The sequence below is a fragment of the Verrucosispora sp. FIM060022 genome, assembly GCF_003977705.1.
Lineage (GTDB): Bacteria > Actinomycetota > Actinomycetes > Mycobacteriales > Micromonosporaceae > Micromonospora > Micromonospora gifhornensis.
On the sequence record NZ_RQIV01000014.1, the window covers coordinates 56,989 to 108,726 of the forward strand.

General features: G+C 71.4%; 33 protein-coding genes and 1 pseudogene. 23 read left to right on the plus strand and 11 right to left on the minus strand.

Annotated elements, in window-relative coordinates:
• Nucleotides 1-63: 63 nt before the first annotated feature.
• From EG812_RS26620 to EG812_RS26635, 4 genes are all read left to right on the plus strand, one after another.
• Nucleotides 64-864 carry an IS110 family transposase gene (locus tag EG812_RS26620; protein WP_126713191.1) on the plus strand — a complete coding sequence of 267 codons (801 nt, stop codon included), beginning with the start codon at nucleotides 64-66 and terminating at the stop codon, nucleotides 862-864.
• Between the two features lie 104 nt (nucleotides 865-968).
• On the plus strand, nucleotides 969-1,559 hold the full coding sequence (locus tag EG812_RS26625; protein ID WP_126713192.1) for a DinB family protein: 591 nt from the start codon (nucleotides 969-971) through the stop codon (nucleotides 1,557-1,559).
• 212 nt (nucleotides 1,560-1,771) lie between these two features.
• Complete coding sequence (locus tag EG812_RS26630; protein ID WP_126713193.1) at nucleotides 1,772-2,218, plus strand: PH domain-containing protein; 447 nt, start codon at nucleotides 1,772-1,774, stop codon at nucleotides 2,216-2,218.
• Between the two features lie 75 nt (nucleotides 2,219-2,293).
• Nucleotides 2,294-2,884 carry a hypothetical protein gene (locus EG812_RS26635; RefSeq protein ID WP_126713194.1) on the plus strand — a complete coding sequence of 197 codons (591 nt, stop codon included), beginning with the start codon at nucleotides 2,294-2,296 and terminating at the stop codon, nucleotides 2,882-2,884.
• A 124-nt stretch (nucleotides 2,885-3,008) separates the two neighbouring features.
• Here the strand turns inward: EG812_RS26635 and EG812_RS26640 are convergent, their stop codons facing one another.
• Nucleotides 3,009-4,061 (minus strand): aldo/keto reductase, encoded by a 1,053-nt coding sequence (locus EG812_RS26640; protein ID WP_126713195.1) that lies wholly within the window; start codon nucleotides 4,059-4,061, stop codon nucleotides 3,009-3,011.
• A 93-nt stretch (nucleotides 4,062-4,154) separates the two neighbouring features.
• Here EG812_RS26640 and EG812_RS26645 point away from each other — a divergent pair, with 93 nt between their 5' ends.
• Together EG812_RS26645 and EG812_RS26650 are read left to right on the plus strand one after the other, a co-directional pair.
• Nucleotides 4,155-4,760, plus strand: a complete 606-nt coding sequence (locus EG812_RS26645) for a TetR/AcrR family transcriptional regulator (RefSeq protein ID WP_233579656.1) — start codon at nucleotides 4,155-4,157, stop codon at nucleotides 4,758-4,760.
• Between the two features lie 206 nt (nucleotides 4,761-4,966).
• Entirely contained in the window at nucleotides 4,967-5,626 is a 660-nt protein-coding gene (locus EG812_RS26650; protein ID WP_126713212.1) for an acVLRF1 family peptidyl-tRNA hydrolase, read from the plus strand.
• Nucleotides 5,627-6,053: 427 nt separating this feature from the next.
• On the opposite strand, the gene EG812_RS26655 is transcribed toward EG812_RS26650, so the two are convergent.
• Entirely contained in the window at nucleotides 6,054-6,341 is a 288-nt protein-coding gene (locus tag EG812_RS26655) for a hypothetical protein (protein ID WP_232510787.1), read from the minus strand.
• A gap of 313 nt (nucleotides 6,342-6,654) precedes the next feature.
• Between EG812_RS26655 and EG812_RS26660 the strand changes: the two genes are divergently transcribed.
• Both EG812_RS26660 and EG812_RS30355 read left to right on the plus strand, forming a co-directional pair.
• Nucleotides 6,655-7,569 carry a zinc-binding dehydrogenase gene (locus tag EG812_RS26660; protein ID WP_502697216.1) on the plus strand — a complete coding sequence of 305 codons (915 nt, stop codon included), beginning with the start codon at nucleotides 6,655-6,657 and terminating at the stop codon, nucleotides 7,567-7,569.
• Between the two features lie 4 nt (nucleotides 7,570-7,573).
• Nucleotides 7,574-7,687, plus strand: a pseudogene (locus EG812_RS30355) (hypothetical protein); the annotation flags it as partial.
• 19 nt (nucleotides 7,688-7,706) lie between these two features.
• Here the strand turns inward: EG812_RS30355 and EG812_RS26665 are convergent.
• Together EG812_RS26665 and EG812_RS26670 are read right to left on the minus strand one after the other, a co-directional pair.
• Nucleotides 7,707-8,411, minus strand: a complete 705-nt coding sequence (locus tag EG812_RS26665) for a hypothetical protein (RefSeq protein WP_013733152.1) — start codon at nucleotides 8,409-8,411, stop codon at nucleotides 7,707-7,709.
• A 166-nt stretch (nucleotides 8,412-8,577) separates the two neighbouring features.
• On the minus strand, nucleotides 8,578-9,546 hold the full coding sequence (locus tag EG812_RS26670; RefSeq protein ID WP_043723957.1) for an NAD(P)-dependent alcohol dehydrogenase: 969 nt from the start codon (nucleotides 9,544-9,546) through the stop codon (nucleotides 8,578-8,580).
• Nucleotides 9,547-9,795: 249 nt separating this feature from the next.
• Between EG812_RS26670 and EG812_RS26675 the strand changes: the two genes are divergently transcribed.
• The 3 genes from EG812_RS26675 (at nucleotide 9,796) to EG812_RS26690 (ending at nucleotide 13,578) form a co-directional block, all read left to right on the plus strand.
• A complete protein-coding gene (locus tag EG812_RS26675) occupies nucleotides 9,796-10,410 on the plus strand; it encodes a TetR/AcrR family transcriptional regulator (RefSeq protein WP_233579657.1) in 615 nt (204 codons plus the stop codon).
• A 1,099-nt stretch (nucleotides 10,411-11,509) separates the two neighbouring features.
• Nucleotides 11,510-12,361: a glycosyltransferase family 2 protein gene (locus EG812_RS26685; RefSeq protein ID WP_126713197.1), complete on the plus strand. Its 852-nt coding sequence runs from the start codon at nucleotides 11,510-11,512 to the stop codon at nucleotides 12,359-12,361.
• Nucleotides 12,358-13,578, plus strand: a complete 1,221-nt coding sequence (locus tag EG812_RS26690; RefSeq protein WP_126713198.1) for a CorA family divalent cation transporter — start codon at nucleotides 12,358-12,360, stop codon at nucleotides 13,576-13,578. The genes EG812_RS26685 and EG812_RS26690 overlap by 4 nt, the downstream gene beginning before the upstream one ends.
• Before the next feature lie 291 nt (nucleotides 13,579-13,869).
• On the opposite strand, the gene EG812_RS26695 is transcribed toward EG812_RS26690, so the two are convergent.
• A complete protein-coding gene (locus tag EG812_RS26695; protein ID WP_233579658.1) occupies nucleotides 13,870-14,280 on the minus strand; it encodes a squamosa promoter-binding protein 15 in 411 nt (136 codons plus the stop codon).
• Between the two features lie 150 nt (nucleotides 14,281-14,430).
• Here EG812_RS26695 and EG812_RS26700 point away from each other — a divergent pair, with 150 nt between their 5' ends.
• Nucleotides 14,431-15,381, plus strand: a complete 951-nt coding sequence (locus tag EG812_RS26700; RefSeq protein ID WP_126713200.1) for a hypothetical protein — start codon at nucleotides 14,431-14,433, stop codon at nucleotides 15,379-15,381.
• Nucleotides 15,382-15,901: 520 nt separating this feature from the next.
• Complete coding sequence (gene gdhA, locus EG812_RS26705; protein WP_126713201.1) at nucleotides 15,902-17,245, plus strand: NADP-specific glutamate dehydrogenase; 1,344 nt, start codon at nucleotides 15,902-15,904, stop codon at nucleotides 17,243-17,245.
• Between the two features lie 212 nt (nucleotides 17,246-17,457).
• Here the strand turns inward: gdhA and EG812_RS26710 are convergent, their stop codons facing one another.
• From EG812_RS26710 to EG812_RS26725, 4 genes are all read right to left on the minus strand, one after another.
• Nucleotides 17,458-18,378 carry an aminoglycoside phosphotransferase family protein gene (locus EG812_RS26710; protein ID WP_126713202.1) on the minus strand — a complete coding sequence of 307 codons (921 nt, stop codon included), beginning with the start codon at nucleotides 18,376-18,378 and terminating at the stop codon, nucleotides 17,458-17,460.
• Nucleotides 18,379-18,588: 210 nt separating this feature from the next.
• Nucleotides 18,589-20,826 carry an ATP-binding protein gene (locus EG812_RS26715; RefSeq protein WP_158632552.1) on the minus strand — a complete coding sequence of 746 codons (2,238 nt, stop codon included), beginning with the start codon at nucleotides 20,824-20,826 and terminating at the stop codon, nucleotides 18,589-18,591.
• A 129-nt stretch (nucleotides 20,827-20,955) separates the two neighbouring features.
• Nucleotides 20,956-22,470: an MFS transporter gene (locus EG812_RS26720; protein WP_233579659.1), complete on the minus strand. Its 1,515-nt coding sequence runs from the start codon at nucleotides 22,468-22,470 to the stop codon at nucleotides 20,956-20,958.
• 67 nt (nucleotides 22,471-22,537) lie between these two features.
• A complete protein-coding gene (locus EG812_RS26725; RefSeq protein ID WP_013733165.1) occupies nucleotides 22,538-23,428 on the minus strand; it encodes an NAD(P)-dependent oxidoreductase in 891 nt (296 codons plus the stop codon).
• Nucleotides 23,429-23,613: 185 nt separating this feature from the next.
• Here EG812_RS26725 and EG812_RS26730 point away from each other — a divergent pair, with 185 nt between their 5' ends.
• The 8 genes from EG812_RS26730 to EG812_RS26765 all read left to right on the plus strand — a co-directional run bounded on the left by EG812_RS26730 (nucleotide 23,614) and on the right by EG812_RS26765 (nucleotide 35,165).
• The gene (locus EG812_RS26730; protein WP_013733166.1) at nucleotides 23,614-26,808 is read left to right on the plus strand and encodes an AfsR/SARP family transcriptional regulator; all 3,195 of its coding nucleotides are present in this window, start codon (nucleotides 23,614-23,616) and stop codon (nucleotides 26,806-26,808) included.
• A gap of 187 nt (nucleotides 26,809-26,995) precedes the next feature.
• A complete protein-coding gene (locus EG812_RS26735; protein ID WP_043720529.1) occupies nucleotides 26,996-28,552 on the plus strand; it encodes an aspartate aminotransferase family protein in 1,557 nt (518 codons plus the stop codon).
• Nucleotides 28,549-29,802, plus strand: coding sequence for a cytochrome P450 family protein (locus tag EG812_RS26740; protein ID WP_126713204.1), 1,254 nt, complete (start codon nucleotides 28,549-28,551; stop codon nucleotides 29,800-29,802). The genes EG812_RS26735 and EG812_RS26740 overlap by 4 nt, the downstream gene beginning before the upstream one ends.
• Complete coding sequence (locus EG812_RS26745; RefSeq protein WP_126713205.1) at nucleotides 29,799-30,953, plus strand: acyl-CoA dehydrogenase family protein; 1,155 nt, start codon at nucleotides 29,799-29,801, stop codon at nucleotides 30,951-30,953. The genes EG812_RS26740 and EG812_RS26745 overlap by 4 nt, the downstream gene beginning before the upstream one ends.
• Before the next feature lie 35 nt (nucleotides 30,954-30,988).
• Entirely contained in the window at nucleotides 30,989-32,398 is a 1,410-nt protein-coding gene (locus tag EG812_RS26750; protein WP_126713206.1) for a flavin monoamine oxidase family protein, read from the plus strand.
• A 50-nt stretch (nucleotides 32,399-32,448) separates the two neighbouring features.
• Complete coding sequence (locus EG812_RS26755) at nucleotides 32,449-34,020, plus strand: GMC family oxidoreductase (protein ID WP_126713207.1); 1,572 nt, start codon at nucleotides 32,449-32,451, stop codon at nucleotides 34,018-34,020.
• Nucleotides 34,021-34,129: 109 nt separating this feature from the next.
• Nucleotides 34,130-34,549, plus strand: a complete 420-nt coding sequence (locus tag EG812_RS26760; protein WP_013733172.1) for a YybH family protein — start codon at nucleotides 34,130-34,132, stop codon at nucleotides 34,547-34,549.
• Nucleotides 34,550-34,619: 70 nt separating this feature from the next.
• A complete protein-coding gene (locus tag EG812_RS26765; protein WP_013733173.1) occupies nucleotides 34,620-35,165 on the plus strand; it encodes a flavin reductase family protein in 546 nt (181 codons plus the stop codon).
• A gap of 338 nt (nucleotides 35,166-35,503) precedes the next feature.
• Here EG812_RS26765 and EG812_RS26770 read toward each other — a convergent pair whose 3' ends face one another.
• Both EG812_RS26770 and EG812_RS26775 read right to left on the minus strand, forming a co-directional pair.
• A complete protein-coding gene (locus tag EG812_RS26770) occupies nucleotides 35,504-37,063 on the minus strand; it encodes an aspartate aminotransferase family protein (RefSeq protein ID WP_126713208.1) in 1,560 nt (519 codons plus the stop codon).
• A gap of 10 nt (nucleotides 37,064-37,073) precedes the next feature.
• The gene (locus tag EG812_RS26775) at nucleotides 37,074-37,472 is read right to left on the minus strand and encodes a YybH family protein (protein WP_043720534.1); all 399 of its coding nucleotides are present in this window, start codon (nucleotides 37,470-37,472) and stop codon (nucleotides 37,074-37,076) included.
• A gap of 218 nt (nucleotides 37,473-37,690) precedes the next feature.
• On the opposite strand from EG812_RS26775, the gene EG812_RS26780 reads away from it, so the two are divergent.
• Together EG812_RS26780 and EG812_RS26785 are read left to right on the plus strand one after the other, a co-directional pair.
• Nucleotides 37,691-51,016, plus strand: a complete 13,326-nt coding sequence (locus EG812_RS26780; RefSeq protein ID WP_126713209.1) for a type I polyketide synthase — start codon at nucleotides 37,691-37,693, stop codon at nucleotides 51,014-51,016.
• A gap of 13 nt (nucleotides 51,017-51,029) precedes the next feature.
• The coding region (locus tag EG812_RS26785) for a beta-ketoacyl synthase N-terminal-like domain-containing protein (protein ID WP_199743963.1) at nucleotides 51,030-51,738 on the plus strand (709 nt) is incomplete at its 3' end.

Genomic DNA, 51,738 nt, shown 5'->3' on the forward strand with positions numbered 1-51,738 from the left:
ACCCAGGTGGATCGAGCATCGGAGGACACGTTGACTGTCACACCGAGTCGTGTGGTCATCGGGATGGACCCGCACAAGCGTTCGGCAACGATCGAGGTCATGGCTGGCGACGAGACCGTCGTCGGCGGCGGCCGGTTCGACACCGACCGCGACGGCTACACGGCGATGCGAAAGTACGCCGGTCAGTGGCCGCACCGGGTGTGGGCGATCGAGGGCTGTCAGGGCATCGGCCGGCACATCGCCAACCGGCTGCTGGCCGACGGCGAGCAGGTCGTCGACGTTCCACCGAAGCTGTCCGCCAGGGCGCGGGTGTTCGCCACCGGGCAGGGCCGCAAGACCGACGCCACCGACGGCCACTCCATCGCGCTGGTCGGCACCCGCATGACCGGACTACGCCCGGTGGTCAACGACGAGCAGCTTGCCTTGCTTCGGATCCTGGTCGACCGGCGCCGTTGCCTCGGTGTCGACCACACCCGGATGGTGTCCCAGCTGCACCAACTGCTGCTGGAGCTGATCCCGGGTGGGGCGAAGAAGAGTCTGTCCGCCGCCCAGGCCAAGACACTGCTGGCCACGGTCCGGCCCCGCGACGCGGTCGGCAAGGCCCGACGGCGGGTCGCCGCGGAGCTGATCGCCGACCTCGAACGGATCTACCGACGCTCCAAGGAAGCCGACAAGGAACTGAAGGAGCTGGTCGCTTCCACCGGCACCAGGTTGATGGACCTGCACGGCATCGGACCCTCCGGCGCCGCCCGGCTGCTGGTCGAGGTCGCCGGCATCACCCGGTTCCCCGACCGGGCTCACTTCGCCTCCTGGACCAGACCCGCCGAAACCCAGCATAGAACTCTCCTCTCGGCGGTGTCTTGACACAGAGGGGAGCCAGATGCGTACACCGGCCGGCCCAGTCAGGCGCTGATCTTGCAGGCAGCGCATGCAGAGATGGCTCGGGCGGATGAGGAAGACTGGCAGGCATGGCTGATCTGGGCGACCCGAAGGCTGCGCTGCACCACTACCTGCAGACGATGCGCGACAACCTGATCTGGAAGCTCGACGGGTTGAGCGAACGCGAGGCCAGGCTGCCCCGCACCGCGACCGGCAACAACCTGCTGGGAGTTCTCAAGCACTGCCTCCATGTCGAAGCCGGCTACTTCGGGCCTACCTTCGGGCGTGAGTTCCCGACGCCTGAGGAACTGGTTCCCATGCAGGTGTTCGAGGAGGACCCGCAGGCAGACTGGTACGCGCGGGAGGGCGAGACGAAGGATGGGCTGATCGACCTGTATCGCCGTGTCGGGGTGTTCGCGGATCAGACGATCGAACAGCTACCCCTTGACGCGCCGGGGCATGTGCCGTGGTGGCGCCCAGGCGAGAGGGACGTGACGCTGCACAGGATCATCATCCACGTGACCTGCGACCTTGCCCGTCACGCAGGTCACGCCGACATCATGCGCGAGCAGCACGACAGGGCGATCGGCTTGCGGCGGGAGAACGCCGGTGTTCCCCACGACTACGACTGGCCGGCGTACGTCACCAAGCTGACGAAGCTCGCTGACCGGTTCGGTTAGCCACCCGGTCCCGTCGATACAGGCAGACAGGGCAGTATCCGCTCATCGACACGATCGAGTGCCGACCTGATTTGTGGTGACAGCGCGTAGCGGGCGGTCGACGGCAGGCCCGTGCCTGCTGGTCTTGACCGCGGTTGGTGGCAACGGCTCGATGCCGCAGCAGGTCCGGGCTCGGCCGCTGATCGGGAGAGGCCGCCGTAGCATGTTCCGCCATGAGGCCGATCGTCATCAGGCCCCGCATCCAGATCCCGGTGCTGGTCGTGCTCTCTGCCGTGTGGGCCCTGTTGGGCGTCACCTACTTCACGTCGGGGGACGTGGTGGCCGAACGCGACTGGTTCGGCATCGTGCTGGGATCCCTGCTCCTCGTGAGCGGGATGGCGGGGGTGTGGCGCGCTCTGCGCCTCGGCGTGGTCGTTGACGCAGCAGGTGTCCGTGTCCGCAACTTCGCCAGCCGGGACCAGGTCATACCGTGGAACTCACTCCAGTCGATCGACTGCCTGCAGGTCGACGTACGGGCAGGCATACCGCTCTACGCTCCTGTCCTGCATTTTCACAGCGACGTCGACGCCGTGCCGCTGCCTACGCTCGGCTCGTACTCACGGCACGCCGTGGAGCGCACAGTCGACGAGCTGCGAAGCCTCGCAAACGGCACGGGGTAATCCTGATCGGGTTGCCAGGCGGGCGCCCGAACAGCGGATGAGTCCGATGCCCGGGCGCCGTGCGCTGGACTGCGCGTGCTGAACCGGATGGTCCAGGCGCCGTGGCAGCGGCATGATCGGGTGGTGGTTGAGGCAGCCGGGGCTCGATGGTTCCCAGACGAGATCGGTCGCCACGAGGGGGAGATCGCCTTCCTGGAACAGCTTCGGCGAGAAGCATCCGGCTGGGACGTCGACGGGCTCTCGCCGGAGGACGACACCTCGTCGCAGGTGTGGCTGGCGCCGCTGTACGTCGACGTTGATGTTCCCGGGCTCACCATCCGGCGTCGCACCCTGCAGGTTGGTTACTGGACCAACGGGCCATTCGGACAGGCGCTCCACGGTGTGTGGGGCGACGACTACCTGCTGGACGACCACGACGGCAACGATCCCGAGAACCTGACCGTGGTCGGGGTGCGGGCCAGCCATGAGAACTACGCGCAGTGGGCCGCCGCCTGGCTGCTGCGTCAGCTGAAACGGCCTGTCGTACGGGAGGAATGGCTGACCGGGGATCGCGTGGCCGCCGCGACATGGCGGCTGGACGATACCGGCCGTGTCCTCGCCCGGCACGGCAACGGTTTCCGCCGCCTCATGCGCCGCCGCGCTGACCGTGTTGTCACGGTGAGGTGAGCCGCGTGATGCTCTGCCGGACCGGGACACCTGGGTTGCCGGGCACGCCGATCGCCGCTTCGGCGACGACGTCAGCCATGCTCACGCGAATCGCGGACGCCCTGCAGTACTTGTGGCGTGATGATCAGGCGGCGCCACGCGCGCTGACCGGCCGGCGGCGCAGGTTCGGGTTCAGCAGGGCCGGGGGCAGGTAGGCCTGGTCGAGCCGGGTGACATCGGTGCCGGGCGTGACGATCTCGTCGATCCGGTCGAGGATCTCGTCGGTGAGCGTGACGTCGACGCCCGCGAGGAGGTCGTCGAGGTGCTCCATCGTGCGCGGGCCCAGGATCGCGCTGGTCACGCCGGGGTGCGCGATGGCGAATGCCATGGCGAGGTGGGTCAACGGCATGCCTGCCTCGTCGGCGAGCGGGATGAGTTGTTCGACGACGTCGATCCGGCGCTCGTCGGTGAGGTGCGTGGAGAGGCGGGCACGACGCAGATCGTTCTGTTCGCCCCTGCGGACCCGACCGGTGAGCATTCCCTGCCCGAGCGGGCCCCACACCAGCGTGCCCATCCCGTAGCGCTGCGCCGCCGGCAACACCTCGCTCTCGATGCTGCGGTTGAGGATCGAGTACGGCGGCTGCTCGGTGTGGAAACGTTCCAGCCCGCGTCGCTCGGCGACCCACTGGGCCTCGATGATGTCGGAGGCGGGCATCGTGGATGACCCGATCGCCCGGACCTTGCCGCTGCGGATCAGGTCGGAGAGCGCGGAAAGCGTCTCCTCGATGTCGGTGTCGGGGTCCGGACGATGGATCTGGTAGAGGTCGATGTAGTCGGTCTGCAGGCGGCGCAGCGAGCCCTCGACCGCGTTCATGATCCAGCGGCGGGAGGCGCCTCGCTGGTTGGGGTCGGCGGCCGCGCCCGGCGTCCGGGGCAGCGCGTTCAGCCGGGGAAAGCCCACCTTGGTCGCGAGGATGACGCTGTCCCGGCGCCCCTTGAGGGCCCTGCCCACGATCTCCTCCGAGTCGCCGTAGGCATCGGCGGTGTCGACAACGTTGATCCCCGCGTCCAGCGCCTTGTGAATGACCTTGATCGAGTCGTCAGGGTCGGGGTTCCCGATCACCGTGGCGAACATCAGCGTGCCGAGCGCGTACGGGCTGACCTTCATGCCGGTCCGGCCCAGGGTGCGGTACAACATGAGCGTCTCCTTGCGGTATCGTGGCTATCCGGAAACCCTTTCCGGAAACAACTATACGGAAAAGCTTTCCGGATAAACAAGGGAGGCGCAGCGGTGTCCGACAACACAGCAGAATCAACTGCTCGCGAACGCGCTCCGCGCCGGATGCGCACCGACGCGCGCCGCAACGTCGAGTCCCTGCTCGAAGCAGCGAAGACAGTCTTCAGCACCGCCGGCGTCGACGCCCCCGCCAAAGAGATCACCGATCTGGCCGGCGTCGGCGTCGGCACGCTCTACCGGCACTTCCCGCAGCGCTCGGACCTGATCAAAGCCGTCATCGAGCGCGAGATCGACGCCTGCGCCGACGCGGCCCCGGCACTGGCCGCCGCGCACGAGCCGGGGGTCGCCCTCGCGAGGTGGCTCGACCGGTTCACCGCGTTCGTCGCCACCAAACGCGGATTCGCCGCAGCCCTGCACTCCGGTGATCCGGCGTTCGACGGCCTGCCCGGATATCTCATGCAGAAGCTGGGGCCGGCCCTCGAGTCCTTGCTCGACGCCGCGACAGCCAGCGGCGAGGTCCAGGCCCGGATCAGTGCCCAGGACCTGCTGTACGCCGTAGCGAAACTGTGTGCGCCCATGCCGAACGAGGAACCCGACTACGGTCGGCGCATGGTCGCGCTCCTCGTCGACGGACTACGGTCCGGCGAATCCCCACACTGACATCTTCACCTCGGTGGGCGACGCGTGCAGCGCCGAGCTAGACGCCGGCGTCTGCGAGACGGCACCCCACTGGCACCTCGTCCAACGGGCGTCGTGAACGCTCTGTCGGCTGGAACCGGGTATCAGCGGGGCGGTGGTCGATGGCGCGACCCGCTTCATGTGAGCATGGTGGGCGCAGGCCAGCCGTTGCGATAGGCGGTGTTCACGTGGTCAAGGCGCGACCCGCAGCGGGTGGCGGGCGGTGGGTGGAGATCTCACCGGAGCGCATTCGTGGTTGGCTCGACGGCTTTTACGGTCGCCACGACGGCGCCACCGAGCAGGGCCTGGTGCTGACTGGCGCGAGCAACGGTGACACCGCCACGCTGTATCCGCCGCCGGGGCTTGCCGACGTGAAGGATGTCGACACGCTGCTGGCCCGCATCATCAGACCACCCCGGATCGCCGTACTGCTGGCCCGTAAGGGCGCGGTTGCCGCCGGTGTCGTGGACGGTACGACCATCACCGTCTCCAAGGTCGAGCGCTTCTATGTGCAGGGTCGCACCGCGGCCGGCGGATCCTCGCAGCAGCGCTACGCGCGTCGCCGCGCCAACCAGGCCCAGGCCGCCACGTCGCGGGCTGCGGACATCGCCGCGCGAATCATGCTGCCTCATGTGCCCGGTGTTGTCGCCGACCCGCACGATGCCATCAGTGCCCTGGTCTGTGGCGGTGACCGGTTGATGATCGACGAGGTGCTGACGGACCGGCGTCTGGGGCCACTGGCACTGCTGCGTCATCCACACCTGCTCGAATCCGCCGAGCCCCGTCTGGCTGTCCTGGAGGATGCGGCGGTTGCGGCCAGACGGATCCGCATCCATTTGATGCCGTGACCACGATCAGGTCCAGCAGGGTGGCGACGACCCGGCCGGGATGAGGCGCGACGGCCCCACAGTGCCGGGACCTGCGCGCGATGTCCCCGTAACCCGCCCGCTTCGCCAGAAGCGCCCGTCTATGCCTGGTGGACCGTAACGACGTCCACTTCGTTGCCTTCCAGATCGATGAGGCTTCGACGAGGAGCGTTCTCGGTGGCGATCCATCCTCCAGCGGCTACAGCCCCGTCGATGCGGGCTTGGACCTGGTCGTCCGGACAAGAAGCACCACCGTCGCCGGTTGACACCGTGAAGCCCACCAGGCGCCCAGCTCAGCTTCGTGCCGGAACTCGAGCAGGAGCGCGGCGGTGGTGGCGGCCAGGACGGCCGCCACCACCGTACGGGTGATCGGCGGGCATGGGCGGTGGCCCCGTAGATCAGGTTCTGATCAGAAGGGGGGCGCGTCCTCGCCCATCAACGCCAGCACGACGCCGCCCTTCCCGCGCTTGAGGTTCTGGATCACGACCTTGCCGGTGCTGCCGTCGGGCAGCTCCAACGTAAAGGTCTTCCCGACCGCGTTCTTGGGGCCGTTGCCGGCGCTGTTGGCGGGTCGGAAGTCGCCTGCCCACGGCGGGGTCCCACCCTTGCGGGCGGGTTCGGCGAAGAGTGCGGCGGTGCCGGGGGTCCTGGTGCCGTCCGAGGAGACAAGCACTGAGGCGCTGCGATAGGTAGCCATTACGCCAAGGCTATCCCGGACTGCGTTCATTTCACGGCACCACAACGGAGTCGTGGCGCGCAACGGCCAGGGGGAGCGACCTTGATCTGCTCTCGCCCCTCGGGTTGACGGTGCGGTGGTCGCAGCCCGAGCTGGGGCCCGGTCGCCGCACCTGCAGCTTCGACGGGTGCACGGGCCGCCAGCTCGATTGACTTCAACAAAGCTTGAGGTTGCATGCTTTCGGCGTCCCGCTGTGGCGAACGATGGGAGCAGTTGTATGCGGGTGGTTCACGCGATGCGTTTCGGGGGTCCCGAGGTCCTGGTTCCGGGTGAGATGCCGGATCCGGTGGCCGGGCCGGGCCGGGTGGTGGTCGAGGTGGCGGTGGCGGGCATGACGTTCGTCGAGACGCAGATTCGGCGTGGCGCCGACAGGTGGCACGAACGGCCGCGGTTGCCGTATGTGCCGGGCGGTCTGGTGGCCGGGCTGGTGAGTGCGGTCGGGGCGCAGGTGGATCCGGCTTGGTTGGGGCGGCGTGTTGTCGCCAGTACGGGAGAAACCGGTGGGTTCGCCGAGCGGGCGGTGGCGATGGTCGGGGACCTTTTCCCGGTGCCGGACGGCCTGGGCCTGCCAGAGGCCACCGCCCTGTACAGCGACGGCAGCACAGCCCAGGGCCTGGCCGAACACGCCACACCGGGTCCCGGTGACTGGGTTCTGGTCGAGGCGGCGGCGGGTGGGGTGGGCAGCATGCTGGTGCAACTCGCCCGCGCTGCAGGCGCACAGGTCGTCGGAGCCGCTCGCGGATCGCGGAAACTCGATCTGGTCCGGGACCTTGGTGCCGATGCGGTGGTCGACTACTCCGAACCGGGCTGGACCACCCGGGTGCGTGAGGCGACCGGTGGCGCGGGACCGGATGTGGTGTTCGACGGTGTCGGCGGCGAGATCGGGCGGGCCGCGTTCGATGTGACGGCCCGCGGCGGCCGTTTCTCGGTGCACGGCGCCGCCAGTGGTGAGGTCACAGTCATCGACCCTGTGAAGGCACGCCACAAGGGCGTGACGGTGATCGGCATTGAACAGCTCTTTGGCTTCGTACCGCATCTGCGGCGATGGGCAGCGCGGATGATGTCGCAGGCGGCAGAGGGAGTCGTCCGGCCGATCATCGGGCAGACCTTTCCGTTGGAGCGTGCCGCTGAAGCACACGCCGCAGTCGAAAACCGCACCGCGGTGGGAAAGACCCTGCTGCTGATCTGAGACATTGCACCCGGGAGTCGCTGGCCCGGCCACCTCAACCGTTACTGAGAATCGGCCACTGTCCGCCACACAGCCAGGACTCGACCAGACGGCCCTCCACGGACTCATCGCCCGCGTGCGCGACCTCGGCGCCGCCCTCATCTCGGTCCCGACCGGACGAGACGCACGCCGGTCGCGAGCAGCCAGACGAGCCAGGCGGCGAACCCTAGGAGCCCAACGAAGATCAGCTCCGAGCCGTCGGCGATTGCGAGGCTGCCGAGCCCCGCGGCGAGCAGCAGGCTCCCGCCTACCAGGCCCAGCAGGCGCTGCCAAGGCGGAGTCAGCCCGCTCGCGTGCGCGGCGAGGGCCGCGCCGATGAAGGTGGTGCCGAGCGTCGGCAGCGCCAGCGCGAACGCCGCCGCGTGAACATGCCAGACGAGCTCGAACGCGGGTGTCGGCTCGGCGAGCCCGTCGGCGGAGAGCACGAGCCCGATCTGCAGGACGTTGACAAGCACGAAGATGGCCGACAGCGTCGCGCCGGCGGCCACGGCGAGGCGCGACCAGTCGGCGCCCGCTTCGCCTTGCCGCTGCACGAGGCCGTGCAGGCCCGTCACGAACACGAGCAGCAGCGGCAGGTTCAGGGCCACCTGACTGGACGCGATCGCGACCGGATCGCGGTTGGCTGCGTAGTAGGCCAGTACTTCCTCGATCGGAGCGCCGAAGGTCGGCGCGCCCGTTCCCGCCAGCACCGCGTTCTCTATTGCCACCGACACCGCGAACGCGATCGCCGCGGTGCCGACGAGGCGGCCTCGACCGAACCGGCTGCGGGCTGGCGTGGTGGCGGTGTTCTGCGGTGATCTCATCTTCTCCGCCCTTCGTTTCGGTCGGTTGGCGGGTTGTCGAGCAGGTTCGGGGTGTTCGTTCGGATGGTCGTCGGTTCTTCCTTCGACAGGAGCGGTCGGTGCGGGGGAGTGGCGGCAGGTTTGGGCGTGCATACGCACGGGTGGGGTCGTTCTTGTCGCCCGGTTGTCAGATGGTGACGACGACCTTCCCTCGGGTGTGGCCGGCCCCGACGTAGCGGAGGGCGTCGGCTGCTTCGTCGAGGGGGTAGGTGCGGTCGATGACCGGCGTGACCTGCCCGGTCGCGAGCAGGTCGGCCAGGGTGAGCAGGTCCTGGCGCTTCTCGACCGACACGAGGGGCTTCAGCCGCTGACGGGTGAACCCGGACAGCACGCGCGCTTTGACGATCCGACCGAGGGGGCCGAGCCAGCGACCGCCGCGTCCGCTGATGGGGATGAGGGTGCCGGTGGGCGTCAGCGCTCGGCGGACAGCCGCCAAGGGCTGGGTTGCCACGTTGTCGAGGATGATGTCGTAGCGCTTCTCGGTGCGGGTGAAGTCGGTCGTCGTGTAGTCAACGACGTGGTCGGCGCCGAGCGACCGGACCAGATCGAGGTTGGGGGTGCTGCACACACCCGTCACCTCGGCACCGAACGCCTTGGCGATCTGTACGGCGAAGGAGCCCACGCCGCCCGACGCGCCCGTGACCAGCACCGTCTGGCCCGGTTGAACGTTCGCGATGTCGCGCAATGCCTGCAACGCCGTCATGGCCGAGGTGGGGACCGCTGCCGCGTCCACGATCGACAGGTTGGCGGGCACGGACACGAGGTTGTCCGCCGGGACGCGGGCGTACTCCGCGAGTGTTCCGGCGGTGCTCCAGCCGAACACCTCGTCGCCGGGGCGCAGAGCGGTGACATCCTTCCCGACCGCTGCCACCACGCCGGCGAGGTCCCTGCCAGGGATGCCGTGGCGCGGCCGGCGGAGCCCGAACGCCAGGCGCAGCACGTACGGCTCACCGGTCATGACGAAGTAGTCGCCGGGATGTACTGAGGCCGCGCCGACCTGGACGAGCACATCGCCTCGACCGGGCAGCGGTAGCCCGACGGTGGACGACGTGAGCAGTGAGGGTGGGCCGTAGCGGTGCCGGACGGCGGCCCGCATCGTCGCCGCCCCGGCCGCACGGGCCCCTGGCGCCAGGCGTGCCGGGTCGTTCGATCGCTGTTCGGTTCCCATCGGAGCCTCCTCGTGTCCCGGCTGCGACTCCCGCCGTCTCGTACACTGTACGTCGTACGCTGTACTATGGGCGTACGCTGTACGATTGTCAAGCCGTTCGAGGGAGCGAGGAGACCTGTGTCTGCAAGGGAACAACGTCAGGGCGCGTCAGACGCGGGGCTGAGCAAGCAACGGGTGGTGCTCGAGGCGATCCGGCTCGCCGACCGCGAGGGGGTCGACGGGCTGAGCATGCGCCGGCTGGCTGGCGCGCTCGGCGCGGGCGCGATGTCGCTCTACCACTACGTGGCGAACAAGGACGAGTTGCTGGACGCCATGATCGACGTCGTGTTCGAGGAGATCGAGCTCCCGCCCGAAGGGACCGACTGGCAGTCAGCGATGCGACGGCGGGCGCTGTCCGCCCGACAGGTTCTCGCCCGTCACCCGTGGGCGATCGGCCTGATGGAGTCGCGGGCGTCGCCCGGGCCCGCGAACCTCCGCCACCGCGAAGCGGTCACCGCCTGCCTGCGCAGGGCCGGCTTCCCGGTTCTGATGGCGACGCACGCCAACTGGTTGCTCGACAGCTATGTCTACGGTTTCGCCCTGCAGGAAGCCAGCCTGCCGTTCGACACCGCCGATGAGCTCGCGGACATGACCGAGGACGTCTTCCTGCCCCAGCTTCCTCCTGACGAGTTCCCCTACCTCAACGAGTCCGCCGCGGCACTCGTCGCTGCCGGCTACGACCCGGCAGAGGAGTTCATCTTCGGCCTCGACCTCATCCTGGCCGCCCTCGATCCCCTGAGAGCCTCCGCATAGCAACGCTCACGGACCGTCGCGCGGCCCTCTGCACCGATCCATCACCTCGGAACGAACCCCACCCGCGACGGCGTCGCCGCCTGGGCCAACGGCCGCACGTCCGGCCGACGCCCTCGCCTTGCCCAACTCGGCGCGACTGACCAGGCACGCGTCGCCTTCCGCGCCGGTGCCAGCATCGCCGCTCTGGCCCGCGAACACGGCGTCAAACGTGGCGCGATCCGCACCGCGGCCATGCTCGACACCGACGGCACGCCCTCCGCCGACCGCACGGCACACCGGATCCACGATGGCCGGTCGACCGCCGCAGCAACCCGCGCACCGGGCCAATAGGCGCCCTGACAACCGGCCGGCCACGCTCCGACAGCCTTTTCACGGCTACTGTGCGGCCGTCGTTGGCACGATGCGGCGTATCGCTGCGATTTGGTGGCCCGACTACCACTGGCCCTGCGGATCGCCGCCGAACGCGCTTCCCGCTACCCCCAACACACCCTCGGCGAACTGATTCAAGACCTCCGCGACGAATCTGGCCTGTGGGAACCACTCGCCACCGGCGACGACGAATCCAGCAGAGTCCGCAGCGTGTTCGCCTGGTCCTACCAGGCGCTACCCGCCGACGCCGCCAGCCTGTTCCGTCTGCTCGGCCTGCGCTCCTGCGCGGACTTCTGCACCAATGCCGCGGAACGCCAGCCGCCAGACCGAGAAGCCTCACCAGCCCGTCGTCGCCGGACTCCAAGCGGCGAGATGCAGCGCCCAGACGTGGTTGATGCAGATAGGTGGCGTTGGTCAGGTACGGCAGGACCCCGGGCCGCCGTGGGGCCGGTGTCCGCGCTCGGCCGCGAGGAACTGGCGGGCTTCGTCGGCGGTGAGGGGTTCGGGGAGGCCACGGCCGGATCGGTGAATTCGGCGTCGGTGCCGGAGGCGGGGATCTCGCGCACGTCGAGCTGTTCGCCCCAGGTGAGTTCGCGTTCGCCGACCGCGTCCGACTCGACCGTGACGCGGACCCGAGTGGCGGCGGGGGCTGGCTGGTGCCGGCCTGCGTGCTGGCGGTAACGGCACCAGGCGGTCCGCCCACCCCTGCCCAGACAGCTAGGATCACGCAATGATCAGCGTCATCACGCCTGTTCTGCCGGCTCACGTTGACATGCTCGCCCAGGCCCACGAATCCCTGCTCTCGCAGGACAGCGGCCCGGACTGGGAGTGGCTGATTCAGATCGACGGCACCCCAGACGGGCCGGTCGACGAGACTTTCCCGGCGGCGGCCACCGACGGCCGGATCCGGATTGCCGCCAACGGGGAGAGACTCGGCATCAGCGCGACGCGTAACCGGGCCCTGCTGCGCTCCACCGGGCGCTGGGTGGCGCCGCTCGACGCCGACGACGAGTTCTTCCCGAACACGCTCGCGCTGCTCTCCGAGCCGCTGCTTGCCCGCCCGGAGGTGTCGTTCGTCTTTGGTGAGAGCGTCGACGTCTTCCCGGACGGCAAGCGGCTGGCCCGCTTCACCCGCCGACCGTACGAGCCGGGGCCGGTGCCACCCGGGCGCCTGGAGGACATCTGGCGGCACCACAAGAACCTTTTCTTCCACCCGGGCGCGGTGATGTTCGACCGGACCTGGCTGCTCGCCGCCGGTGGCTGGCCGGCCGGTACGGAGATGGAAGACCAGGATGTCCTGCTGGCCATCTCGACGTTCGCGTCGGGGTGGTACGTGCCGCACCCGGTCCACCTCTACCGGCAGCACCGTGACCAGACTGTGCGGACCGCCCGGTTCGAGTCCAACCGGGAGAGCTACCGCCGGTGGAGTCACACCCGACTGGTCGCGCTGCGCACGCTGCGCGGCGACGATCCCGACGAATTGCGGATGCTGGAGACGCCCTTGCCCTCGCCCGAGGAGATCAGCACGTTCACCACGGCCGAATGGCAGGCCGAGATCGCAGGTCAGGTCACCGCCGGATGAGCTCACTGGCCACCTGCGAACTACGGGTCACCCGGAACGATCAGGAACTGAGGCTGGTCACCGGCGCCCGGGCCGAGATCGAACGACGCAACCGCACGCTCCTCGACACAGACAACTTCCGACACGAGGTACTCGGGGCCGGCTGGATCAGCGACGGCACCGACCTGGCCGCGATGGTCGCCGCTGGTGCGGACGGCTGGGACCTGGAGATCGGCGAGCCCGGGCCCGCTACCACCGCCGCATTGCGGCTGCTCCTTGCCGACCTGCTGCCGGCCGGGGCGGTGGACGAACTGGCCGCGTTGGCTGACGGGCTGCGCGACGAACCGATGCCCTGGCACACCGAGTGGATCCCGCCGGTCCCGCCGGCCCTGGCCCGCGAGGGCGCCGTCTGGTTCGACGTGCTGGCGCCGTCGGTGAACTGGCGGCAGGACGACACCGCCGCCGATCCGGTGGCGCACTACCGGCACGCCCGAATCATCTGGGCGCCGCGCTGGTGCGTCGTCGTCTGGAGCGGACGGACCGGGGGCGAGGGCTCGAAGTACCGGACGTGGGGGCTGCCGGACCGGCGCCTGGAGGACCAGTCGGCGGGCGGCAGCGGCGCGGAGCGGATGGCCCGCGTCCTGCGCGCGGTGGTGCGGCACATCGAGTGGTCCGTCGACATGGTCGACCTGGAACTGGAGACCTGGGAGAACTACTTCCTGGCGCAGGCGGCGGGCGATGGCGGCCTGTTCGTCGGGCCGGACTTCAACCGCCTGCAGCGCCACCTCGCCTTGCTCGGGCACGGCACCGCGCTCAACCGGGACGCCGTGCGTACCCTGGTCCGCCGGATCGAGATCCAGCCCGGCATCCCGGGCGACGTCCGCGACCTCGTCAGGGAGAAGTGTGAGCGGTTCCTGTCCCAGTCGCAGGCGCAGCGCCGGGCGGTCCGGCAGTCGTTCGACCTCATCGCCAACGCCACCTCTGGCCAGCAGTTCCGGCTGGCCCAGGAACGCGCCGACCGGGACGGCGCCTTCCAGGCCATCGTAGGAATCCTGGCTGCCGTCTTCGTGGCGCCCGCCCTGATCGCCGCGTTCTACGGGGCGAACGTGAAGGGCCTGCCGGGCGCCGACGCGCGGGAAGGGCTCTGGTACATGCTGCTCGGTTCGGTCCTCGCCGGACTGATCAGCGTCTGCCTGATCCTGGTGGTGCGGGCACGGTCCCGCCGTCCCCGGAGCTGAGCGTCCGGTGGCGAGCCGCCGGGCTGGTGGCGCCCAGCCACCGGGACGCCACCTGGGAGGGGATTGGCCGCCTGCGGCCAGCTGCGCACCCGGGAGCCAAAGCCGCGTTGGGTGAGGGTTTGGCCAACTGCGCCACTGTGGAGGTGTCTGCCGGTGGGGCGGTCCGCGGTACGAGAGCCGACTCAGGCTGTCCCGGCAGCGTCCGTACGCGCGTCAAGGTGAACTTGACGCGGTAGGGCGTTGCGGTCTGCTCACCTGCGCGGCTTCTCACACAGCGCTTGGGCACTGCGGCTACGACCCGACGGGAGGCCAGAATTCGTCGTCCTCCTCGTCCGGCGACGAAGGGGCGTACTGGCGTAGAGCGCCCTCGCGAATCATCCAGACGCGGAAGAAGAACTCCTCCTGGTCCATCACGAACAGTTGCACGGCGTTGGGGTTGCGCCAGGCTACGGAGCCGAAGTGCTCCACAACAGCAGTGAGATCGGCGTGGTTCAGCGCACCGGCGAACACCTGACATTCGGGGTTCTTATGTCCGCCCCACTGATTGTCCACACCGGTGATGAGGCGCAGGCTACCGCAGCCGCCCGGCCCCATGCCTGGTTCACGACAACGGCACCGGCTGTCGAGCCAGTCGCTGAACGCCTCCGCGTTGAGGCGGTCCTCCAGGCCCACCGACAGCATCACGTTGGCAACCCAGCTCACCGCATCCTCCGATCCACGCCCGGACCGTACCGCCAGGACCATTCGCTGACGCCGACGCCACCCGGCACAGACACAGGCGATGACGTGCTGGGGCAGCATGGCCGTCGGTCCGCTGGGGGGCCGGTGAGACGGTCTGGCTAGCATGCCCCCGTGATCGAGGAGCTGATCCAACAGGTTGCCGCCGAGAACGGCGACGCGATCGAGGAACTGTGCCAGATCGCGGACACCGATCCGGGAAGGCTGACACCACACCTGGGCTCCCTGCTCGATCTGGATGTGCTGTGGCCGGCGAAGTTGTACCGGGCGGCGGACGCCGACGTGGTTCACCGGATCATCGAGCGGATCGATGGTGGCCGGACACCCGAGTGCCTCAACCACCTGCTGGTCATCCTGGCGCACACCGCTCACCCGCTCGCCGAGGACGCCTTGCGCCGCTGGTCGACCGAGCCACCGGGCGGCGCGGACCAGCTGTATGTCCCTGTGCTGACCTACGCGCATGAGGGCGGTTGGACGGTCACACCGGACGGCCACCGGCGGGAGCTGTGCGGCAGCACCGCGTACCAGTGGGTCATGCGCGACACACCGCGCCGCGCGGACGGACCCACCTGTCCGTGGTGCTCGTCGCCGCTGTGGATTGCCGCGGACCTCGACACCACGGAACCTGCCGTCGCTGCGGCGTTGGCACACACCGGCTGGTCCGGTCGGCTGGTGATCGAGACCTGTCACTTCTGTGCCTGCTACACGACGCTGTACAGCCAGGTCACACCGACCGGGTCCACCACCTGGTGGACCGGTAACACCCGCCCCGACTACATCGGCTCCGCCGAGCCGGAGGATCCGCCGGCGCTGGCACCTGTCCCGGGCGCGGCCCGGCCGAGCCCTTACCAGGCGTGTGCTTGGAGTCGCGGGGGCTCGACCCTGGGCGGCTGGCCCGACTGGATCCAGGACGCGGAACACGCCGACTGCCCCGACTGCGGTCAGCCCATGGACTATGTGGGCCTGGTCGGCGGCGCGGACCTCGACGACTACGGCGAGGGCGCCTACTACCTGCACCTGCACCAGCCGTGCGGCTTCGCCGCAGTCAACTACCAGCAGAGCTGACCGCCGTACCCGCTCCGCCCGCAAGCCGCCGGCACCATCCATGCCGCGCGCCGCGGGTGGAGGAAGAATTGGTTGTCTCCCAACGCATTGCCTGCGGCACGCGACTTCAAATGTTGCGTTACTGACTTCCGTCATTAGGCGAATGAGATGGGGGTGGCAATTCAGTTACCCCTCCGGACGCCAGCGGTTATCAGAAGTAACTGCGGGCCTTCGTACGCGATATTCATCTCAACATGGCGCGGTCGGCCGGGGAGGGCCCGCACAGAGCGAAGCCCTGAATGTGCAGGTGTCGAATCGGACTGCTGCCTCCTCTCATCCATGAACCTCTATCCCTCCGGCTGGCCCCCACGCCACCTGCTGTTCTACATACCAGGATTGGGGGCATGCGCGTCGCCGTGGATCTCGACGCCCATATGCTGTCACCGAGACTAGGGCCTACGACGGGTGTGGACGACTGCCGCGTGGGCCCGTCCGATGTCTGTGGCGCGAGGTCGCGTAGGAAGCATGCCTGGAGGGCCATTTGTCGACGCATGAGAAGTTCGAGGCCGTTCTGACCGGTGTGATCCGACGCAACCCCGGCGAGGAGGAGTTCCACCAGGCGGTGCGCGAGGTGCTGGACAGCATCCGTCCCGCACTCGCCCGGCACCCGGAGTACGCCGAGGCGAAGATCATCGAGCGGATCTGCGAACCCGAGCGGCAGGTGATCTTCCGGGTGCCGTGGGAGGACGACCGTGGCGAGGTGCACGTCAACCGCGGTTTCCGGGTGGAGTACAACAGTGCCCTGGGCCCGTACAAGGGTGGCCTGCGGTTCCATCCGTCGGTGTACCTGGGCATCGTGAAGTTCCTCGGCTTCGAGCAGATCTTCAAAAACGCCCTGACCGGTATGCCGATCGGTGGCGGCAAGGGCGGCGCGGACTTCGATCCCAAGGGTCGCTCGGATCGCGAGGTGATGCGCTTCTGCCAGAGCTTCATGACCGAGTTGTACCGGCACATCGGCGAGTACACCGACGTGCCGGCCGGTGACATCGGCGTCGGCGCACGCGAGATCGGTTACCTGTTCGGCCAGTACAAGCGCATCACCAACCGGTACGAGTCCGGGGTGCTGACCGGCAAGGGCCTTGCGTACGGCGGCGCCCAGGTGCGTCGGGAGGCCACCGGGTACGGCAGCGTGTTCTTCGCCGAGGAGATGTTGCGTGCCGCCGGGGACGGGCTCGACGGCAAGCGGGTGGTGGTCTCCGGATCCGGCAACGTGGCGATCTACGCCATCGAGAAGGTCCAGCAGTTCGGCGGCGTGGTGGTGGCGTGCGCGGACTCCTCTGGTTACGTGGTGGATGAGAAGGGCATCGACGTCGAGGTGCTCAAGCAGATCAAGGAGGTGCAGCGCGGGCCGATCAGGGACTACGCCGAGGCTCGACGACACGCGACCTTCGTACCCGGGCGCAGAGTGTGGGAGGTGCCCTGTGAGGTCGCCCTACCCTGTGCCACGCAGAACGAGGTCAGTGGCGCGGACGCCGCAACCCTGGTCGCGAACGGCTGCATCGCGGTGGTGGAGGGCGCGAACATGCCGACGACGCCCGACGGCATCCGGGTCTTCACCGAGGCCGGTGTACGTTTCGCGCCGGGCAAGGCCGCCAACGCCGGCGGCGTGGCCGCCAGCGCCTTGGAGATGCAGCAGAACGCGAGCCGCGACTCATGGACGTTCACCTACTCCGAGCAGCGGCTCCAGCAGATCATGCAGGACATTCACGCCCGCTGCTTCGAGACTGCCGAGGAGTACGGGATGCCCGGCAACTACATGGCCGGGGCGAACATCAACGGCTTCCTCCGGGTCGCCGAAGCCATGCTCGTTCAGGGACTCATCTGACTGTGCGAAAGGCTCCGCAGCCAGGGCCGTAGCCGCCGGCGCAGCGGGGGTGCTGTGTGTGCGGTCGGCGCCTCCTGAGGAAGATCAGTTACCCGTATCCGGTTCTGCCGGTGGACGGCGTGGTGGCGTGTGTGACGAGCAGGCTCAGCGCACTGTTGACAGCCAGCGATGTCTGCGCCACCCGTCCCATGTCGTGAACCTGGCCGCTCGGGTCACCGCCCTGACGTCGCGTACTCGGAGACGATGTCGTCGATGACGCGGTGGGCCTCTGCGACCGCGGCCGGGTCGTCGTGCAGCGCGCCGGCGTACGCGATCAGGGTCTTCCACAGGGCCCAGGCCCGCCCGCGGGCCCAGGTCGCCGCATCGACATCGAGCCCGGCGCGGAAGGCCTCGCGGCTCGGACCGGACAGCAGCGTCCAGGCGATCGCCACATCGCACGCCGGGTCGCCCACCCCGCAGGTGCCGAAGTCGATGACGGCGGCGAGCACCCCGTCTCGGATCAGGAGGTTGTCCGGGGCCACGTCGCCGTGGAACCACACCGGTCGGCCATCCCAGATCGCCGTCAGTGCCGACTGCCAGATCTCGGTGATGATGTCGCGGGGTATCCGGTGGTCCAATGTCTCGACCGCCCGGCGGACCTGCGGGTCGTAGACGTGCAGGGGTCCGCCACGAAACCAGTTGTGCAGTCCGGGCTGCGGCCCCGTGGCCGGATCGATGCGACGTAAAGCGACGAGGAACGCGGCCAGTTCGTTCGCGAACCCGGTCAGGTCGCCGATGCTGTCGAGGCTGGCGGGTGCCCCGTCGATCCACTCGTAGACCGACCAGTCGAAGCGGTACCCGTGGGCGGGGACTCCGCGTGTTACCGGCCTGGGCACCGGCAGCGGCAGTTGCGGCCCGAGCACCGGCAGCCACCGGTGTTCCTTGTCGACCGCCAGGGCGTACTCCTGCGCGGTGGGCAGTCGTACCGACAAACGCTCACCCAACCGGAACGTCTGGTTGTCCCAACCGCGCGGCACAGGCCGAACCGGCAGATCGGCCCACTGCGGGAACTGGCTCGCCACCAGCCGGCGCACCAGCGCTGCGTCAACGAGGCGGCGAACCGGCACGGGAACGGCATCGGGATCGGCGCTCACACCCTCAACCTCGCAAAACGTGCCATCGGTGACAACCGATTTCGCGTTCCTCACGCGCATGGGGAGGAGAAGACCCGGAAGACCGAGGGGCTCCACCGGATTCGGCGTGGCTTCAGCAACGGGAGACCTACGGCTTCTCGATCACCGCCCCGGCGATCATCGCCACTGACCATGTACGACGGGCGTACCCATGTACCCATCGCGGCGTTGTCAGCGCGGGGGCGGACATGGGCCGTCCAGGCGGACTGTGCTGGCAAGAGCCAATGTGTCGTCGGCTACGTCCTCGAACACGGCGCGGCACAGCGTATCGGCGGAGTCAGGCGTGCTGAGCCTAATTCCATGGGTCAGTGGAGGCACATCCAACGCCGCCAGGCGCGGCTCGGGGCGACCGAGGTCCCACGGCGGGGTCAGCGGCGCCGACCTGCGCCACTGGTCGGGTAACTCGCCGTCGCAGCGGCCGCCGATGCTGGCGGACGCCATCAGGTGGCGCAGCCGGTTGATCGTGCCGCTCTGGGGCGGGTCCAGCGTGATGCACGCCGCGTGGGGCTTACCGCCGCCCCAGCTCGGTCGGCGCTTCAACAGCGCCGACCGGGCCGCCGCCACCACCACCAGCGGCAACGGCGCGTTCAGATCGGCCAGTTCCTCGACAGCGTCGAGCAGGTCGTCGCCGGCCAGGTGCAGATCCCGCAGGAGCACCACCAGCGGCTGGGCTCGCGCTGCCTGTTCCAGCAGCAGCTGCCACGCCGCGAGGGTGCCCGGCTGCGTCGAATGTTCCGAGCACAGCAGCGGCAGCAACGCCGACACCACGGACTCTGCCGGACCGTCTGCGCCCAGAATCGTCCGCAACCGATCGCGTATCACCTCCGGTGTGTCTTCCGGTGCGACTGCGCACAGCTCGGTCACCAGTTCGGCCGCCGCGCGCAGCGGATCATCAGAGGCGGTGCGGCCGTCCAGCACCCGGGGCCCGTTCACCAGCCCGGTCAGCCGGTCGAGCAGGTCGTCGGAGTCGCCGAGGACGGTCACCAGGTGTGGGGTGTTGCGCCGCAACGCCCGCTCCAGCAGGCCGTGTATCAGGGCCAGGTCACTGTCACGCTCGGGGTCGTGGCCACCGACACCGCGAATCTCCCATGCCCCTTCTGCGGCCGGCAGGGCGTCGAAACCGTCTCCGATCAGCTCGCGCGTGCGCGGGCAGACCCACACCGTCCCCTCCGGTACGGCCGACAGCATCTGATGGCATCGGTCGACCAGGGCGCCGCTGACAGTCAGTCGGGAGTTCGGCTCGGTCAGCACCAGCGTCTCACCGGTCGCCACCGCGACCTGCATGACGAGGCCGCGTCCCATTCCGTCGGCGAAACAGTCGCGCAGGGTCAGTGCCGCACGCACCGCGCGTTCCTCGTCGCCGCCGCGTGTGGGTGGCCTGCCGAACAACGCGAGTGTCGCAGACCCGATGGACGTGGCCACCGTGCCGCCCAGTTCCTCGATGCCCGAGCGCACCATGCGGGTCGCCGCCGCCAGTTCATAGTCGACGCGGACCGGATCGGTGGCATCGGCGCAGGTGCGCACTCGCACCATGGCCAACGTCAGATGTGCCCGTCGCGGGTCGGAGGGTGCCCGGGGTGCCGGGATCGGCGGTATCGGACGTGGCGGCCGCATCACGGCGACATCGCGGGCGGGCGCCGGGACGGTGGCCGGGTCGAGGGTGAGCGAGGGGTCGTGGGTGAGGATGGCGTGTTGCAGCTTCTGCAGCGCCGGGCCCGGCTCCAGCCCGAGGTCCTCGACCAGGGACGTGCGCAGGCCGCTGTAGACGGCGAGGGCGTCGGCGTGGCGCCCGCAGCGGTAGAGAGCCAGCATCAGTTGACCGCAGGCCCGCTCCCGCAACGGATGCGCCTCGACCATGGCCTTCAACTCACCGAGCACCGACTGGTGCCGTCCGCACGCCAGTTCGGCGTCGAACCAGTCCTGCTGGGTGTCCAGGCGGGCGTTTTCCACCGCTGCCAGTTCCGGCCACGAGATGCCGTTCTCCACCAGGTCGGACAGCGCGGTGCCGCGCCAGGTGGCGAGGGCCTCGCGGAGTATGGCCGCGGCGCGATCCGGCTGGGCCTTCTCGTCGCGGCCACGCTCGGCCAGCTGGTGGAAGCGGAACAGGTCCACGTAGGCCGGATCGACCTGCAGTATGTAGCCCGGCGCCTGGGTGGACAGGCGCAGCATGTCCGTTCCCTTGGTCACCGACAACGCGGCCCGCAGGCTCCACACTGCGTTCTGCAGGACCTTGCGCGCCGACGCGGGCGGGTCCTTGTCCGGCCAGAGCGCACTGAGCAACTGGCTGGTCGGCACCACCTGGTTGGCCTTGAGCAGCAGAAAACCGAGAGTGGCGCGTTGCTTGATACCGCCGAGCCGAATCGGACGGCTGTCTATCAGTACTTCCAGCGGGCCCAGAACTCTGAACATCATCTCCCCCTTATTCGGATGGGGACGGAGCCTGTCCGGCCCCGTCCCCACCACGTCCGGCAGAATGAGCGACGGTGCTCTCCGGCTGTGTCTGTTCTTGTTATCTGGTGCGACGACCCGCCGTAGATGTCAGTTGCGGCTGGTCGCTGCCTCCTCCATCACCGGCTGGTTCGGTCCAGCGTCAGGACCCCGTACCAGCAGGGCGGTCACGACCGCGATCCCGACGGCGGCGACCGCGCCGGCCCAGCCGACCGCGTTCAGCGCGGAGGTGAACGCCTCGCGGGCCGCCGCCACCAGGTCCGCGTTGCCGACCGCGAGCGCCCCGGCCAGGGACTCCGTCGCCTCCGCCGGCGTGCCGCCGGGCAGTTCCGACCGGTACACCGCAGCGCCGAGGCTGCCGAGTACGGCCACACCCAGGGCCAGCCCGAACTCCATGCTGGTCTCCGACATCGCGGCAGCCGATCCTGCCCGCTCGGCCGGGGCCCGGCTCACCACCAGGTCGGTGCCCAGCGCCATCATCGGTCCGATGCCGAGGTAGATCACGACCAGCCCGGCGACCACCAGTGCCATCCCGTTCGGGCCGTCCACGAAGGCCAGCAGCACGTAACCCACCGCCGAGACGACAAGCGACGCCGCCACCAGCAGCCCAGGGGCGACCTTGCGGGCCAGCACCGGCGCGGCGATCGAGGTGACGATCATCGCGACGGCCGACGGGAGGAGCCACAACCCGGCAGCCAGGGGCGACAGACCGGAGACCATCTGCAGGTACTGCGTGGCGAACAGGTAGACCACGCCGACCACGGCCAGGCCCACCAGCAGGGCGAGCAGGGCCCCGACGAACGACGGCCGGGTGAACAGCCGCAGGTCCAGCAGGGGGTCGGCCAGGGTCCGCTGCCGGCGTACGAACAGCACCCCGAACACGACGCTGGCCACCAGCGCGACCAACGCACCCACCTCGATGCCCTCGGTCGCGATCACCTTGAGGCTGTAGATCGCCGGCAGCATCGCGGCCAGCGACAGCGCCACGCTCACCAGGTCGATCCGGCCGGCCTGCGGATCCTTCGCCTCGGGCAGCAGAACCGGCGCGGCCACCAGCAGCACCACCATCACCGGCACGGCCAGCAGGAACACCGAGCCCCACCAGAACAGCTCCAGCAGCGCGCCGCCGATCAGTGGACCTGCCGCCAGACCGGCCGAGAAGCACGCCGCCCACACGCCGATCGCCATGCCCCGCTGGCCCGGGTCCCGGAACATGGTGGTGATCAGCGCCAATGTCGACGGCATCAGGGTGGCGCCGGCCACGCCGAGCAGGGCCCGCGCCGCGATCAGGACGGTGGGGTCGGTGGCGTACGCCGCCAGCACCGACGCCGCCCCGAACGCGAGCGCACCGATCATGAGCAACCGTCGGCGGCCGATGCGGTCGCCGAGGGTGCCCATGGTGATGAGGAAGCCTCCGATCATGAATCCGTAGATGTCGACGATCCACAGCGTCTGCGTCGCGGTCGGCCACAGATCCGTCGTCAGGTGCGGCAACGCGAGGTAGAGCACTGTCGCGTCTACCGACAACAGCAACGTGGGTAGGGCGAGCACTGCCAGGCCGAGCCACTCGCGCACTCCGGCTCGTGGTTGCGTCCTCACCGACACGTCTGGTACCTCCGCTCGTGATGGCGGGTCTGTGTCCGCCGTTCAGGCACTGCTTGTCGGGACTGGGCTACTGGGCTGCGGGTGCGCGCAGCACCTCGAACACGGCGCCGAAGCCGTCGCCCGCGTGCCCGCGCCGGATGGCCTGTTCGGCCCGGGCGTGCAGGAACTCCGGCAGGGTCGGGTCCACGCCCTGCGTACGGCTGGCCTCGACCAGGTGTTCGATGGCCACCGTCTGCATGCCGAGAGTGGAGTCGTTGTCCGGGTAGGCGCCGGTGTCGACCTGGGTTGCCAGGTTCGGCACCTCCGGTGAGATGACGTACTCGAACCAGGCCTGCGCGTAGGGCAGGAAGGCCGCCGCGGGCACCTTCTCCGAGGCGAGCAGTGCCGCCGAGTGCATGAAGCCGGCCCAGGTGGTCCACATCAGGCCGAGCAGGGCCACGTCGTACAGCGACGGCAGCCCCGGCTCCTCCCCGAGGTAGGTGCCCGCGCCGGCGATGGACCGCAGGGTGTCGGCGTGCGCGTCGTACACCTCCTGCGGGCCGCCGTAGAAGATCAGCGTCTCCTCCGAGCCGATCATCGACGGCGTCGCCATGATCGCGCCGTCGATGTACTCCATGCCCTGCTCCTGGGCCCAGGCCGCAGTGGCGCGGGCGTCGCCCGGCGTGCCGGAGGTGAGGTTCACGATCACCCGGTCGGCGGGCGAGTGGCCGGTGGAGTCGATGATCTCGCGCATCGCCCGGTAGTCGAGGACGCAGATCACGATCAGGTTGCCGGCCGACATCGCGTCGGCGACCGTCGCGGCCCGCACCGCTCCCTGGCCGACGAGGTCGTCGGCCTTGTCGGGTGACCTGTTCCAGACCGTCGTCGGATGTCCGGCGGCGAGGAAGGCCCGGGCCAGGGCCGAACCCATCGCGCCGAGGCCGATGACGGTGACTGGTGCGCGGCTGTCCGCAGCCATGTTGAATCCCCTTTTGTTGAACGGGCGTTCCTCGGGCGGGCACGATCGGCCACCCTGCTCTGCGCACAATCTGCCGGTTGGCTCTCCAAGAACTCTCTCGGTCCGCTCTTACGCCGCGGGCCAACTCTCTCCGTAGCAACTCCCATGACTGAGCGTGTGCTTGAGACCCCGTATCGTATGTGTCTATGCGTTTCGGCATTCTGGGGAACCTGGCCGTGTGGCCCGCGGACGACCGCCCGGCACACCTGCCCGGCCACAAGGTCCGGACGCTGCTGGCGGTGCTGTTGGTGCACGAGGGGCGGCCGGTGTCGGCGGACGCGCTGGCCGACGTGCTGTGGGGCGACGAGCCACCCGGCAACCTGATCGGCGCCCTGCACACGACCGTGTGGCAGCTGCGCCGTGCGCTGGAGAAGGCCGAGTCCGGTGCGGGCACTCGGGTGGTGGTGTCCCGCCCCCCGGGCTACCTGCTCGACGTGTCCGACCACGACGTGGATGCCCGCCGGTTCGAATACCGGCTGCGCCGGGCCCGTGCCGCCACCGACACCCGCGACCGCGTGTCGATCCTGGGTGACGCGCTCGCCGAGTGGCGTGGACCGGCGCTTGCCGACTTCACCGATGCCGAGTTCGCCCGCCCGGCCATCGCCCGTCTGGAGGAGCAGCGGCTGACTGCCCTGGAGGACCGGGCGCACGCGATGCTGGAGTTGGGCGAGCACCGCCTCCTGGTCAGCGAACTGGCCGACCTGGTGGTGCGTCACCCGATGCGGGAGCGGCTGCGCGCCGCGCACATGCGGGCCCTGTACGGCAGCGGCCGGCAGAGCGAGGCGCTGGCCGGCTTCGACGAGCTGCGCGAGCTGCTGGCCGAGGAACTCGGAGTGGAGCCGGGCACCGAACTGGTCACGCTGCGGCAGTCGATCCTGGAACGCGACCCGGTGCTGGCGCCGTCGCCCACCCCGATCACCACCACCGCGCGTCCGGTGACCAACCTGCCCGCGCCGGTCAGCGGCCTGATCGGCCGCGACGCCGCGGTGGTGCAGGTACGGGCCCTGCTGGAGGCCAGCCGTCTGGTGACGCTGCACGGCATCGGCGGAGTCGGCAAGACCAGTCTCGCGCTGGCCGCCGCCCGACAGGTCGCCGGTCAGTACCCGGACGGCGTGTGGCTGGTGGAACTGTCCATCGTCGCCGCCGGCCCGGACGAGCCGGACCCGTTCTCCGCCGTCGCCGACCAGGTCGCCATCGCGCTGGGGGTGCGGACGACCGCCCGGGAGGACTGGCTGACCAGTGCCGTACGGGCCAAGCAGATGCTGCTGGTGCTGGACAACTGCGAACACGTGGTGGCTGCCGCAGCCCAGCTGGTGGGGCTGGTGCTGCAGGCCGCCCCGGGGGTACGGGTGCTGGCCACCAGCCAGGAACCGCTGGGCATCGCGGGGGAGCGGTTGTGGACGGTGCCGCCGCTGGCGCTGCCCACCTCGTTGGCGCAGGCCGCCACGTCCAGCGCGGTGCAGCTGTTCGTGGCCCGGGCCACCGACGCGTCGGCCGGGTTCGTGCTGGACGAGAACACCGTCGAGGCGGTGGATGCGATCTGCCGTCGCCTCGACGGCCTGCCGCTGGCCCTGGAACTGGCCGCGACCCGGGTGCGGGCCCTCGGGGTGCACGAACTGGCGGCCCGGCTGGAGGACCGGTTTGCCCTGTTGACCCAGGGTATGCGGGGTGCACCGGCCCGGCATCGGACCCTGCGCGCCGCGCTCGACTGGACCTGGGAGCTGTTGACCGAGCCGGAACGGGTGGTGCTGCGCCGCCTCGCCGTGTTCAGCGGTGGCTGCCCGCTGCAGATGGCCGAGGACGTCTGCGCCGGCGGTGTGGTCGGCCGCGCCGATGTGCTGGACCTGGTCGCCCGACTGGTGGACCGTTCGCTGGTCACCGTGACCGATGTCGCCGGAGTGCGCCGCTACGGCCTGCTGGAATCCGTCGCCGCCTACAGCGCCGAGCGGTTGCGGGAGGCCGGCGAGGAGGCCGACGTCCGGTTGCGGCACGCCCGCTACCACGCGGACCTGGCCGAACGGGTGCTGCCGCACCTGCGCGGACCGAGCCAGCGCCGGTGGCTGGAACGGATGGACGCCGAACGGGCCAACTTCCGGGCAGCACTGGACGCCGGGGCCCGGCTCGGCGCGAACGGTCTGGCCCTGCGCATGGTCAACGCGCTGGCCTGGTACTGGTTCCTGCGGGGCCGGCTGGCCGAGGCCAAGCGGGCATTCACCGTCGCCCTTGACGGCTCACCGACCGACGGCGGCTCCCCGCGCGCCACCGCCCTGGCCTGGCAGGCGGGTTTCGGGCTGCGCGCCGGAGACGCCAGTTACGACCTCGACCGGTTCGACGAACTGGAGAACGAGGTGGCCGATCCCGTGGACCGGGCCATCGTCCGGTGGTTCCTGGGGTTCACCCGGATCGGATTCGGTGGCCAGGACAGCGCCGAGAAGTACCTGGACCGGGCGCTGGGCGAGTTCCGCAACCTCGACTACGCCTGGGGGACCGCGGCGGCGCTGGCCGCGCTGGCCACCCGCAGCATCCTGCGGGGCGATCTCGACGCCACCCGTCAGTACGGCGAGGAGAGCGCGGCCCTGTTCCGCGACCTGGGTGACGGCTGGGGCCGGTTGCAGGCCACCGATGCCCTGGCGTCGCTGTCCGAAGTGCTCGGCCGCTACGACGAGGCGGCCCGCCTGCATCGCGATGGGCTGCGGATCGCTGAGGCCCTCGGACTGTGGAACGAGGCGTCCACCAAGATGTCCGGGCTGGGCCGTATCGCGCTGCTCGGTGGCGACTACCCGCAGGCGCGTGAGCTGCATGAGCGGGCGTTGCGGCTGGCCGCCGAGCAGAGCTACACCTTCGGGCAGCAGTTCGCCGAGGTGGGCCTCGGCCTCGTCGCCCGCCGCGAGGGCCGCCTCGACGCGGCCGAGATGCACCTGCGGCGCTGGCTCGACTGGTGCCGGCAACTCGACGGCGAGTACGGCGTCGCGCTGATCCTGGCCGAACTCGGCTTCGTCGCCGAGCAGCGCGGAGACGCCGAGACCGCGCTGCGCCTGCACCGTGAGGGCAGTGTCGCGGCGTGGGGGACCGGTGACCCGCGGACCATCGCGCTGTCCCTCGAAGGTGTCGCAGGCACCTACTCGCTGCTCGGCGACCACGAACGCGCGGCGCTGCTGTCCGGCGCCGCCCAGGCGGTCCGGGCGGGCGCGGGCGCGCCGTTGCCCCCGGCGGAGCGGGGCGACGTGGACCGGATCACCGCCCGCGGGGTCGCCGCCGTGGGCGATGCCTTCGCCAAGCACGTCGGCGACGGACGGCTGATGGAGTTGAGCGAGGCCCGGCGGCTGGTCTTCGACGACTGACCCACGGCCGCAGCGTTAATCGTCCGGTAATCGGCTGCCCTTCGCGCGCCCATTCGCCGGTCGGTGAACCCGCGATGACCGGACACGACAGGAACTCACGATATACAAGACCTGTCGCTCGCTAAAACCGCGCGGGCCGCAGATCTTCGATATCCGCCGGAACCTTTCCTGATCGGAGACGGTAAAGATGACCTCTTCTCCTGGCGCGCCCGAATTCGCGGACTCCTATCTGGTCGAAGTGCTGACCGAGTTCGGTCTCGCGCTGAAGTACGTCCGTGCCCGCGGAAACACCCTGTACTACCTGGCCGACGACGGCACCGAGGTCGGGGTCTTCGACGCGGCCAGTGGATTCGGCTCCCTCATGTTCGGCCACAACAACCCGGAAATCGTCGAGCACGCGAAATGGCTGCTCGACCAGCAGACCCCCGTGCACGCGCAGTTCTCCGGCTATTCCTTCGCGCTCAACCTGGCCGCTGAGCTCAATGCCGTCATCCGTCGCGAGTTGCAGACCGACGACAAATTCTTCGCCCTTTTCGGTAACTCCGGTGCCGAGGCCGTCGAAATCAGCATCAAGCACGCCGAAATGGACCGCGGGGCGCGCATCGCCGAGCTGAAGGCGGAGATCGACACGCACGTGGAGCAGGCGCGCACCGCCGTCGCCGACGGTGCGCGGCTCTCCGCCGACGCGGCCGCCCTGGTGGGCGGTGCCGACTTCGACCTGCTGGCTGCCGAGGTGGCCCGACGCAACGCGCAGACCGAGGCCCGCCCGCCGCTGTTCCTCGCCCTGGAGGGCGGCTTCCACGGCAAGCTGGTCAGCAGCGTCCAGCTCACCCACAACGCCGAGTTCCGGGGCCCGTTCAAGGCGCTCGCCGCGCAGGCCCGGTTCATCCCCCGTGACCGTCCCGAGCTGATCGCCAAGGTCGTCGAGGACGAACGGGCCACCCTGCTCGACGTCACGGTGCAGGACGGCGTGGTCGACCTGGTCGAGCGCGACTTCCCGGTGTTCGCCGCCTTCCTGATCGAGCCGATCATGGGTGAGGCGGGCATCTTCCCGCTGTCCGCACAGTTGGCCGGCGCGCTGCGCGAGGCGTGCGACACGATCGGCGTACCGCTGATCTCCGACGAGATCCAGTCCGGGATGGGCCGCTCCGGCACCTTCCTCGCCGGCACCCAGATCGGCCTGAAGCCCGACTACATCATCCTGGCCAAGGCCCTCGGCGGTGGGGTGGCCAAGCTCGGCGTCGTCCTGGTCAACGAACACCGCTACCGCAAGGACATCGAGCTGATCCACACCTCCACCTACGGCCGGGACGGCTTCTCCAGCCGACTGGCGCTGAAGGTGCTGCAGATGCTGGAGGCCGAGGACGGCAAGGCGTACCAGTTGGCCGCCGAACGGGGCGCCAAGGCCAAGGCCATGATGGAGGCGATCAAGGCCGACTACCCCGATGTCGTCAGGGAGGTGCGCGGCGTCGGCCTGATGCTCGGCTTCGAGCTGCACGACCAGTCCAACTCGTCGTCACCGGAGATCCGCGAGGCCGTCGAGCACGAGGCACTCGCCTTCATCATCGGCGGCCACCTGCTGCGCAAGCACCAGATCCGGATCTTCTCCACCGCCAGCAACCTGGAGACGATGCGCTTCGAGCCGTCGATCTACCTGTCCGACGAGGAGATCGCGCGGGTGGACGCCGGCTTCCGCGACATCTGCCAGATCCTGCGCGACCAGGACGCGAGCCGGTTCGAATGACCAGCCGGCTGAGCATCCCGGTCATCGACACGGCCGGACGTGACATCCACGGCGAGGGCGAGCGCCTGCGTGCGCTCGGCCGGGCCGTCCAGGTGCTGCTGCCCGGCGACGTGACGGCGTGGTGGGTCACCGACCATGCGCTGATCAAGCAGCTGCTCACCGACGACCGGGTCTCCCGGGACACCTACCAGCACTGGCCGGCCTGGGGTGGCGGCGAGAGCGAGCTGGCCCGTACCTGGTCACTGGCGATGTGGGTGGCCGACCGCAACATGATCACCGCCTACGGCGCCGACCACAAACGCCTGCGCAAGCTGGTGGCCCGGGCGTTCACCGCGCGCCGCACCGAGGCGATGCGCCCGCGCATCGAGGCGGTCACCGCCGACCTGCTGGCCGACCTGGGCCGCACGCCCGCCGGCCAGGTGGTCGACCTGCGGGAACGGTTCGCCTACCCGCTGCCGGTCGAGGTGATCTCCGCGCTGCTGGGCATCCCCGACGAGATCCGCGGCCCGCTGCTGCGCACCGTGCACGAGATCATGGACACCGCCGCCACGCCCGAGCAGGCCAAGGCCAACGAGGTCGAGCTCTACCGGCTGCTGCACGAGCTGGTCGAGATCAAACGCCGCCAACCCGGCGACGACGTCACCACCGGCCTGATCCAGGCACACGACGAGGACGGCGGTGGGCTCAGCGAACGCGAGCTGGTGGACACCGTGCTGCTGATGTTCACCGCCGGCCACGAGACGACGGTGAACCTGCTCGACCAGACCATCGTCCTGCTGCTCAGCCATCCCGAGCAACTCGACGCCCTGCGTCGCGGCGACCTGGACTGGGCGGACGTGATCGAGGAATCGCTGCGCCTGCAGACCCCGTTTCCCAACCTGCCGCTGCGGTACGCGGTCACCGACATCGACCTCGGTGACGCCGTCATCGCCCAGGGCGACCCGATCGTCATCGCCTTCGGCGCGGGCAACCGCGACCCCGGTGTGTACGGCGACACCGCCGCGCAGTTCGACCCGTTGCGGCCCACCCGCCGCGACCATCTGGCATTCGGCTACGGCGTGCATCGCTGTCTGGGCGCGCCGCTGGCCCGGCTGGAAGCAGCGATCGGCCTGTCCGCCCTGTTCGACCGGTTCCCGGACCTGCGCCTGGCGCAACCGGTGGACCAACTGCGGCCGCTGGGCTCGTTCATCTCCAACGGTCACGAGACGTTGCCCGCACTGCTGACCCGAGACGAAGGAGACCCCCGATGAGCGAGGTGCTGGACGCGGTCCGCAACATCGTGCCGAGGCTGCGCGAGAACGGCCTGGAATCCGAGGAACGGCGCTGGATCCTCGACGAGAACACCGAACTGCTCGACAAGGCCGGCGTGTTCCGGCTGGCCGTGCCGAAGCGCTTCGGCGGCCTCGACGCGCCGCTGCCCGAGCAGGTCGCCGTGCTCACCGAGATCGCCCGCGGCTGCGGTTCCACCGCCTGGGCCGCCGTGGCGTGGGTGTCCACCGCCTGGATGGCCACCCTCTACCCGGACCAGACGCAGGAGGAGATCTTCGCCGGCGGCTCGGTACGCATCTCCGGCGGCTTCACCCCGACCGCGAAGGCGGTCCCGACCGACGGCGGCTACCTGCTCAACGGCTCGTGGCGGTTCAACTCCGGCTGTCGGGGCGCCCACTGGGACCTGCTCGCCGCGATCCTCGAAGAGCCCGACGGCACCGAGACCGAGGTGTTCGCGATGGTGCCGATGTCCGACCTGAGCATCGCCGACGACTGGCACGTCTCCGCGGCCGCCGCCACCGGCTCGTCGACCACCACCGCCCGGGATCTGTTCGTACCCGCGCACCGCGTCGTGACCGGTGAGGTGGCGCTGACCACCGGCGCCCCCGGCCGTACGCCCACCGCGCCGGGCCGCTCCTACAGCCTGATCAGCTACGTGGTGGCCGAGTCGGCGGCCGCCTACATCGGGATGGCCAAGGCGGCGCTGGAGCTGTTCCTGGAGCGGCTGCCCGGACGGGGCCTGGCCTACACGTCCTGGACCGACCAGCGGCAGCACCCGCTGATCCAGCATCGGGTCGCGCTGGCCGCCAACAAGATCACCGCCGCCGAGACGCTGTCCGCGTCCTACGTGGACATGCTGCAACGCCGCGCCGACGCCGGCGAGGACCCCACCTGGGCGGAAAAGGCCGCTGTCCGCGGCCAGGCCGGCACGGCGATCCAGCTGGTCAAGGAGGCCGTGCAGGACCTGCACACCATCGCCGGGGCCTCCGCGCTGAGCAAGTTCGCGCCGTTCCAGCGCTTCCACCGCGACCTGCTCGGCCTCACCACACACGGCCTCATGTCCCCGGACATGAGTCTGGAGGTGCACGGACGGGTCCTCGTCGGACTCGACCCGGACACACCCTTCCTGTAAATCCAACCCACCAAATCCCACAGGGGACGACACGAATGAGCAACACCACATTGTCCGGACGGCCGCTCACCCGGCGCGGCGTCCTGACCGCGGTCACGGCGGCCGCCGCCGCGCACACCATCCTGCGTCCATCGCAGGCCTCGGCGACCCGGAGACGCCACGCGTACGACGTCATCGTGGTCGGCGCCGGCTTCGCCGGCATCACCGCGGCACGGGACCTGCGGCGCAAGGGACTGCGCGTGCTGATCCTGGAAGCACGCAACCGCATCGGCGGACGCACCTGGACCAGCACGTTCCAGGGCGAACAGGTCGAGATGGGTGGCGTCTGGGTCGACCCGATGCAGACCCACGTGTGGCAGGAGATCGAGGACCAGGGCATCGGCCTCGTCGCCGACCCGGCGGCCGACCGGACACTGTTCCCGACCGCCACCGGCTTCGGCTACTTCAGCCCCGAGGAGGCGTTCGGCCGACAGGGTGAGCTGCTCACCCAGTTCTGCGAACAGGCACCGCAGGTGTTCTCCGACCCGACGGACCCGATGGCCCAGGCCGACGTGCTGCGCCTCGTCGACTCGTACAGCATCCGCGACCGGCTCAACGCCATGGGCCTGAGCACCCTGGACGAGAAGTGGCTCTCCGGGGCCACCGGCGGGCTCGGCGGGGGATCCGACCGCGGCGCGTACACGCAGTTCCTGCACTGGTGGGCGCTGTGCAACTACAACGCCGAGCAGTACTACGGCATCAACACCTACCGACCGGCCGGTGGCATGACCGGACTCGCCCAGGCCATCCTGACCGAGGCGGCCGCCGACCTGCGACTCAACTCGCCGGTGCGGTCCATCACCGACAACGGCCGCGAGGTGACCGTCCGCACCAGGGCCGGCATGTCGTACACCGCCTCCTCGGTCGTGGTCGCGGTCCCGGTGAACGTCTGGAACACCATCGATTTCGCGCCGGGCCTCAGCCTGCAACGGCGGCGCGCCTCCAGCGAGACCTTCGGTGTACCCGGCGCGCAGAAGCTGTGGCTGCGGCTGCGTACCTCGCTCGGCAACACCTACGTGCACACCCCCGACGGATACCCGGTGGACACCCTGGTGCCGATCAAGCAGTTCGCGGACAGCCAGCTGATGGTCGGGTTCAGCAACGACCGTCGGCTCAACGTCAACAACGTGGCCCAGGTCGAGCAGGCCGTACGGCTGGTCGTGCCGGACGCGAGGGTGCTGGCCGTCAAGGGCCAGAACTGGGGCGCCGACCCGTACGCGCGCGGCGGGTGGTCCTTCCGTCGGCCCGGCCAGCTGACCGGGCTGCTCGACGCGATCCAACGCCCGCAGGGCCGGATCTCGTTCGCCACCAGCGACATCGCCAGCGGGTGGAGCGGCTACGTGGAAGGGGCGATCGAGTCCGGACTGCGGGCGGCCGAACAGGTGACGCACTACGCGTTCAGGTGACCGGATCCCGGCCGGTCCCGCCCGTGCCAACCGCATCGCGAGGAGGAACAGTGGAATTCGACTACGTGGTGGTGGGGGCGGGATCGGCCGGGTGCGCGGTGGCCGCCCGGCTGTCCGAGGATCCGACCGTCACCGTGGCGCTGCTGGAAGCCGGCGGCCCCGACGACCATCCGGACATCCGGGTCCCGCTGGGCGCCCTGGAGCTGATCGGGTCCGAGCTCGACTGGGACTTCGGCACCCTGCCCCAGCCACACCTGGGCGGCCGGGAGGTGCGCTGGCCGCGCGGCCGGGTGCTGGGCGGCTCGTCGGCGACCAACTTCCAGATGTGGGTGCCCGGTCACGCCGAGGACTTCACGTCGTGGCCGCCGTCCTGGTCGTGGGAGCAGGTCCGGCCCTGGTTCCGCCGGGCCGAGCACTGGGCGGGCCCCGCCGAGGACAGGGGAGCGCTGGGCACCGGCGGCCCGTTGTGGATCTCACCCCAGCGAGACCCGGACGCCAGCAGCCTGCGTTTCCTGCAGGCGTGCGCCGAGGTCGGGCTCGCGCCGGTCGACGGCGCGCTGGCCGGTCCGGACAACCGTGGGTACGCGCTGACCCCGGTCACCCAGCGCGACGGCGCCCGGTGGAGCAGCGCGGACGGGTACCTCCGGCCGGCCCTGCACCGCCCCAACCTGACCGTGCTCACCGGCGCCCAGGCGCACCGGGTGCTGATCGACGACGGCCACCGCGCCACAGGCGTACGACTGGCCGACCGGACCGTCACCGCCCGCCGCGAGGTCGTGCTCAGCGCCGGGACGGTCGGCTCGCCGCACCTGCTGCTGCTCTCCGGCATCGGCGACCCGGACGACCTGCACGCGGCCGGGGTGCGCCCACAGGTGGAGCTGCCCGCCGTCGGGCGCGGCCTGCACGACCACATGATCCTCGATCTGGCGGTCCGGGCCGATGACGCGACCCGCTTCCTGCAGGACGGCCGGGAACGCTACCAACGCGATCGCATGGGCCCGCTGACCTCCAACATCGGCGAGGCGGTGGCGTTGCTGCGGGCCGACGGCGCGGCGGGCGCACCGGACGTGGAGCTGATCTGGTCCCCGATGGCGTTCGACGACACCGGCACCCCGATCCCCGGCTACACCCTCGGCGTCGTGCTGCTGCGCCCCCGCAGCCGGGGCCGGCTCACCCTGGGCAGCGCCGACCCGCACACCCCGCCGCGCATCGACCCGGGTTACCTCACCGACGACGCCGACCTGCAGACCTTCGTGGCGGGCGTCCGGTTCGCCGAACGGATCCTCGACTCCGCGGCCCTGCGCACCCTGCACCAGGGGCCGGTGGTGCCGTGGCCGGCCGACGGCACGGTGGCCGAGTACGTCCGGCAGCGGGCGCAGACGGTGTTCCACCCGGTCGGCAGTTGCCGCTTCGGTGACGTGGTCGACGCCGACCTGCGGGTGCACGGCGTGACCGGGCTGCGGGTGGCCGACGCGTCGGTGATCCCCGAGGCGCCGCGTGGTCACACCCACGCCCACGCCGTGATGATCGGTGAGCGCGCCGCGGACCTGATCCGCGCGTCCGGGGTGTCGCACCCGGCAGCGCAGGAGGTCGTCGACGAGCGTCCCGTGGCTGCTCGGTAACCGCATGGAACGCTGCGTGAGAGGTTGATTACCGAAGATTCGAATTGATGCCGTTGAATGTGTTGTGGTGCGCCGAACGTACCGATCCCCACCCGGAAGTGAGGACACGATGACCCAGACCGACGTGAGCAACCTGAGCCTGGAACTGACCGACGACCCGGAGACCCAGAACGCGGTCTTCCTGGCCGCGTTCAACTCCGGCCGAGGGGACCTGTTCGACCTGCTCTACCGTTCGGACGCGATCTCCAACCTGTCCGGCCAACCACTCACCGGCGCGGCCCGCACCGAGGCGATCACCAAGCTGCTGGCCACCGGCCCCAAACTGCACTCGGTGGTGCGCGACTCCGTCGTGGCCGGCGACACCTCGCTCATCATCGTCGGCTTCGAGCTGGAGGTGACCGCCGCCGACGGCACCCGGCAACGGATCACCGGCCGCTGCACCGACGTGCTGGTCCGTGAACCCGACGGCAAGTGGATTATGGCGGTGGACCGCCCGGTGGCCGAGCACACCGAGACCCTCGGCGCCTGAGGCCGCAGCGGCTTGCGTCCCGCCGTCGGTCGGGACGTGGGCCGCGTCACCACGGCGGGAAGGACCGCACATGGATACGGCCACCAACGCATCCCTGGTCGGCGCTGCCCAGATGCGCTCGACGATGTCTCAGTTCGCCACCGGCGTCGTGGTTCTCACCGTCGGCGGCGACCACCTGCACGGCATGACCGCCAACGCCTTCAGCTCGGTGTCGCTGGAACCACCCATGGTGCTGTGCTGCGTCGGCAAGAACGCGGTGATGCACCGGGCGATCACCGGGTCCGGCCACTTCGCGGCCTCCGTGCTCCGGGCCGGGCACGAGCCGTACGCCCGGCACTTCGCCAGCCGCGACCGACCGCTGGGCAGCGCACAGTTCGCGGTGGGCGACTGGATGCCCGGGGCACTCACCGGCGCGCCGCTGCTCACCGACAGTCTGGCCTGGGTCGAGTGCGCGTTGGCCGACGTGTACGAGGCCGGGGACCACTCGGTCTTCCTGGGCAGGGTCATCGGCTCCGGCCACCGCTCCGGCGCCGGACTGCTGTTCTTCGACGGCGCGTTCCACCCCACGACGACCTGGCCACCCAGCACCGACGCCGGCCCGACGGACAGCATCTGACAACCCTGCCGACCCACGGCCCCCGGAAGGCGCACAGCCGCACCGGGACCCGGCCGAAGCACCCGAACACCAACAGGCGGACAGCGACGCCTGCCGCGTGACGCCCCCGACCGTCGGCCTTCAAGACCACGACCAGGTCTTGAAGGCCGACGTCACGGTCTGGACGGCCGACGTCACGGTGTTGACGGCCGACGTCACGCAGAACCGAAACTCACCGACAGCCTCCGAGAACGTCCACGGGCGCCTTCTCCGCGTGTCGGCACCGCCCGGTGGGCCCCACGACGACGGCCGCCGATCGCGATGATCGGCGGCCGCCACCCCGGCTGATGTGGAGGAGATCAGCCGGTCAACAAAGTCGGGTCGTTGGCGCGGATCAGCGCGCACACGTCGGTCAGCCCGGTCACCAGGCGGGCAATCGCCTCGTCGGTCACCGCGAGGGACGGCTGGAAACGCAGCGTGTGCGGCGCGCTGGCGGTCGGGAACACCCGGATCCGGTGCGCCCGCAGCAGCCGCCCCGCGACCATGTAGCCGAAGAGGCCGTTGCGAGCGAAGTCACGCACCACCCCGGCCGGCGCGTCGGTCTGGTCACGGAACTCCAGACCCTGCATCAGGCCCCGACCCCGTACCTCGGCCACCACGTCCGCGTTGGCCTCGGCCGCCCCGTCCAGGGCCGCCCGCAACGCGTCGCCGCGTTCCCGCACGGTCCGGTACGCCTGCCCACCGTCCGCCTCCAGCAGGTCGACGACGGCCAGTCCGATATGACACGACAGCGCGTCCTTGGCGAACGTGGAGCTGTGCACCAGCTCGAACTCGGGCTGGTAGCGGCTGTCCCGCACCAGCAGCACGGCGTTTTTCACAAGCCCGCCGCCGATGCTCTTGGCCAGCAGCACGTAGTCGCCGAGCAGCCCGGCCTGTGCGCCGGCGAAGAAGGTGCCGGTGCGGCCCACACCGGTCTGGATCTCGTCCACCACCACGGGGAACCCGCCGGCCTCGGCGGCCTCGCGGATCTCGGCCGCCAGCGCCGCGTCCAGCGGCCGGATGCCGCCCTCGCCCTGCACCGGCTCGGCGAAGAACGCGGCGATCACCGGCAGGTCCCGCTCGACGAGCCGGACAGCGCCGTCGCCGGACTCCAGGTCGAACACCGTGACCCGCTCGGCCTCGACCGCCTTGGCCACCGCCCCCGGCCGGTCCACCGGCACGAACCGGGCCGGTGCGGCAAGCGTCCGGAACGGCAACCGGTAGGCCGGATTGTGGGTGAGCTGCACGCTGGCCGCGAGCTTGCCGTGGAAGGAGTTCTCCAGGGTCAGGAACACCGGTCCGCGAGCCAGCTGGGCCGTGTTGTGCTGCCGGACCGCGGCGATCAGCCCGTCCACGCCGGTGAACGCACCCAGTCGGGCGGTGGCCGCGTCGCCGGGCAGGCCGGCCCCGGCCGCCGCGGCCGCCCGGGCATCGTCCAGGTGCGTGTCGATCTCGGCGATCAGCGCGGCGACCCGCTGACCGCGTTCCATCTCGGCGTGCTTGAGCGCGCACTCGGCCGCCTCGGCCCCGGTGTTGGCGAAGATCGCCCGGTAGGGCTCCGCGATACCGAACTCGCGGTGCAGCACCCGGTTCAGCGCGGCAGCCAGGTCGTTGGCGTACGGGTGCCGGGAGAACTGCGCGTGCACCGGGACCCGGCGCTCCAGCAGATCGTGCAGCAGCCGGGTAAGGGTCGGATGGTGGTGACCGAAGATCAGCGACCCGTACCCCCCGACGAAGTCGTCGACGGCCACCTCGGCGCCGGTGTCGTCGACGAAGTAGAGGGTGTCACCGCTGGCCCGGGAGTAGGGCACGGCCAGGCCCAACTGGTCGAGTAGTCCGCCGAGGTGCGCCTCGGCCAGCTCGGGGAACTCGGTGGTCACGGCGGCCACCTCAGACACTGTCGCCGAAGGCGTTGTCGACCGCGTAGCGCCACTTGCCGTCCGCACCCCGGCGCAGGACGTCCAGCCCCGTCCCGGTCAGGTGCGTGGTGCCGCCCGCGCCGTCCGGCTGATCGATGCTCCAGTCCACCACGAGCAGCGCGGCGTCGCCGGCCACGTACGACTCGCGCAGCTCGGCGCGCATCGACGGGCGGGACGCGACGAACTCGCGGACCGCGTCGACGTGCTCCTGGCCGCGCAGCGGCTTGCCCGGTTCCCAGATGGTCACCGCGTCGTCGGTGTAGAAGCTGAGCACCGTCTCCGCGTCGCCGGAGTTCATCGCGCTCACGTACCGGGCGGTCACCTCTCGGGCGTCGTCGGCCAGATGGGTGTCGTCCACTGAGGAGGTCATGCGTACACACCTGCCTTTCGGTAGTTGGGCACAACATAGAAGCCATGGGTGACTGTGCAGTCACTCAGCGGTAATCGTCATCCCATCGACGGTCATCGAGAGAGTCGAGCGACTGGAGCGTGACTGGACGCTGACGTTCCGTCGCCGATCCATTGATAGAAACGGATCGACCGCCGACTGCGGTTCCCAGGGGAAGCGACGAAGGGCAACCGAACGCGATGACCCACGACACGCACGCCGACGCCCCGACCACCGACACAGCCGGCGACACCGCGGTGGCCGTGGTCGGACTCTCCTGCCGCCTGCCCGGCGCGACGGACCCGGAGGCGTTCTGGGAACTGCTGGCCCAGGGCCGCGACGCCGTCACCGACGCACCCGCCGACCGCCGACCCTCCGGCGACGAGCACACCCCGGGCGCCCTGCGCGGCGGATTCCTGGACCGGCCCGGCGACTTCGACGCCGGCTTCTTCGGCATCTCCCCGCGCGAGGCCGCAGCCACCGACCCCCAGCAGCGGCTCGTCCTGGAACTGGTCTGGGAAGCCCTGGAGGACGCGGGCATCGTCCCCGCCGACCTGGCCGGCACACCGACCGCCGTCTACGTGGGGGCACTGCGCGACGACTGGGCCGGCCTGATCCACCGCGCCGGACCGGACGCGGTCACCGGGCACACCAACACCGGCACCCACCGCGCGCTCATCGCCAACCGCGTCTCGTACGCGCTGGATCTGCGCGGCCCCAGCATGGTCGTCGACACCGCCCAGTCGTCGTCACTGGTCGCCGTGCACCTGGCCGCCGAGGCCGTCCGCGCCGGCACCGTCCCGCTGGCCATCGCGGCCGGGGTCAACCTCAACCTGCTCGCCGACGGCGTGCAAACCGCGCAACGTTTCGGAGGACTGTCCCCGGACGGCCGTTGCCACACCTTCGACGAACGCGCCAACGGCTACGTCCGCGGCGAGGGCGCGGCCGTCGTGGTCCTCAAACCCCTGACGCAGGCTCACGCCGACGGCGACGACGTCCTCGCCGTCCTGCACGGCAGCGCGGTCAACAACGACGGCGCCACCCCCGGCCTGACCGTGCCCAGCGCTGACGCCCAGCAGCGGATGCTGACCCGGGCGCACACCGCCGCCGGCATCGACGCCGCCGACGTGCAGTACGTGGAACTGCACGGCACCGGCACCCCCGTCGGCGACCCGATCGAGGCCGCCGCGCTCGGCGCCGTCTTCGCCGCCGGCCGCGACCCGGCCGACCCGCTCCTGGTGGGCTCGGTGAAAACCAACATCGGCCACCTCGAAGGCGCCGCCGGCATCGCCGGCCTGGTCAAGGCCGTGCTGAGCATCCGCCACCGGATGCTGCCGCCCAGCCTGCACTTCGCCCGACCCCACCCGGCCATCCCGCTGTCCGAGTTGCGGCTGCGGGTCGCCACCGCGCACGGCCCGTGGCCGCACCCCGACCGGCCGCTGATCGCCGGGGTGAGCAGCTTCGGCATGGGCGGCACCAACTGCCACGTGGTGATCGGCGAGCCACCACCGTCGCCGGCGCCCACCCCGACCGAACCCGTGCCGGCCGGCCCCGCGCTGGTCACACTCTCCGCCCGGACCGCGCCGGCCCTGCGCGAGCAGGCCACCCGGTTGCTCGGGCACACCGGCCGCCACCCCGCCACCCCGCTGGCCGGCCTCGCGCACGCGCTGGCCACCTCCCGGACCGCCTTCCGGCACCGGGCCGCGGTGTGGGCCGACGACCACACCGAGCTGACCGCCGCCCTCACCGCCCTGGCCGACGGCACGCCCTCGGCCCACCTGGTCACCGGCGAGACCGCCACCCACCCCGGCGTCGGAGTGCTGTTCACCGGCCAGGGCGCGCAACGTATCGGGATGGGCCTCGGGCTGCGCACCGCATTCCCCGCGTACGCCGCAGCCTTCGACGAGGTCTGCGCACACCTCGACCCGCTGCTGCCCCGCCCGCTGGCCGACATCATCGGCACCGGTGACGGGCTCGACGGCACCGACCTGGCCCAGCCCGCGCTGTTCGCCGTCGAGGTCGCCGCGTACCGCCTGATCGAGTCCTGGGGCGTCACCACCGCCCGGCTGCTCGGCCACTCCATCGGTGAGATCGCCGCAGCCCATGTCGCCGGGGTGTTGTCGCTGCCCGACGCCTGCACCATGGTCGCCGCCCGCGGCGCACTGATGCGCGATCTGCCCGCCGGGGGCGCCATGATCGCCGTGGACGCCCCGCCGGACGGACTGCGCCCGTTCGTCGACGCCGCCCCGGACCGGCTGGCCGTGGCCGCGGTCAACGGTGTGCGGGCCACGGTGCTCTCCGGCGCCGGCGCGGAGATCGACGCGGCCGCCCAGGCCCTGCGCGCCGCCGGGCACCGGGTCAAGCGGCTCACCGTCAGCCACGCCTTCCACTCACCGCTGATGGAACCGATGCTGCCCGCCTTCCGCCAGGTCGTCGCCGGGCTCACCCTGCGACCGCCGCGCCTGCCGGTGGTCTCCACCCGCACCGGCGCCCTGGCCGCGGACGCCCTGACCACCGTGGACCACTGGGTCGCCCAGGTCCGCGAACCCGTGCTGTTCGCCGCGGCCGTCCGCGCCGCCGCCGACGCCGCGCCCACGATGATCGAGGCCGGCCCGGACGGCGTCTGCGCGGCCCTGGTTTCCGGCTGCGGACTCGACGACGGCACCGTCGTCGCGGTGCCGCTGCTGCGCGCCGGCACCGACGAGAACCGGTCGGCGCGCACCGCCCTGGCCCGGCTGCACGTGCGCGGTGTCCACACCGACCCGGCGGTCTGGGCGCCGCCGGTCGGACGGCGGACGCGGCTGCCCACGTACGCCTTCCAGCGGCAGGACTTCGGCACCGGCCCGGCCGCCACGCCCGCGCGCACACCCACCCCGGCCGCACCGCCCACCCCGGCCGCACCGCCCATCCCGACGGCAGTGCCCATCCCGACGGCAGGGCCCACCGAAACGCCGCGGATCGACACGTCGGCGCTGGTGGCCGCGCACGTCGCGGCGGTCCTCGGCGTGCCCGACCCCGACCTGGTCGACCGTCAGGCCACCTTCCGCGACCTCGGCGTCGACTCGCTGATGGCCGTCGAACTACGCGACGCGTTGGCCGCCGCGACCGGCACCACGCTTCCCACCGGCCTGCTGTTCGACCACCCCACCCCGGACGCCCTCGCCGCCCACCTCGCCGGCCGCACCCCCGCCGCCACGGGCACCGACGCCACGGCCGCCGCCGGCGAGCCGATCGCCATCGTCGGCATGGCCTGCCGCTACCCGGGCGGGGCCGACACCCCGGACGCGCTGTGGCAGCTGGTCGTCGACGAACGCGACGCCGTCGGACCGTTCCCCACCGACCGTGGCTGGCCCGCCACCCTGTTCCACCCCGACCCCGACCACCCCGGCACCAGCTACGTGCGCGAGGGCGGCTTCCTGCCCGACGCCGCCGCGTTCGACCCCGCCTTCTTCGGCATCTCGCCCCGCGAGGCGCTGGCCATGGACCCGCAACAGCGGCTGCTGCTGCTCACCGCCTGGGAAGCCCTGGAACGCGCCGGCATCGACCCGGAAACCCTGCGCGGCAGCCGCACCGGAGTGTTCGTCGGCGGCACCGGCGGCGACTACGGGCCCCGCATGCACGACGGCGGCACCGCCGGCGAGGGACACATCCTCACCGGCACCACACCCAGCGTGATGTCCGGGCGCATCGCCTACCACCTCGGCCTGGCCGGCCCGGCGCTCACCGTGGACACCGCCTGCTCGTCCTCGCTGGTCGCCCTGCACCTGGCCGTCCGGTCGCTGCGCAGCGGAGAGTCCACGACCGCGCTGGCCGGCGGCGTCACCGTGCTCGCCACCCCCGGCATGTTCCTGGAGTTCTCCCGCCAACGCGGCCTCGCCCCCGACGCCCGATGCAAGTCGTTCGCCGCCGCAGCCGACGGCACCGCCTGGGCCGAGGGCGCCGGCCTGCTGGTCCTGCAACGACTCAGCGACGCCCGCCGCGCCGGACGCCCCGTGCTGGCCGTCATCCGCGGCTCCGCAGTCAACTCCGACGGCGCCTCCAACGGACTGACCGCCCCCAGCGGCCTGGCCCAGCGCCAGGTCATCCACACCGCACTGGCCGACGCCGCACTGGCCCCGCACGACGTCGACGCCATCGAAGCACACGGCACCGGCACCGCCCTCGGCGACCCGATCGAGGCCGAGGCGCTCGCCGCCGCCTACGGGCCTGGCCGCGAGCGTCCACTGTGGCTGGGCTCGCTGAAGTCGAACATCGGCCACACACAGGCCGCCGCCGGGGTCGCCGGCGTCATCAAGCTGGTGCAGGCCATGCGCTCCGGCACCCTGCCACGCACCCTGCACGTGGACGCGCCGACCCCCCGGGTCGACTGGGCGGCCGGCCCGCTGCGCCTGCTCACCGAGGCCCGCCCGTGGCCGACCGACGCCACCCGCCGGGCCGCCGTCTCCTCGTTCGGCATCAGCGGCACCAACGCCCACCTGATCCTGGAACAGGCACCCGGCGACCCGGACCCGCAACCACCCGCCGAGGTGCCCGTACCCTGGCTGATCAGCGCCCGCGACCCGGACGCTGTCGTCCGGCAGGCCGGCCGGCTGCACGCCGCACTGACCGCCGGCGACGCCCCCCACCCCGCCGCCGTGGCCCGGACGCTGGCCGGCCGGACCCGGTTCCCCCACCGCGCCGCGGTCGTCGCCCGCACCCACGCCGACCTGCTCGCCGGCCTGACCAGCCTGGCCACCGGCACGGACGACGCCCGGGTGGTCCGTGGCCTCGCCGACAGGCCCGCCCGTGTCGCGTTCGTCTTCGCCGGCCAGGGCGCCCAACGGCCCGGGATGGGCGCCGAGCTGGCCGACGCCTTCCCCGTCTTCGCCGCCGCGCTGCACGAGGTGGCCGCCGCCCTGGACCCGCACCTGGACCGCGCGTTGGCCGACGTGCTCAGCGCCGAGGACGTGCACCGCACCCGGTGCGCCCAGCCGGCGCTGTTCGCCGTCGAGGTCGCCCTGGCCCGGTTGCTGGCCCACCACGGCCTGCGACCGGATCTGGTCGCCGGTCACTCGGTCGGCGAGGTGGCCGCCGCGCACGTGGCCGGGGCACTGACCCTGCCCGAGGCGGCCGCCCTGGTCGCCGCCCGAGGCCGGCTGATGGACCGGGCCCGCTCCGGCGGGGCGATGCTGGCGGTGCAGGCCAGCGAACAGGAGGTGCAGGCCACACTGGCCGCGTACCCGCAACTGAGCCTGGCCGCGGTCAACGGACCGATGTCGGTGGTGCTCTCCGGTGACCCCGACCCGATCGTGGAAGCGGCCGCACACTGGGCCGTCAAGGGCCGGCGCACCCGGCGGCTGCGCGTCAGCCATGCCTTCCACAGCGCCCACATGGACGAGATCCTCACCGAGTTCGCCGAGGTGGCCGCAGCCCGCGAGGTCACCGACCCGCAGGTGCCGTTCGTCTCCACCGCGACCGGGGACCGGCTGCCCGGCGACCGGCTGGCCGACCCCGCCTACTGGACCGGCCAGCTGCGCGGGACGGTCCGGTTCGCCGACGCGGTGACCAGCCTGCGCACCCTCGGAGCCACCGTCTTCGTCGAGGTGGGACCGGACGCCGCGCTGGTCCCGGCGATCCTGGAGACGCTGGGCGACGCCAACGCCACCGTGATCTCCACCGGTCGCGCCGGCCGCCCGGAACCGGAGACCGCCATCCTGGCCGTGGCCGCCGCACACACCGCGGGCGCCCCGCTCGACCCCGCCTCGATCGGCGTCGGATCACCGCCGGCGGAACTGCCCACGTACCCGTTCCACCTGGACCGCTACTGGCTTGCCCCACGCACCTCGGCCGACCCGGCCGCACACCCGCTGCTGCACACCACGGTGGACCTGGCCGACCGGGCCGGCCTGGTCCTCGCCGGGGAACTGTCCCGGTCGGACCTGCCGTGGCTGGCCGACCACGTGATCAACGGCGCCGCGCTGGTGCCCGCCACCGCGTTGCTGGAGATGGCCCGGGTGGCCGGCGAACGGGTCGACGCGACCCGGGTGGACGAGCTGACCCTGGCCGCCCCGCTCGCCGTCCCCGCCCAGGGCACCCTGCAGGTCCAGGTCAGCGTGGACGAGCCGGACCCCGACGGCGGTCGCCGCTTCACCGTGCACGCCCGGGCCGACAGCGGCGCGGCCCCGCAGGACTGGCGACGCTGCGTCACCGGCCGACTCGTCCCGAGCACCGCCGCCGACACCGGGCCGGTGGACGCGCCGTGGCCGCCGCCGGGTGCGGTCGAGGAGCCCATCGCTGACCTCTACCCCCGGCTCGCCGAGGCCGGCTACGACTATCGCGGCGACTTCACCGCGGTCCGCCGGTTGTGGCGGGTCGGCGACGAGGTCTGCGCCGACCTGGAACTGCCCAGCGACGCCGACCCCGCCCGCTACCGCATCCACCCGGCGTTGCTCGACGCCGCCCTGCACCCGGTCGTGCTGCAGGCCGCATCCCGCACCGCCCCGGGCCGCATCCGGCTGCCCTTCACCGTCACCGGCGCCGATCTGACCGGCACACCCGGCCACGCCCTGCGGGCCCGGATCACCCCGGCTGGCCCCGACACGGTGACCGTCACCCTCACCGACGCCACCGGCCGCCCGGCCGGCCGGATCGAGGGGCTCACCCTGCGCGAGGTGGACATCCGCGACCTGGCCGCCGCCACCGGCGGCACCGGCGGGCTCTGGACACTCGGCTGGCAGCCGCTGCCCGCCCCGTCCCGCCCGGCCGATCCCCGCGAGGTGCTCACCCTGGACGGTGACGACCCGCTGACCGCCGTCCGCACCGCCCTGCACGCGGTACGCGAACGGCTCACCGGCCCACTCACCGTGGTGACCCGCCACGCGGTCAGTACCCCCGGCGACCCCGCCCCCGATCCGGCCGGCGCGGCCGTCTGGGGCCTGCTGCGCAGCGTCCAGGCCGAACATCCGGACGTCACCCTGGTCGACCTCGGCGACGGTGCCGGCCCGGAGGCGGTGGCCGCCGCGGTCGCCACCGGCGAACCGCAGGTCGCCGTGCGCGGCGGCACACTGCTGGCACCCCGCCTCGGCCCGGCGCCCGCCGCCGGGGACGCACCGGTGATCGACCCCGCCGGCACGGTCCTGATCACCGGCGGCACCGGCGGGCTGGGCCGGCTGATCGCCGAGCACCTGGTCACCACGTACGGGGTGCGTCACCTCGTCCTGGTCAGCCGACGCGGCCCGGACGCCCCGGACGCCGCCGCGGCCACCGCCACGCTGCGCGAGACCGGTGCCGAGGTCCGCGTGGTGGCCGCCGACGTCACCGACCGCGACGTCGTCGCCGCCGTGCTGGCCGCCATCCCGGCCGCGCACCCGCTGACCGCGATCGTGCACGCCGCCGGAGTGGTCGACGACGCCACCGTGGCCACCCTCACCGACGAGCAACTGGACCGGGTGTGGCGAGTCAAGGTGGACGCTGCCCAGCACCTGCACGACCTGACGGCCGACCAACCGCTGACCGCGTTCGTGCTGTTCTCCTCGATCGCCGGGGTGCTGGGCACGGCCGGGCAGGCCGGGTACGCGGCAGCCAACTGCGCCCTCGACGCCCTGGCCGCGCACCGGCACGCCGCCGGGCTGCCCGCCACCTCACTGGCCTGGGGCCTGTGGGACACCACCACCGGGATGGGCGCGGCGCTGCGGGACACCGACATCGCCCGCTGGGCCCGGCTCGGCATCGAACCGCTGACCCCCGCGCACGGCCTCGCCCTGTTCGACCGGGCACTGCGCTCACCCGAACCGGTCCTCGTGCCGGTGGCCCTGGAACCGGCCCGGCTGCGCACCGACGACCCGCTGCCGGCACCCCTGCGCGCGCTGGCACCGGCCCGCCCGCGCCGGATCGCCGCGCCCCCGAGCGGCGACTGGGCGGCGCACGCCGCCAGGCTCGACGAATCGCAACGGCATGCGTACGCGCTGGACACCGTCCGGACCGCCGCCGCCGCGGTGCTCGGCCACGACAGCCCGGCCGGTGTGATGCCGGAGGTGCCGTTCCGCGACGCCGGCTTCGACTCGCTGACCGGAGTCGACCTGCGCAACCGCCTCACCGCCCTCACCGGCCTGCCGCTGCCGGCGACGCTGGTGTTCGACCACCCGACCCCGGCCGCAATCGCCGAATATCTGGTCGCAACGGTCAACGGTCCCGCCGCCGAGCAGACCGTGGCTCCGGTCGTGGTGGCTGATGAGGATCCGGTGGTGATCGTCGGGATGGGGTGTCGTTTCCCGGGGGGTGTCACGTCACCGGAGGAGTTGTGGGACCTGGTGGTGGGGGAGCGGGATGCTGTCGGCCTGTTCCCGGAGAACCGGGGTTGGCCTGCTGATCTGGTGGATCCGGATCCGGAGGCGGTGGGTAAGTCGTATGCGGGTGAGGGTGGGTTCCTGTATGACGCGGATCTGTTTGATGCGGAGTTCTTCGGGATGTCGCCGCGGGAGGCGTTGGCGACTGATCCGCAGCAGCGGTTGTTGTTGGAGGTGGCGTGGGAGACGTTCGAGCAGGCGGGGATCGACCCACGGTCGTTGCGGGGTAGTGACACAGGTGTCTTCTGCGGCGTCATGTACCACGACTACGCCGCCCGGGCCGCCCGCCCACCGGCCGACCTGGAGGGCTACCTGCTCGTCGGCAACACCGCCAGCGCCGTCTCCGGCCGCCTCGCCTACGTGTACGGCCTCAACGGTCCGACCCTGACCGTCGACACCGCCTGCTCGTCCTCCCTGGTCGCCCTGCACCTGGCCGCCACCGCCCTACGCCGCGGGGAATGCTCCGCCGCCCTGGTCGGCGGGGTCACGGTGATGGCGTCGCCCACGGCATTCGTCGAGTTCTCCCGCCAACGCGCCCTGGCAACCGACGGCCGGTGCCGGTCGTTCGCCGCCGACGCCACCGGCACCGGCTGGTCCGAAGGCGCCGGCCTGCTGCTGCTCGAACGCCTGTCGGTGGCCCGGGCCAAGGGCCACCAGATCCTCGCCGTGGTATCCGGCAGCGCAGTCAACTCCGACGGCGCCTCCAACGGCATGACCGCCCCCAACGGCCCCGCCCAGGAGCGGGTGATCCGTACCGCGTTGGGCACCGCCGGCCTGTCGGCATCCGATGTGGACGTGGTGGAGGCCCATGGCACCGGTACGTCGTTGGGTGACCCGATCGAGGCGCAGGCGGTGTTGGCGACGTACGGGTCCCGTACCGGTGGTGTGCCGGTGTTGTTGGGGTCGTTGAAGTCGAACATCGGTCATGCCCAGGCGGCTGCGGGTGTGGGTGGTGTGATCAAGATGGTGCAGGCGATACGGGCAGGAGTGGCACCCCGCTCACTGCACTGTGAAGTGCCGTCGCCGATGGTGAACTGGGATTCCGGTGCGGTGCAGCTGCTGTCGTCCCGGCAGGACTGGCCCGACACCGGCCGCCCCCGCCGCGCCGCGGTGTCGTCCTTCGGAATCAGCGGCACCAACGCCCACGTCATCCTCGAACAAGCCCCGGCCGCCGACATCGAGCCGGCCGCCGGCACCGAAGCGGGCAGCCCGGTCGCCTGGGTGGTGTCCGGGCACAACCCCGCCGCCCTGAGCGACCAGGCCCGCGCGCTGCACGACCTGGTCACCGGCCCTCAACGCCCGGACCCGACCAGCGTCGCGGTTGCCCTGACCCGCCGCACCGTCCTGCACCGCTGGGCCGTGGTCACCGGCACCGACCCGGACACCCGCGCCGCTGCCCTCGCAGCCCTGGCCACCGGCGGATCCGCACCCGGCCTGACACACGGCCCGGCCGGTCCGCGCGGCCGGCTCGCGTTCCTGTTCACCGGGCAGGGCAGCCAACGCATCGGCATGGGCCGCACCCTGTACGACCGGTCGGCACCGTACCGCCGCGCCCTCGACGACGTGTGCGCCCACCTCGACGGGCACCTCGACCAGCCACTGCGCGACATCCTGTTCGCCGACCCGGACAGCGCCGACGCAGCCCTGCTCGGCCAGACCGTGTTCACCCAGGCCGCGCTGTTCGCCACCGAGGTCGCCCTCTACCGGCATGTGGAGGCCTGCGGGGTACGACCCGACACCGTCCTCGGCCACTCTGTCGGCGGGATCACCGCCGCGCACGTCGCCGGCGTGTTCGACCTGGCCGACGCCGCCCGGCTGATCGCCGCCCGCGGCCACGCCATGCAGGCCGCCCGCGACGACGGCGCGATGATCGCGCTGGACGCCACCGAAGACGAGGTCCGCGACTGGCTGGCCGGCCGCACCGACCTGACCGTGGCCGCAGTCAACGCCCCCCGATCCACAGTCGTCGCCGGGGACCGCGCCGCCGCCCAGGACACCGTCGAACACTGGCGATCCCGCGGCCGGCGGGCCACCGCGTTGCCGGTCAGCCACGCCTTCCACTCACACCACATGGACGGTGTGCTCGACGAGTTCCGCCGGGCGATCGACGGACTCACCTTCCGCGAACCCGTGCTCACCGTCGTCTCCGACACCACCGGCGACCCGGCTACCGCCAGCGAACTGGGCAGCGCCGACTACTGGGTACGGCACGTGCGGCGGCCGGTGCGATTCGCCGACGCGGTCCGCACCCTGCACCGTACGGGCGTCACCGACCTGGTCGAGATCGGCCCCGACGCCGTGCTGACCGGACTGGCCGCAGCCACGCTGGGCGACCCGCCCGGCCTCGTCGTCCCGATGCTGCGTGCCGGCCGCGACGAGCCGGAGACCGTGCTCACCGCGCTGGCCCTGCTGCACGGACGGGGCGTGCCGGTGGACTGGGAACGGGTGCACCCCGGCACCCGCCCGGTGCCGCTGCCCACCTACCGGTTCCGGCGCCGCCGCTACTGGCTGGACGCCCGTGCCGCCGGCCCGGCCGCAGCCGGACAGCACGACACCGCCCACCCGCTGCTCGGCGCGGCCGTCGATGTGGCCGGCTCGGACACCGCCGTGCTGACCGGTCGACTCGATGCGGCCGGCGGCGCCTGGCTGGCCGAGCACCGCCCCGGCGACGTCCCGCTGGTGCCCGGCAGCGCCCTGACCGACCTGGTGCTGCGGGCCGGCGCGCAGGTCGCCTGCCACCAGCTGGCCGAGCTGACCCTGAGCACCCCGCTGCCGTTCGACGGACGCGAACCGGTCGCCGTGCAGGTGGTGGCCGACGCCCCGGCCGACGACGGCAGCCGCACGGTCGCCGTGTACGCCCGCCCCGCCGGCGCCGCCGCCGGGCACCCGTGGACCCGGCACGCCGACGGCCTGCTCACCCCCGCACCGACGCCCGCCCCACCGTCCGGCCCGTGGCCACCGCAGGACGCCGAACCGGTCGCGCTCGACGACGTCTACGACCGGCTCGCCGGCCTCGGCTACCACTACGGACCGGCGTTCCGCCGGATGACCCGGCTGTGGCGCCGCCCCGGCGAACGGTACGTCGAGGTCACCCTCGCCGAGGACCAACTGCCCGAGGCCGCCGGCTACGCCCTGCACCCCGCGCTGCTCGACGCCGCGCTGCACCCGCTGCTGCCCCTGGTGGCCGCGGCACCGGACGAGGTGGGCGCCGAGGTGCTGCCGTTCGCGTTCACCGGGGTACGCCTGCACGCCAGCGGCGCGTCCACGCTGCGGGTCACCCTCACCGTCCACGAAACCGGCGAGGACGGCACGGTGGTGTCGCTGAGCGCCACCGACCCGGCCGGCGGTCCGGTACTGACCGTGGAGCGGCTGCGGTTGCTGCCCCGCGCCGCCGGCCCGGCCGCTGTCCCGGACGGGCTGCACCGGCTCACCTGGCGTCCGGTGCCCGCCCCGAACGGCGCGACGGTGGACGCGGCGACGCTCGGCCTGCCGGATGCCACCGGGCTTCCCACGTACGCCACGGTCGGCGACCTGCCCGCCACCGCTGCGGTGTTCGTGGCCGCCCCGGACGGCGACCCTGCCGCCACCCCACCGCAAAGGGTACGACAGAGCCTGACCGCCACCCTCGACCTGCTGCGCCGCTGGCTGGCCGACGACACCCGCGCGGAACTGGTGCTGGTGACCCGGCATGCGGTCGCGACCACCACCGACGCCGACCCCGACCCGGTCCAGGCCGCGGTGTGGGGCCTCGTCCGGTCCGCTCAGGCCGAACAGCCGGGCCGCTTCCGGCTGGTCGACGTGGACGCCACCGACCCCTCCTGGGCGGCCCTCGCCGCCGTCGCCGCCACCACCGAACCGCAGACGGCGATCCGGGCCGGTCAGCTGCTGGCACCCCGCCTGGCCCCGGTCACCCGGGCCGGCACCGAAGCCCGGCCGGACCTGTCCGGCGGACCGGTGCTCGTCACCGGGGCCACCGGCACGCTGGGCGCGGTCCTGGCCCGACACCTGGTCACCGCGTACGGCGCCACCGACCTGGTGCTGCTCAGCCGCCGCGGACCAGCCGCCCCCGACGCCGACCGGCTCGCCGAAGAACTGACCGGCCTCGGCGCTGCCGTACGCACCCTCGCCTGCGACGTCAGCGACCGTGCCGCCCTCGCCGCCGTGCTCGACGGACTCGACCGGCCACCCGCCGCCGTCGCCCACGTCGCCGGCACCACCCGTGACCGCACCATCACCGCGCTCACCGGCGACGACCTCGACCATGTGCTGGCACCCAAGGTGGACGCCGCCTGGCACCTGCACGAGCTGACCGCCGACCGGCCCCCGGCACTGTTCCTGCTGTACTCCTCGGTGGCCGGCACCCTCGGCACCGCCGGACAGGGCAACTACGCCGCCGCCAACGCCTTCCTCGACGCGCTGGCACAGCACCGCCGCGCGGCCGGACTGCCCGCCGTCTCCCTCGGCTGGGGCCTGTGGGCACAGAACAGCGCCCTGTCCGGGCACCTGTCCGACACCGACCGGCAGCGGGTGGCCCGGCTGGGACTGCGGCCACTTGCCGACGAGGAAGCGATGCGACTGTTCGACGCCGCACTCACCGACGGCGGACCGGCGTTCGCCGTCACCCGCTTCGACGTCCGCCGCCTCACCGACCCGCCGGCCGTGCTGCGCGACCTGGCCGTGCCCGCCCTGCCGGCGGCCTCCGCGGACGTCGCCGCCGACCGGCCCGCCCTCGCCGCACAACTGGCCGGCCGCTCACCGGAACAACGACGCGACCTGCTCACCGGTCTGGTACGGGCGCAGGTCGCCGGCGTGCTCGGCCGCAGCGACCCGGACGGCATCGACCTGGACCGCGCCCTGACCGACCTCGGGTTCGACTCGCTCACCGCGGTCGAGCTGCGTAACCGGCTCGGTACGGCGACCGGGCACCGGCTGCCCGCGACGCTGGCGTTCGACCACCCGACCCCGGCCGCGTTGGTCGGCTACCTGGACGACCTGATGGCCGACAGCCCACCCGACGACGGCGTGCACGCCGAACTCGACCGGCTGGAGGCACTCCTGCGCGACGGCGGACCCGGCGACGGCACGATCGCCGACCGGCTGCGGCAGCTGCTCACCCTGGCGGCCCCCGATTCCCCAGCCACCGTTGACCTTGACACAGCCAGTGACGAAGCGCTGTTCGCGCTGATCGACGACCTCGACTGAGCGGGAGACGACCGTGGCCGACGAGCAGAAGTTGCGCGACTACCTCAAGCGCGCCATCGCCGACTCACAGGACCTGCGGGCCCGGCTGCGGGCCGCCGAGGACCAGGATCGGGAGCCGATCGCGGTGGTCGGCATGGGCTGCCGCTACCCGGGCGGCGTCACCTCACCGGACGAGCTGTGGGATCTGGTGCTGGCCGAGCGCGACGCGGTCGGTCCGTTCCCGGAGAACCGGGGCTGGCCGGCCGACCTGGTCGACCCGGACCCCGAAGCGGTGGGCAAGTCGTACGCGGGTGAAGGCGGCTTCCTGTACGACGCCGACCAGTTCGACGCGGACTTCTTCGGCATCTCGCCGCGCGAGGCCGAAGCCATCGACCCACAGCAGCGGTTGCTGCTGGAAGTGGCATGGGAAACCGCCGAGAACGCCGGCATCGACCCGGAGTCGCTGCGTGGCACCGACACCGGCGTCTTCCTCGGCAGCATGTACCACGACTACGGTGCCCGGCCGCGGCTGCCCGGCGAGGCCGAGGGCTACCTGTTCAGCGGCAGCGCGGGCAGCATCGCGTCGGGTCGCCTGGCGTACGTGTTCGGGCTGGAGGGCCCGACCCTGACCGTCGACACCGCCTGCTCGTCGTCGCTGGTCGCCCTGCATCTGGCGGTCAGCGCTCTGCGTCGGGGCGAGTGCTCCGCCGCCCTGGTCGGCGGGGTGACGGTGATGGCCACCC

Bases quoted from the DNA above. Each gene is read 5' to 3' on its own strand.
- EG812_RS26620 (WP_126713191.1), top strand. From the start codon at position 64: ATGGACCCGCACAAGCGTTCGGCAACGATCGAGGTCATGGCTGGCGAC.
- EG812_RS26625 (WP_126713192.1), top strand. From the start codon at position 969: ATGGCTGATCTGGGCGACCCGAAGGCTGCGCTGCACCACTACCTGCAG.
- EG812_RS26630 (WP_126713193.1), top strand. From the start codon at position 1,772: ATGAGGCCGATCGTCATCAGGCCCCGCATCCAGATCCCGGTGCTGGTC.
- EG812_RS26640 (WP_126713195.1), bottom strand. From the start codon at position 4,061: ATGTTGTACCGCACCCTGGGCCGGACCGGCATGAAGGTCAGCCCGTAC.
- EG812_RS26655 (WP_232510787.1), bottom strand. From the start codon at position 6,341: ATGGCTACCTATCGCAGCGCCTCAGTGCTTGTCTCCTCGGACGGCACC.
- EG812_RS26660 (WP_502697216.1), top strand. From the start codon at position 6,655: ATGCCGGATCCGGTGGCCGGGCCGGGCCGGGTGGTGGTCGAGGTGGCG.
- EG812_RS26665 (WP_013733152.1), bottom strand. From the start codon at position 8,411: ATGAGATCACCGCAGAACACCGCCACCACGCCAGCCCGCAGCCGGTTC.
- EG812_RS26670 (WP_043723957.1), bottom strand. From the start codon at position 9,546: ATGCGGGCCGCCGTCCGGCACCGCTACGGCCCACCCTCACTGCTCACG.
- EG812_RS26685 (WP_126713197.1), top strand. From the start codon at position 11,510: ATGATCAGCGTCATCACGCCTGTTCTGCCGGCTCACGTTGACATGCTC.
- EG812_RS26690 (WP_126713198.1), top strand. From the start codon at position 12,358: ATGAGCTCACTGGCCACCTGCGAACTACGGGTCACCCGGAACGATCAG.
- EG812_RS26715 (WP_158632552.1), bottom strand. From the start codon at position 20,826: ATGTTCAGAGTTCTGGGCCCGCTGGAAGTACTGATAGACAGCCGTCCG.
- EG812_RS26725 (WP_013733165.1), bottom strand. From the start codon at position 23,428: ATGGCTGCGGACAGCCGCGCACCAGTCACCGTCATCGGCCTCGGCGCG.
- EG812_RS26730 (WP_013733166.1), top strand. From the start codon at position 23,614: ATGCGTTTCGGCATTCTGGGGAACCTGGCCGTGTGGCCCGCGGACGAC.
- EG812_RS26735 (WP_043720529.1), top strand. From the start codon at position 26,996: ATGACCTCTTCTCCTGGCGCGCCCGAATTCGCGGACTCCTATCTGGTC.
- EG812_RS26740 (WP_126713204.1), top strand. From the start codon at position 28,549: ATGACCAGCCGGCTGAGCATCCCGGTCATCGACACGGCCGGACGTGAC.
- EG812_RS26745 (WP_126713205.1), top strand. From the start codon at position 29,799: ATGAGCGAGGTGCTGGACGCGGTCCGCAACATCGTGCCGAGGCTGCGC.
- EG812_RS26750 (WP_126713206.1), top strand. From the start codon at position 30,989: ATGAGCAACACCACATTGTCCGGACGGCCGCTCACCCGGCGCGGCGTC.
- EG812_RS26760 (WP_013733172.1), top strand. From the start codon at position 34,130: ATGACCCAGACCGACGTGAGCAACCTGAGCCTGGAACTGACCGACGAC.
- EG812_RS26765 (WP_013733173.1), top strand. From the start codon at position 34,620: ATGGATACGGCCACCAACGCATCCCTGGTCGGCGCTGCCCAGATGCGC.
- EG812_RS26775 (WP_043720534.1), bottom strand. From the start codon at position 37,472: ATGACCTCCTCAGTGGACGACACCCATCTGGCCGACGACGCCCGAGAG.
- EG812_RS26780 (WP_126713209.1), top strand. From the start codon at position 37,691: ATGACCCACGACACGCACGCCGACGCCCCGACCACCGACACAGCCGGC.